At 66.1% G+C, this 48443-nt stretch carries 45 protein-coding genes and 2 pseudogenes; 18 read left to right on the plus strand and 29 right to left on the minus strand.

Annotated elements, in window-relative coordinates:
- On the plus strand, nt 1-483 hold a 483-nt coding region (locus tag JZ792_RS25355), incomplete at its 5' end, for a hypothetical protein (RefSeq protein WP_216914113.1).
- 726 nt (nt 484-1209) lie between these two features.
- Here JZ792_RS25355 and JZ792_RS43035 read toward each other — a convergent pair.
- Nucleotides 1210-2061: an abortive infection family protein gene (locus JZ792_RS43035; protein ID WP_216914115.1), complete on the minus strand. Its 852-nt coding sequence runs from the start codon at nt 2059-2061 to the stop codon at nt 1210-1212.
- Between the two features lie 334 nt (nt 2062-2395).
- Between JZ792_RS43035 and JZ792_RS25365 the strand changes: the two genes are divergently transcribed.
- Nucleotides 2396-3160 carry a hypothetical protein gene (locus JZ792_RS25365; RefSeq protein ID WP_216914117.1) on the plus strand — a complete coding sequence of 255 codons (765 nt, stop codon included), beginning with the start codon at nt 2396-2398 and terminating at the stop codon, nt 3158-3160.
- Nucleotides 3161-3491: 331 nt separating this feature from the next.
- Nucleotides 3492-3659 carry a glycosyltransferase family 2 protein gene (locus tag JZ792_RS25370; RefSeq protein ID WP_438804382.1) on the plus strand — a complete coding sequence of 56 codons (168 nt, stop codon included), beginning with the start codon at nt 3492-3494 and terminating at the stop codon, nt 3657-3659.
- Nucleotides 3660-3843: 184 nt separating this feature from the next.
- Here the strand turns inward: JZ792_RS25370 and JZ792_RS25375 are convergent, their stop codons facing one another.
- The 5 genes from JZ792_RS25375 to JZ792_RS25390 all read right to left on the minus strand — a co-directional run bounded on the left by JZ792_RS25375 (nt 3844) and on the right by JZ792_RS25390 (nt 7410).
- Nucleotides 3844-4596, minus strand: coding sequence for a cytochrome P450 family protein (locus tag JZ792_RS25375; protein ID WP_308165452.1), 753 nt, complete (start codon nt 4594-4596; stop codon nt 3844-3846).
- On the minus strand, nt 4593-4937 hold the full coding sequence (locus JZ792_RS43040; RefSeq protein WP_308165453.1) for a cytochrome P450 family protein: 345 nt from the start codon (nt 4935-4937) through the stop codon (nt 4593-4595). Before JZ792_RS43040 ends, JZ792_RS25375 begins: the two co-directional genes overlap by 4 nt.
- 288 nt (nt 4938-5225) lie before the next feature.
- Nucleotides 5226-5636: a DoxX family protein gene (locus JZ792_RS25380; protein WP_216914122.1), complete on the minus strand. Its 411-nt coding sequence runs from the start codon at nt 5634-5636 to the stop codon at nt 5226-5228.
- A gap of 623 nt (nt 5637-6259) precedes the next feature.
- On the minus strand, nt 6260-6451 hold the full coding sequence (locus tag JZ792_RS25385; protein WP_216914124.1) for a hypothetical protein: 192 nt from the start codon (nt 6449-6451) through the stop codon (nt 6260-6262).
- A gap of 389 nt (nt 6452-6840) precedes the next feature.
- Nucleotides 6841-7410 (minus strand): TetR family transcriptional regulator, encoded by a 570-nt coding sequence (locus JZ792_RS25390; protein WP_216914126.1) that lies wholly within the window; start codon nt 7408-7410, stop codon nt 6841-6843.
- Between the two features lie 321 nt (nt 7411-7731).
- On the opposite strand from JZ792_RS25390, the gene JZ792_RS25395 reads away from it, so the two are divergent.
- The 6 genes and pseudogenes from JZ792_RS25395 to JZ792_RS25420 all read left to right on the plus strand — a co-directional run bounded on the left by JZ792_RS25395 (nt 7732) and on the right by JZ792_RS25420 (nt 13569).
- Nucleotides 7732-8313 carry a hypothetical protein gene (locus JZ792_RS25395; protein ID WP_216914128.1) on the plus strand — a complete coding sequence of 194 codons (582 nt, stop codon included), beginning with the start codon at nt 7732-7734 and terminating at the stop codon, nt 8311-8313.
- Nucleotides 8314-9274: 961 nt separating this feature from the next.
- Complete coding sequence (locus JZ792_RS25400) at nt 9275-9733, plus strand: transcriptional regulator (protein WP_216914130.1); 459 nt, start codon at nt 9275-9277, stop codon at nt 9731-9733.
- A gap of 722 nt (nt 9734-10455) precedes the next feature.
- Complete coding sequence (locus JZ792_RS25405) at nt 10456-11667, plus strand: PucR family transcriptional regulator (protein WP_216914132.1); 1212 nt, start codon at nt 10456-10458, stop codon at nt 11665-11667.
- 204 nt (nt 11668-11871) lie between these two features.
- Nucleotides 11872-12452, plus strand: a pseudogene (locus tag JZ792_RS25410) (FTR1 family iron permease); the annotation flags it as partial.
- Between the two features lie 211 nt (nt 12453-12663).
- Entirely contained in the window at nt 12664-13143 is a 480-nt protein-coding gene (locus JZ792_RS25415; RefSeq protein ID WP_216914134.1) for a hypothetical protein, read from the plus strand.
- Nucleotides 13144-13413: 270 nt separating this feature from the next.
- A complete protein-coding gene (locus tag JZ792_RS25420; RefSeq protein WP_216914136.1) occupies nt 13414-13569 on the plus strand; it encodes a hypothetical protein in 156 nt (51 codons plus the stop codon).
- A 315-nt stretch (nt 13570-13884) separates the two neighbouring features.
- Here the strand turns inward: JZ792_RS25420 and JZ792_RS25425 are convergent, their stop codons facing one another.
- The 4 genes from JZ792_RS25425 to JZ792_RS25440 form a co-directional block, all read right to left on the minus strand.
- Nucleotides 13885-14688: a TatD family hydrolase gene (locus tag JZ792_RS25425; protein ID WP_216914138.1), complete on the minus strand. Its 804-nt coding sequence runs from the start codon at nt 14686-14688 to the stop codon at nt 13885-13887.
- Nucleotides 14681-16048, minus strand: coding sequence for a Qat anti-phage system QueC-like protein QatC (gene qatC, locus JZ792_RS25430; RefSeq protein ID WP_216914140.1), 1368 nt, complete (start codon nt 16046-16048; stop codon nt 14681-14683). Before qatC ends, JZ792_RS25425 begins: the two co-directional genes overlap by 8 nt.
- Nucleotides 16045-16695, minus strand: a complete 651-nt coding sequence (locus JZ792_RS25435; protein WP_216914142.1) for a Qat anti-phage system associated protein QatB — start codon at nt 16693-16695, stop codon at nt 16045-16047. The genes qatC and JZ792_RS25435 overlap by 4 nt, the downstream gene beginning before the upstream one ends.
- An 83-nt stretch (nt 16696-16778) precedes the next feature.
- Nucleotides 16779-18803 carry a KAP family P-loop NTPase fold protein gene (locus JZ792_RS25440; protein WP_216914144.1) on the minus strand — a complete coding sequence of 675 codons (2025 nt, stop codon included), beginning with the start codon at nt 18801-18803 and terminating at the stop codon, nt 16779-16781.
- Nucleotides 18804-19197: 394 nt separating this feature from the next.
- Here JZ792_RS25440 and JZ792_RS25445 point away from each other — a divergent pair, with 394 nt between their 5' ends.
- On the plus strand, nt 19198-20031 hold the full coding sequence (locus JZ792_RS25445; RefSeq protein WP_216914146.1) for a hypothetical protein: 834 nt from the start codon (nt 19198-19200) through the stop codon (nt 20029-20031).
- 497 nt (nt 20032-20528) lie between these two features.
- Here the strand turns inward: JZ792_RS25445 and JZ792_RS25450 are convergent, their stop codons facing one another.
- The 7 genes from JZ792_RS25450 to JZ792_RS25480 form a co-directional block, all read right to left on the minus strand.
- Entirely contained in the window at nt 20529-21350 is an 822-nt protein-coding gene (locus JZ792_RS25450; RefSeq protein ID WP_216914148.1) for a DUF2690 domain-containing protein, read from the minus strand.
- A 522-nt stretch (nt 21351-21872) separates the two neighbouring features.
- The gene (locus tag JZ792_RS25455) at nt 21873-22364 is read right to left on the minus strand and encodes a hypothetical protein (protein ID WP_216914150.1); all 492 of its coding nucleotides are present in this window, start codon (nt 22362-22364) and stop codon (nt 21873-21875) included.
- A 166-nt stretch (nt 22365-22530) separates the two neighbouring features.
- Complete coding sequence (locus tag JZ792_RS25460; protein ID WP_216914152.1) at nt 22531-23667, minus strand: hypothetical protein; 1137 nt, start codon at nt 23665-23667, stop codon at nt 22531-22533.
- A complete protein-coding gene (locus JZ792_RS25465) occupies nt 23664-24638 on the minus strand; it encodes a hypothetical protein (protein ID WP_216914154.1) in 975 nt (324 codons plus the stop codon). The genes JZ792_RS25460 and JZ792_RS25465 overlap by 4 nt, the downstream gene beginning before the upstream one ends.
- 298 nt (nt 24639-24936) lie before the next feature.
- Nucleotides 24937-25245 carry a DUF412 domain-containing protein gene (locus JZ792_RS25470; RefSeq protein WP_216914156.1) on the minus strand — a complete coding sequence of 103 codons (309 nt, stop codon included), beginning with the start codon at nt 25243-25245 and terminating at the stop codon, nt 24937-24939.
- Between the two features lie 992 nt (nt 25246-26237).
- Complete coding sequence (locus JZ792_RS25475; protein WP_216914158.1) at nt 26238-26558, minus strand: amphi-Trp domain-containing protein; 321 nt, start codon at nt 26556-26558, stop codon at nt 26238-26240.
- A 385-nt stretch (nt 26559-26943) separates the two neighbouring features.
- The gene (locus tag JZ792_RS25480; RefSeq protein WP_216914160.1) at nt 26944-28086 is read right to left on the minus strand and encodes an FAD-dependent oxidoreductase; all 1143 of its coding nucleotides are present in this window, start codon (nt 28084-28086) and stop codon (nt 26944-26946) included.
- A gap of 85 nt (nt 28087-28171) precedes the next feature.
- Here JZ792_RS25480 and JZ792_RS25485 point away from each other — a divergent pair, with 85 nt between their 5' ends.
- The gene (locus JZ792_RS25485; RefSeq protein WP_308165454.1) at nt 28172-28843 is read left to right on the plus strand and encodes a TetR/AcrR family transcriptional regulator; all 672 of its coding nucleotides are present in this window, start codon (nt 28172-28174) and stop codon (nt 28841-28843) included.
- A 139-nt stretch (nt 28844-28982) separates the two neighbouring features.
- Here JZ792_RS25485 and JZ792_RS42205 read toward each other — a convergent pair whose 3' ends face one another.
- Nucleotides 28983-30842: a DUF4153 domain-containing protein gene (locus JZ792_RS42205; RefSeq protein WP_254190333.1), complete on the minus strand. Its 1860-nt coding sequence runs from the start codon at nt 30840-30842 to the stop codon at nt 28983-28985.
- 385 nt (nt 30843-31227) lie between these two features.
- Between JZ792_RS42205 and JZ792_RS25495 the strand changes: the two genes are divergently transcribed.
- Nucleotides 31228-32010, plus strand: coding sequence for a class I SAM-dependent methyltransferase (locus tag JZ792_RS25495; protein ID WP_216914162.1), 783 nt, complete (start codon nt 31228-31230; stop codon nt 32008-32010).
- A gap of 64 nt (nt 32011-32074) precedes the next feature.
- On the opposite strand, the gene JZ792_RS25500 is transcribed toward JZ792_RS25495, so the two are convergent.
- The 7 genes from JZ792_RS25500 to JZ792_RS43045 all read right to left on the minus strand — a co-directional run bounded on the left by JZ792_RS25500 (nt 32075) and on the right by JZ792_RS43045 (nt 38554).
- Nucleotides 32075-33127, minus strand: a complete 1053-nt coding sequence (locus tag JZ792_RS25500) for a fused (3R)-hydroxyacyl-ACP dehydratase subunits HadA/HadB (RefSeq protein WP_216914164.1) — start codon at nt 33125-33127, stop codon at nt 32075-32077.
- 168 nt (nt 33128-33295) lie between these two features.
- Complete coding sequence (locus JZ792_RS25505) at nt 33296-34522, minus strand: cytochrome P450 family protein (protein ID WP_308165456.1); 1227 nt, start codon at nt 34520-34522, stop codon at nt 33296-33298.
- Nucleotides 34519-35805 carry a cytochrome P450 gene (locus JZ792_RS25510; RefSeq protein ID WP_216914166.1) on the minus strand — a complete coding sequence of 429 codons (1287 nt, stop codon included), beginning with the start codon at nt 35803-35805 and terminating at the stop codon, nt 34519-34521. Before JZ792_RS25510 ends, JZ792_RS25505 begins: the two co-directional genes overlap by 4 nt.
- Entirely contained in the window at nt 35802-36377 is a 576-nt protein-coding gene (locus JZ792_RS25515; protein ID WP_216914168.1) for a GTP-binding protein, read from the minus strand. The genes JZ792_RS25510 and JZ792_RS25515 overlap by 4 nt, the downstream gene beginning before the upstream one ends.
- A 52-nt stretch (nt 36378-36429) precedes the next feature.
- Nucleotides 36430-36807, minus strand: coding sequence for a DUF742 domain-containing protein (locus JZ792_RS25520; RefSeq protein ID WP_109524743.1), 378 nt, complete (start codon nt 36805-36807; stop codon nt 36430-36432).
- Nucleotides 36804-37220, minus strand: coding sequence for a roadblock/LC7 domain-containing protein (locus JZ792_RS25525; RefSeq protein WP_216914170.1), 417 nt, complete (start codon nt 37218-37220; stop codon nt 36804-36806). The genes JZ792_RS25520 and JZ792_RS25525 overlap by 4 nt, the downstream gene beginning before the upstream one ends.
- Complete coding sequence (locus tag JZ792_RS43045; RefSeq protein WP_308165457.1) at nt 37220-38554, minus strand: sensor histidine kinase; 1335 nt, start codon at nt 38552-38554, stop codon at nt 37220-37222. The genes JZ792_RS25525 and JZ792_RS43045 overlap by 1 nt, the downstream gene beginning before the upstream one ends.
- A 507-nt stretch (nt 38555-39061) precedes the next feature.
- Between JZ792_RS43045 and JZ792_RS25535 the strand changes: the two genes are divergently transcribed.
- The 3 genes from JZ792_RS25535 (at nt 39062) to JZ792_RS25545 (ending at nt 42926) form a co-directional block, all read left to right on the plus strand.
- Nucleotides 39062-39778 carry a metal-dependent hydrolase gene (locus JZ792_RS25535; protein WP_216914172.1) on the plus strand — a complete coding sequence of 239 codons (717 nt, stop codon included), beginning with the start codon at nt 39062-39064 and terminating at the stop codon, nt 39776-39778.
- 978 nt (nt 39779-40756) lie between these two features.
- Entirely contained in the window at nt 40757-41665 is a 909-nt protein-coding gene (locus tag JZ792_RS25540; RefSeq protein ID WP_308165458.1) for an SMP-30/gluconolactonase/LRE family protein, read from the plus strand.
- 49 nt (nt 41666-41714) lie between these two features.
- On the plus strand, nt 41715-42926 hold the full coding sequence (locus JZ792_RS25545) for an alpha/beta fold hydrolase (RefSeq protein ID WP_216914174.1): 1212 nt from the start codon (nt 41715-41717) through the stop codon (nt 42924-42926).
- Between the two features lie 21 nt (nt 42927-42947).
- On the opposite strand, the gene JZ792_RS25550 is transcribed toward JZ792_RS25545, so the two are convergent.
- Nucleotides 42948-44042: a hypothetical protein gene (locus JZ792_RS25550; protein ID WP_216914176.1), complete on the minus strand. Its 1095-nt coding sequence runs from the start codon at nt 44040-44042 to the stop codon at nt 42948-42950.
- Between the two features lie 289 nt (nt 44043-44331).
- On the opposite strand from JZ792_RS25550, the gene JZ792_RS25555 reads away from it, so the two are divergent.
- The gene (locus JZ792_RS25555) at nt 44332-45129 is read left to right on the plus strand and encodes a HugZ family pyridoxamine 5'-phosphate oxidase (RefSeq protein WP_216914178.1); all 798 of its coding nucleotides are present in this window, start codon (nt 44332-44334) and stop codon (nt 45127-45129) included.
- A 10-nt stretch (nt 45130-45139) separates the two neighbouring features.
- On the opposite strand, the gene gloA2 is transcribed toward JZ792_RS25555, so the two are convergent.
- The 3 genes from gloA2 to JZ792_RS25570 form a co-directional block, all read right to left on the minus strand.
- On the minus strand, nt 45140-45526 hold the full coding sequence (gene gloA2, locus JZ792_RS25560) for an SMU1112c/YaeR family gloxylase I-like metalloprotein (RefSeq protein ID WP_216914180.1): 387 nt from the start codon (nt 45524-45526) through the stop codon (nt 45140-45142).
- 83 nt (nt 45527-45609) lie between these two features.
- Entirely contained in the window at nt 45610-46146 is a 537-nt protein-coding gene (locus tag JZ792_RS25565; RefSeq protein WP_216914182.1) for a hypothetical protein, read from the minus strand.
- Between the two features lie 44 nt (nt 46147-46190).
- On the minus strand, nt 46191-47501 hold the full coding sequence (locus JZ792_RS25570; protein WP_216914184.1) for a hypothetical protein: 1311 nt from the start codon (nt 47499-47501) through the stop codon (nt 46191-46193).
- 325 nt (nt 47502-47826) lie between these two features.
- Between JZ792_RS25570 and JZ792_RS25575 the strand changes: the two genes are divergently transcribed.
- Both JZ792_RS25575 and JZ792_RS42215 read left to right on the plus strand, forming a co-directional pair.
- A complete protein-coding gene (locus JZ792_RS25575) occupies nt 47827-48276 on the plus strand; it encodes a DUF6325 family protein (protein WP_216914196.1) in 450 nt (149 codons plus the stop codon).
- 19 nt (nt 48277-48295) lie between these two features.
- A pseudogene (locus JZ792_RS42215) lies at nt 48296-48443 on the plus strand (SHOCT domain-containing protein); the annotation flags it as partial.

Genomic DNA, 48443 nt, shown 5'->3' on the forward strand with positions numbered 1-48443 from the left:
GGCGTCGTCGCCGCTTGCAGGACAGCGCCGATCGGACCGTTGTGGGGATGGTTGGTGATCGGTTCCGTCGCTGGACTTGCGCTCGGACTCGCTTCAGCTCCCAGGGTTCAGATCAGCAACGAAACCGTCTCCACGGCAGCGGACATGATCGCGCGAAGCAGATGGTTCTCGCTGTACTTCTCCGGCATGAGTTCGGTTGCCTACTTCGTGATCCTGTATCCGCTCATCGGCTTCGGCGGTACAGCGATCTCCGCATTGATCGGAACAGCGATGGGGTTGGGTAACAACGCATGGGGACGATGGGTCCTGGTGACGCGCCTGTACCTGCTCGGCCGAGTCACCCCGGACATCCTCGGCTTCCTGGACGCGGCGCATCAGCGAGGAGTACTGGGCCAGTCCGGTCCCGTCTACCAGTTCCGCCACGAAGAGCTGCGCCGGACGCTCAAACCCACACGGCGGCCGACGCAATTTGCGCCGCAATGAAGCACAGCACTCAATCGACAGCCGCCGCAGGCGGCGATACCGTGGTCGAGCGGACTCACTCAACGACGATGTCCATACATCCGGCTGTCGGTACACCTCTGGAGCGCAGCATGCCTCAGGCAGAGCGGTGCGCAATCCCGAAACTTGAGAGGCGCGGATAGGCCGCGGCGAACAACATGGGGCTGAAGAAGTGCTTGCGCGACACCGGTCATCTGGCACTCACTTGCCCGAACACATCCCAAGAGCGCAAAGCGTGCGCGCGCTAGTCGAACAGGCATGTTGACCGACGGGCTGCGGTTTGTGGGTCGGTTTGTACGCGAAGTATCTGCTCGGGAGGGGAGCAGACGGGAACGAACTCGGCGTGCGCCTTCGAGCTCGCGATGCTGGGTGCGGGCGATGTCGAAGGCTTCCTGTTGGGTTTTCTCCCAGATCTCAGCGACATAGCGTCCGCGGACCAGGACGCAGAACCAGCGGCTGGTGGCGGTGCTCGCCGCTGACCAGCAGGTTGTGTCGGGAACGTCGGGGGCGGTGGCGGGAGTGAGTCTCGCGTCGCCGAGGGTGTAGTAGCCGACGGTGGCGGCAAAGTTCCGATGCTGCGTATCCCCTGTCCCGTCATCGCTGCTGCGGCGTTCTGTCGGCATCGCAGTCTCCGTCCCCAGGTAAGCCCGTTCGAAGGACGTGGACGGTACGGCCCGGCGATGTGTCACAGGCTGGTCAATAGGGCAGTCAAGCGCCCGGAGCAGCACTACGATCGTGCAGGGTGTCCAGCATGAATGCCGACCATGCGATGGCGGCTCGCACGGCCAGGCGTCCGTGGCGCAAGGCCAGACCCTCCGGTGGTCGTTCAGGACCGTGGCCGTCGCCTGCTTCGTTGCGCAAGTTGCGCAAGGCGAACGCCAGTCCGGTCAACCTCTGCATGGCTTCGCGCTCGTAGCCGGTCAATGATGCCGCGTCGATACGTAGGACCTTCATCGACGTGTTGACCACGGAGTTGAAGTCGATCGTCGGATCGAACGGGACACCATGTTCGGTCAACACAGCCTTCGCCGTGGCTTCGATCAGGTTCTTCGCCTTGCCGATCGCGGCTCCGGGGTCACCGCGCAGGCTGGCTTCCATCCGTGCCAGCTCACCTCGGATCGCTGCCGGATCAGCGACCAGGCCACCAGCCGCGTCACCGAAATCGGCAATCGCGGCGGACACGTCCCCAGCGGATTCATCGGAGAGCCGCGCGTCCAGTGCCTGCTTCGCACGGTCGGCCCGCTCGAGGAAGAACAGTCGACGCGGGGCGTGTGACCCGCGTCCGCTGTGACGCGCCTTCGCCGCCGATACCGCCTCCCCCAGAGTGGACCATGGGAAGGGTGGCGAGATCTTCAGGGGCGTCAGGATTTTGTTCAGCTTCTGGTTGTTGCGCGCATACTCCGCAGAGTTGCCACGAGACTTCATGTCCGCCGGGTTGGCCGCATCGATCAGGGTGCCGAGAAGCATGTCGATCAGCTCGTGCGCTTCTGCCAGTTGTTCGCTGGGATCCTTCACCGGCTCCGGGGGCAGTTCCCAGTCGTCATCGAAGTCGTTTGCCACCACAGCGACAGTCTTGCAGTACGCGCGCTGGAGTGCCTTCCATTTGGTCGCCATCTAGCCGGGGAGGTGTTGCGGCAGCAGTCGCGGAGCCGGTGGGCTGCGGCATAGCTGATCTGCGGATATGCTGTTTACGAGGTCAGGTCGGCGATCAAATCGCTCAGCCCCGCAGCAAGCTGAACGATCTCTCCCATACCCCGGCCCGACGTTCGTAGCCGAACATATTGTGTGCGGACTTGTGCACAAGTCCCACGGCGGCCGAGGCATCGACCCGGGGCAGGTGAATACTGTTGGGATGCCGACGTTTCCACCCTCCACTCGGCCCGAGGTAGTCCAGTTGCTGACGGCCCTCAACGACGACCTGCTGCTGTCGATCGCGGTCATTCGTATGGCCCCCCGAGGGGGATGGAGTTTCCTCGACGCCATCGAAGAAATGACGAAGTCGCCTTCACAGGCAACGGCGTGGCGACAGCGATCCAACGGGACCCTCGAAGAGGATTCATTCGAGATCGTCTTACCGCTACCCGTGCGATTCGATGTGTGCGACCCCTACGGATTCCGGATCGACACACCAGCTTCTGCAACCACGATCGAGGCCGACAAGTTCCTCGAAGCGTTCGGCGCGAACAGTCCTCAGAGCGAAGCGGTGAGTCGGATGTGGGTGGCGTGGTTCTACGCCCTGTGGGACGAGGACTACCGTCACCGACTGGCGGCCATGCACGGCTGTGAGCCTCGGGACATCCAGCACGAGTACTTCGCCGATCTCCGCAAGATGCGTCATGACACCACCCACGGCAGAGGGCTGGCGCGTGGAAACGGAGCCGCGCGCTGCACCGTCCTGACGCCGTTTCGCGAAGGTCACCCGATAGTGCTCCGTTTCACGCACTTCCGAGAGATCGTCGAGAAATTTCCGTGGAACTACCTTGCCGCGAAGCCCGCCCCACGACCCGCACAAGCCAAATCACTGACGGTGAGCGTAGACGAGGCCCTCGCCGAAAAGTTTCGGAATGCTGCTGCAGCCGATGGAACGAAGGTACACGCCGCGGCGGAGGAAGCGATCACCATGTGGCTGGCGGCACGAGCCAGTTCGGCGGGTACATAGGAGTGGCGATAACGACTCATGCAGTCCTGCCGGCGACGCTGGGAGCCAGCACCGCGCCGACGGTGACACCGATCCAAATCGTCGCCCGGCCGACGATCCGCCGCGTCCGGAAGCCCGGCGGCGTCGGGCGCTCGGACGCGGCCGAGGGACTTCCAGTGGAACAATCTGCCTGGTCGGTGGGGTATCAGTGCACACAGCCGACGCGCTCGTCTGGTAGGTTCGCCGGCATGCCCGGCGAGGAGAAGACGGTCAGTGCGGTCCTGGTCACCTAGCGCCGAGGATCTACCCGCCCTGCTGTAAACGTTGCCTGCCGCGGTGCAGCAGTGCGACCTTGACGGTCGTCAGGGTGGACAACGTCTCCACCGACGACAGTGTCTACCTGGTGGAGACCTTCGGCGGCCGGGTGATCCGCAACCCGCGCAACGCCGGGCTCTCGGCGGCGAACAACCGGGGGCGCCGCGGCGACGGCTGCGCCCTTGACCCTGGTGACCAACCCTGACACCCAGCTCGCGGCCGGTTCGATCGTCGCGCTGGTGGAAACCATGCGCGCCGACCCGATGATCGGATCGTGGATCGGGCGCCTGGACGGTACCCCGTACCGCGGATCTCCCCGCGCCACGAATCGAGATTCTCTCACGCCGAGATCCACGTTCGGCAGGGCCGATGTCCTCTGCCGGGATCTTTCAGAAGGCGACCGGCAACGCGGTCAGTGCTCGGTGGAAGGGGCCGGGTCTCCATCGCGGTATCGAGTCGGGGAAGTCGGCGCGCATTTCGGGGAGCACGTCGAGGAGTTGGTCGATCGTGCAGGTCGCGATCTCGTAAGCCATCGATGTCGCGGGGCACGCGTGCGGCCCGGTGCCCCATGCCAGGTGCGAGCGGTTTCCGGTGATCTCGCCCGCGCGTACGGCCGGATCGTTGTTACAGGCGGCGATACTGATGAGTACCGGCTGGTGAGCAGGCAGCCACACGTTGTCGATGAGGATCGGACGTCGGGGAAACGAGGTCATGAGGTTGGCAACCGGTGGATCATTGAAGAGCACTTCATCGATAGCGTCTCGTGAAGTCAGTGATCCACCGAGGACCTCGTCACCGAATTGCTGGTCGGTGACGATCAGTAACAGCGCGTTGGCGATCAGGTTCAGTTCGAATTCGATGCCGGTGGCGTAGAACTGCAGAATGTGCTGCGATAGTTCCTCGTTATCGAGCTGTGCGGGGTGCTCGATGAGAGCTGAGGTGATATCGGCACCGGGATGGATGCGTTTGAACGCCGCCAGTTGCCTGAGTGTGTGATCGAGTGTGCGGGCGTGTTCGTCTTCGACGTTCCCCTCGAGTACAGCGGCGATTCCGCGGGCGAGCCGACTGCCGATATCGGGCGGACAGCCGAGCAGGTGGTTGATGATTTCGAACATCAGCGGGAACAGGTACTGTCCGATCAACTCGGCACGCCGTCCTCGATGAAGCCGTCGATCAGTTCGGTCGCAGCGGATTCGACGGTTCGGTGCAACGCCGACAGATCCACTCGGGCGAGCCCGGCCACGGCGGCTTGGCGGTAGCGATGAAAGTCGGGGCCGGTGTTCTTGCTTGCGAGGGGGCGCCACCGCAGCAACGGCAGGACCGGGCAGTCGGCGGCCACGGACTCTTCCCATACCCGCGGATCGGTCGGGAAACTGTCGGGGTCGTTGAGGACCTGCAACGCGCAACGATGAGTCAGGATCAAACTCGCCGCGATTCCCGGTGCCAATTCCACCGGCGCCACCGCGCCGTACGCTCGACGCATCTCACGATAGAAATGATGGGGATCTGCCGCGAAATCCGGCGTGAATATCGGCATTCCCGGCCGCGGGTCGGTGGGCGAGCCCGACATTATGGGGTTCGACGGGGGCAGATTCTGATCACTCACCTTGCGCTGCTCTCGACTCTGGAAACGAGGCGAGACCGAATGATCGGGGTCTCGCCGAAGATGGGCCGATGGGCTCCTTTGCGCAGGGTGTCGACACGGGTCCCTGCGCGCTCGGGCACGAGTGCCCAGGCCACCGAGCAACGCAGACGCGGCCTATCGGCTGGCCTATCGGCGGGCATCGCGGCTTACCGACAGGGCACCGGTGATCAACGGTATTTGCAGTGGAAGGCGAGCGAGGGCCCGCACTTTCCAGCGGGTCGAGGATTGCGGGGCGGCCAGGGCATCGGCCGTCATCTTGATATTGGCCGGGAACACCGCGACGAACAGTAACGCCGCCAGACCTCCACCGATACCGCGGGTTCTCGGCAGGGCCAGTAGGACCGCGATCCCGATTTCGGCCGCACCGGAGACATAGGTGTAGGTGCGGGGCTTGCCCGGCAGTCCGGTCGGGATGATCGCGTCGAAGAATGCCGGAGATCTGAAATGCCCGACGCCCATCGCCGCGAGCAGAGCGGACAGCGCGAAAGCGGTGCGGTGCGTCGATCGCTTCGGTCCGTTCTCGATATTCTCGCCCATATCGGGATCCTCACTGGTGTCGAAGGGGCACGCCCCCGTGGTCGCGGGCAGTTCATGACGCGATGCGGTGTCGTTGCCCGCGTACTGCGGGGCGATCTCGTGGGCGCGCCGCTCGACCGAGGTCGGGCGCGCACCTCGCCTAACCGAGAACTGTTCGCACGCAGGGTTTTCGAATTCGACGCTGTCAGGGCCTCATCCGGACGGCCGCGGGGCAGATGAGGGGTCCCGGAGGCCGGCCGGATGAGTTCGGGGGGATGTGTGGTCGTGGTCGAGTCGCGGTTGCTCCGAGACGGCGTTCTCCCGGTTGCGGGTGTCGATTGTTTCTCGTGCGGAAATTCGTCCGATCCGACTCGCTCTCCTCTCCCGATCGAGGCGGAGGTGAGCCGAACGCACGCACGCCACCGCACCCGGCGACACCAACCGGGGAGTTTTCTCCGGTTCGCACCGTAGTGTGCTCGACACCGACCTTCCGTGTCAACCATGCGGGTCCGGCACGACGAATCAGCTTGGTAATACTTCATATTGGCGAAGTGCGCCCCATGGAACGAGTACGCGGGACCGCCCGCGCGGCGTGCCGATCTCGATTCCGGTCGCCGTTGGTACTGGGCACTACAGCACGGCGTTCAGGAAAGCAGGCGTGCGGCCGCGGCCAGATGCACGCGACAGTCGTCGGGGCGATGATCGTTGTGGAGCTTGCGCAATTCACGTGCTCGCTCGACGGTCAGATCGGTCAGGCGCAGACCACACAGGTGTTCGGCCAGCCGACTGTCGGCGCGAACGTAGGCGTCGCGGGTGGAGGTATGGCTGAACTTCATCGGTGAACCTTTCCGGGAATGGGTCGGCGACCTCGCGACACCTTCCCCGGACCCGTCGCGTCTCGCGGCGGAAGCCACGGTCGCCGACCTGCCGGTCGCGGTGCTTCGTCCGAGCACTCGAACCCGTCGATGACTGCCGGGGACCGCGCCGGAGCTCACTCCGAATCGCTCGAATGCCCAGCGCGGCAGAGTATTACACGGGCGATCCGAGTCCGTTACCGTCCGGACAGTCTGTTCTGCGATCGAACCGGAGAGTGCCGATCGGCTCGTGACACGACAACGCGACCATGGCCTCCACGTGCCATCACCCACGACCTGGGGACCGAGGCGTCACGTTCTCCGACTGCCGCGACAGCGCGCGCATTGTGGAATCGTCGAAAAGTGTTCGCTCATTCCGGCGCGACGGGCGGGTGACGGAGGCCGTCGAGCAGTAACCGCCATGCCCGGTCCGCGACAGCGCGCCGTGCCGGTTCGGCGGTCTTGGTCAGCAGGGACGCGACCAGGGCGATGGCCAGAACCACCTGGTCGACAGTGACACCGGGGTCGAACATCCCACTGCTGTCGGCGGCGAGTTTGTCGGCCAACAGCGCCTCGACTCGACGCCGCAGGGCGGAATGGGCGGGATCGCGGATGTCCGGGCGTAGCGTCGCCACGAAGGCCGTGCAGTCCACCAGTTGGTCGAGGAAGGCGGCGAGCACCCGTTCCAGGGTGCCGTCGGGATCGGCTGCGAGTTCTTCCAAGGCCGCGATGTCCTCGTCCAGGACTGCGCGAGTGAGACTTTCGATGTCGGGGAAGTGGCGATACAGCACGCCGGAACTGACGCCCGCGGTGTTGGATATCAGCAACATCGGCGCCGAGGAGCCGTGTTGGGCGAAGACCACACGTGCGGCGGCCATGATCGCGGCCCTGTTGGCGGCCGCGGCCTTGGGTCCACGGTTGACACGAGCGGGTGAGGTCACGCACACTACGATACCAACCGGAGAGTTTTCCCCGGTAGGCAACCGGCATCATCGCGGTTGCGTACGTGCGCTACGTCTGCGTCCACGATATCGCCGATCCGCTCACAGGAAGGTGGCCCTCACCGGCGAGGGCGGCAATTCCATGACACCTCTCACCTCGGCTCCGTGCCGACACCGACCGGGCCGATACCCGCCGGCCGGGACGCGACATCGACCGGACATGCCCACGAACCGACGGCGACGATCGTCACTTCGGTGCGCGAAAACACTTGCACCACAACATAGAAAGATCCACGATACGAGCCCGAACGAGCTTCGACGATGACGGCGGAACACGGAGCCCGCATCGACCACTACTCGGTCGCGCAGTGGCGGGAACTGGCCCGACGCTATCCGCAACGAAAGCGCGCGCTGATTCTGAGCTCGACCGCTTCGGCCGCGGTGCACGGCCTGGGCGGCTGGCTGTTCGACCAGAATTCCGCGGGCTGGGACGTGACCGTCCTCGTGGGCAGCCGCGGTGACGAACCGGCGTTGGCGATCCTGGGCGCACACGTCCTCGACATCGACGCGATCGACGATATCCGCACGACCGAGGCCACGGTCACGACCGTCGCCATCGGTTCGACGTTGTACACCGACGACGCACATGTTCGCGCGCTACCCGAGGCCGACACTCGTGGCCCGGACCAGGCCCGGACGCTGTTCTTCGGCTACGCCCCACCCGCCGATCTGGCGGACACCGTCACCGCCACCACACACCGGATCAGCATCGCGGCGCGAGCATTCAAGGCACAGGCACTGAAATCCATCGGTGGCCCCACCATCGAACCGGCAGCCACGGTCGAGACCGCGTGGGACCGTGATCGCCAACCCCTCGACGCCTTTTCGGTCGCGACGGGCTGAGTCACCGGGTTCCCTGGCATCGAAACCGGGCACCACCCTTCACCGTCCGCAGTCGCGATCCCGCCCCCACCCGGATGCCCGATCACCATCACGGCCGGTGCGGATCCCGACGACACCCGCGGGCGCGGTCGTCATCGATGAGACCATCGACGCCCCCGCGCGAGCACCCGGTCCGGCGGCGCATCACCCGCGGTGCCGAATCCCGGTAATTCACCCATAGGCGCGAACCGATCCGCCCAGCGGACCGGATTCGTCGGCGCATCGAACGAATATGCCGTTGCAGTAGGAAAGCTGTCGCGTCGCGATAGCTGGATCGTTTACGCCATTGCCTGCTGACCGATTGTTCAGCACATCTCCGCAACCCGCGATAATAACGGAAATATCTAGTATCAATTGCTTTCATCGTGACAGCTTTCCCGCATCGCGAGTGGCCGGATTGACATTCTCAAATAGCGAGAATAACCTTCTCTCAAGGGGTGCGACGACAGAATTAGGCAGATTCGAGTGCAAACCAGCGACAACAGTTTTCACGAAGACTGCTCGGCGGTGGGCAGTATCCCGTCGAGGGTCGACAGCGATCAGTATCTCGGTGACACCGAGAGCCGCAAGTCGGCGAGTTCGACCGCCCCGGATTTATGCCGGATCGACAACGACGCGGTGACACACACACGGGTGCGCGATGTCCTGAATTACTTCGGCAAGTGCCCCGACTGCGGGTACACCGCGCGCGCCTCGGCGATTGCCCGGACGTTGCGGAGCGGGGTCGTGCACACGACAGTACAGGTGGATTGCGCTCTTCCGTGCGGATGGCAGGCGAACGCCCAGAGCCACACGAGCGCGATCGAGCTTCACCCCGGACCTCTCGTCGCGGGGTGCGGAGCACCTGCCCTCTCATCTCCGGAGGCGAAGGACGCCCGCCGAAACACCGCACGCGCACGCCGCTCGGGAAAGCGCTGAGTACGTGACGACCGACTTCGCGACGAAGCTGAACAGGCTGTTCGAAATAGTGCATCCTCGCGGCAGGCCGCATCTGACCAATGTCGCGATTGTTTCGGCGTTGGCGGCACAGGGACGCCGGATTTCCTCCCCGTACCTTTCCCAATTGCGGAGGGGAACCAGAACCCAGCCGTCCCGGCAGACAATCGAAGCTTTGGCACGTTGTTTCAAAGTCGGACCCGAATACTTCACCGATGACGATTACGCGGCGAGGGTGTACAACGACTTGACCATTGTGTCCGAATTGCACGGATATCAATTGCGCCGTTTGATCTGTGCCGCGTTCGACCTGTCGGAAGAATCTAAATCTCTACTCATCGAGATGGCCGAAAAATTGCGATTGTACGAAGGGCTACCTCCGGACGAGGGCGACACCGCCGCATCGGCGCCGAGCGCCGTCGCCGAAATCCGCGAACGAAAGTGAGGAGGAGTGTCGGATGGAATCCGAATCGCAGATCCAACCGCGCCGAGATCGATACGGACGCTACGCGGCCGCACGTGAACGTGACGGAACCGCTGTCCTGACCTGGCCACGATGGCGGCGCAGTGTGGATGGACCACGAGGTGCGGACTCGTTCTGGCCCGAACAGGGTAGAGCGGCGAGCACCGTGTTCGACCACCGCGCAGATCGCGGTGTCGAGGGCACGCTCGCGATACATCTCGCGCCGCTCCTGACCGGCATCGTCTCCGTCGCGCGCGCTGCTCGATGCCCGCTCGGCGCTGGACCTGGTTTTGAGCACCGCCATCACTACTGCGGTCCCCGCACTCGCCGGACCGGAGCGCGCGCCGAACAGGTCCGATCGTCGTCGACGAGATCCTATATACCGTGCGACGAATTACGCTCGCCGCCAACACCACTCGATCCGGCCCGGATCCCGGTAGCTCTACAAGACCTGCTGCCCCCGAGGTCGAGAGCGCTGCCCACCTCCGAATGGGACGGCGGGCAATGACAACCGACAGGCATTGCACGGCCGTCGACGGCGTATCGTGCGGACCGTCTCGTCGTGGCGTCCCGGCGTACACGATATCGCCGAGATCGCCAGGGCCGCAGCGACGTTCGCCGAGATCGACGACGACGCTGCGGGATTATTCGGATCCGTGGGTCGCTCACACTTTTTCGCAGCGTCGGCACGAGACGAGACGGACATGGTTGCCTACAGCGGAATAGATGTCGGGAGTCTGTCCTTCGAACAGATCCAGCTACGCAGAATCGGCGCCTCGGCACCGGCCCTGACGAGCTACCTCACCGGATGTGTCGCGGCGGTTCAAGCAGCCCGCGGTGACGACCTGTCGGAATGGACATCCGATTTCGTGCGAACGTGCCTGGACCAGGTCGCCGTGACGTTCGGGGTGCTGAACGCCCCCCACTCGCAGCGTCGACTCAGCGAGGCGACGGCGGCGATGGCCCGACACGGAGTCGCGCTCGACTCCCTGATCCGCACTGTCGTGGAAGGATTCGAAGCCGATCTGGGCGTGGTCGTCGATGATCTGTGCCGCTACGTCCACGGCGCCGACCCCGACCGCGCCGGACTCAGCACGGTGAAGATCCTCGGCGAAATCACCGAGCTGATCGGTCGTGCCTTCGTCCGTGAGATCCGGGCACTGACCAGCGCCTACGACGCTTCGGCCAACGAACTCACCGCCGCGTTGCTGGCAGGTCGACCCGCCGACGCCATCGCCCGCGAATACGGAATCGAGCTGTATGAAAGGTATTTCGTCTTCGCGTTCTCCTGCGGCGCGAGCGACCCCGAGATTTACGCGGGCCTCGACAGTGCCGTGGTGACCAGAACGAGGAAGCTCCGGATAGAAACCGATCTCTCCGCGGCACTGGGGCTCACCCTGCTGGCCACGGTGGGGGTCGACACCGGAACAATTCTCGTCCCCGACAGCGGACTCGACGGCGAAGATCTGGACAAGCTGTCGAGCCAGGTGTCGCATCTGCTTCATGCCCCGGTCATCGCGACCGTCGAACACGCGGCGACAGCCGAGATCCCCGGTGCGGCCCGACGCGTACACGAACTGCTCACGATGGCGATCCGCTTGGGCCGCGTCCCCGCGGTGTATCGAATGGAAGACCTCGCCATGGAATACCAATTGACCCGCCCGGGCCCGGCCCGCGACGCGCTCGAGGCCGTCTTGGCCCCCCTCGACGACCGACCGGACCTGAGACAAACACTCACCTGCCATTTCGACACCGGCCTGCGAAGGAACAGAACAGCGAAACTGCTGCACATACACCCCAACACCGTCGACTACCGGATGCGAGCCGTGATGAAGCTGACGGGCCTGGACCTGTTCGACTCCAGCGACCTCTGGCTACTACGGTCCGCGCTGCTGGCTCGAGCGTTCCGCCGGTAGAGCAGTCCAACGAGCAAAATGGCGGCGTGCAATCCACAGGGCGGCATCGATACTTGACATCGACCGGTCTGACTCAGCAGGTCGATGTGCTGGGCCCTCGCCGACGGTCTCGGGGATGTTTCCGTTTCCAGGCCCCTCGGGCGCGGGCGGTGCTGCCCTGTCAGACGGTGAGTAGGGCCTTGATGGCGCATCGTTCGTCAGGACGTGGCCGTACGGGCACTCGCCTCCGATGCGCCATCGGTTGCCGCGCAGTTGTTCGGCAGCGGACTGATCGGTGTGCGTGATGGCCTCGAAACCGGGATCGTTGTCATGATCCTGGTCAAATCCGGTGATCGCGGTGCGCTGAAGTAGGTCGCGGCCGGGGTGGGAACGGCGATCGCGCTGGTCGCGGCGTCGCCGGTGTGTGATTCGGCACCTCGACGGTCACCGGGGTCGCGGCCGAGCTGATCTCGGGGTCGCGTCGTTGGCCGCGGTGGTGATCGCCACCTGGATGGTGCTGTGGATGCGTACCGCGTCGCGTTCGATCTCGACGGATCTGAAGGCGGGGATGGCGAAGGAGGTCGCGGGCGGCCCGCTCGCGGTGTCGGCGCTGGCATTTCTCGCGGTGGGGCGCGAAAGGGGTGGAGACGGCGTTGCTGATGGTCGGCTACGCGGAGAATGCCGAGGGAAGCCGCTGGCCGCTGACCGGTCTGCTGCTGGGGAACGTGGTGGCGGCACTGCTGACGGTGCTGCTGTACTTCGGTGCGATTCGTATCAATTTCGCGGTGTTCTTCAAGTACACGGGGCGGTCGCGGATCAGCTTGGGCAGGAGCCGGGCTTTGGGCAACTCCGGATTGCGGCACGGTTCGGATGCGTGTCCGAGGGAGAGACTCCGGCAACCCCTGGCACGACGTCGCGGATCCATCCAATCCGTCCAACCACCCTTTTGGATGGGGAAATGACCCGCTGTAGTGGCGATTGTCCACACCGGACGATCACCGAAAGCAGGCATCTGACATGAACACTCACACCACCCGCCGCCCGAAGTCGCGACTGCTGGGACTCGCGGTAACCGCGGTGGCGGCGATCTCGATCGCGGGGCTCGCTCCCGCTGCGGAGGCCAGTCCCGCCCACAACAACACCGATCCCTACAGCACCGGCTGTAATTCCGGCGCGAGCCTGATCCACACCTACTACACCAGCGGTGGTCGCTTCGACATGTTCTATTCCGGCACATGTCAGACGAACTGGATCCAATGGACCGGCCCGAACGTGTGTACCTGGAAGCGGGTCCAATCGCCCTACGGCAGTTGGACGCAGTGGGAGAAGGACAAGGCGACCTGGTCCTACTCCATGCAGATCTACGCTCCGGGCAGCAGCACCGTCGATGTCGAATGGGCCGTGGGCAGCCCCGCCTACGGGAACGGGACCTGCGACGGCGGAGCATGGGATTACGCACACGACGTCGGCAGGCACGGCTGGTACTCGGTGTCGTGACCGATAGCGGGTCGGGTGCTGTCACGAGGGGTCAGCACCCGACCCGCTCACGGGCGCAGCAGAATCTGGCCGCGCGCCGGCCCGGTATCAGGCTGACCCGGCCCGGGCGATCCCTGGCAGGACATCCGATTTCTCCCGGGGATGCGTAAGGACCGGTTTCTTGGTGGCACCGGCCGTGGAACACGGTGTGAGCGGGAACTGGTTCGGGTAGAACTACCGTGCTTCTGAACGGCACGCGCCGTAGATTCGGTGGATCCGGACCACACCGTGGTGTCTGTCGAAGGCCGGGTTCTGCACCGGGTGCCCGGCACCGGGGCCGAGGAGGAAGCCGTCTGGCCGCGCCGCACCGACCGGATACCCGGGTCGCCGAGCGCGGTCCTGAGCGCTGTGGAGGGCGAGAGGGAACTGTCGACCACCGAGTTGTAATGCGCCGCCACTGGAATCGCTTGTCGAACTGACCTGGCCCGCCGATCGGAGTACCTGGTGGCGTTCACGACACCGGGGAACCGCCGGGGCGCGGTCCGAAGCCTCGGGCATTCGATCACCCGCGCGTTCGTTCGCATCCAAGACACTCCCCAGATCGAACAAGGGTCCTCTCGATGAACAAGCCTCGATTTCTCGGCACGCCCTGGCACGACCACCACACCGTGACCTCGGTCGTGGTGGCACACCGGTTTCATGGCCGGATCGCGGGCGGGCTGGGGTTCAGCGGTGTTTGCGACCGGGTTCGTTTGGTGATGATCAGCCCGACGGATTCGGGCCGTGGAACTGATTGTCGTGGTCGGGGCAGCCCGACTTCACACCGCCCAGAAGGCGTTGCTGGTTCTCGCGGATCGTGGTGTGGGCATATTGTTCGCTGACCTGCCACTTTGCGGCGAGGGAACCGATGGTGGCCGCGATGTCCGCAGGAGTTGTCGGGCGGGAACGCAGGCGCGTGTAGGGGCCGTCGGTTTCGAGTAGGATCCGGTCGAGCGGCAGGCGCGGGAGCAGTGTCGCAGCTTTGCGTGAGGCGAGCATCGCGGGGTTGATCGAGAAGTACATTCCGGCGGCAAGGGCGTCGTCGATGGGTCCGAGTGGGCCGGTGTACCAGTGCAGGATGGCGGGGATCCGGGCTTGGGCGAGTCTGGTGATGGTGTCGCGTTCGGCGCCGCGGCTGTGGACGGTGACCGGTATGGTGCGCAGGCGCGGTTCGGCGAGGATGGCTTCGAAGGCACGCAGTTGCGCTGTTTTGCTCGCTATCGCGTGGCGGCTGAAGTCGAGTCCGATCTCGCCGACCCAGTTGGCTTGAGGGAGCAGACGCAGGAACCGCAGTAGGTCGGCGGGGCCGAGGTCGGCGGCGCGCATCGGGTGGTATCCGAGGGCAACTTCGACGCCTGGGCGGCGGCCCAAGCGGGTGCGCAGGATCCGGTAGCGTCCCGGGTCTTCGGTGACGGCCACGACGTGGACTCCGGCGTGGTGGGCGCGGTCGAGTTCGGCGAGCGGATCGTCGTAGGCGTCGAGGTGGCAGTGTGTGTCGAGTAACCATTGCACCGGCATCTCAGACATTGTTGCCGATCCCTGTGGCGGGCGGTCGTTTCCCGGTGCCATGGGAGAGCCAGGCACGCAGTTCGGTGAGTCCGCGGCGCCAGACACCGAGGAACGCTTCGTGTTCTCCCTCGGGGATCGGGCCGTTGGACAGGACGTCGTGATCGGGGCGTTCGGCGAACGCCCCGGTGAGAACCGCGCGCAGGTCCGCTCCGCGGCGGCGTCGCGGGGTCATCAGGTAGTCGCGGTCGTCGGGGGCGAACACGTCCCAGGCGTAGGGGTCGTCGTCCCAGCCGACGTGGGCGAGGGAAGCGCGTCGGATCAGGCAGGGGAAGCAGTATCCGCAATTGCCTTGGGGGCGCCCGACGTAGCGGGCGGCTTCGGGATGCGAGCAGGACACGCTTTCGGGTGCCAGGTGTCGCAGCAGGGTGGGGTTCGCGGAGTCGGCCAGGATCTCGCCTTTGGTCTTGTACCGGTAGGGATTGAGGATCGGATTGGTGATCCCGAGAACCTCGGCGGCTTCGGCGAGCCGTGCCAGGAAGTGTGGGTGGGTGGTGCGGGTGCTGGCGCTGCCGACTCGGGCACGGGTCAACGGGACGTTGATCCCGATGAACCCGTTCTCCGGGATGTAGACCGGGGTATCGGGGCCGCAAGCCGAGGCCATGGCCAGCGCGGTGGTCAAGAACAGCAGCGAGCGTGATCGTGTGGTGTTCTCCCGCGCGCGGGGCAGGGGCCGGGCTTGACGAGGGTCTTTGGGGGCCGGTCGCAGGTGCAGTCGCCGTGACACGATCCGGTCGGATCCATAGGTGTTGGTGAGTGCGTCGAGCAGGGTGTGTTGCGCGGTGGAGGCTTGGCCTCCCTCGTGATGCGACAGCAGACACAATCGCATGTCAGGGGAGTGTTCGAGCAGATCGATCGCGCCGCACAAGGAATCCAGGCCGCCGGAGAACAGGCAGATCGCGTCCGCCTCGAGCCCGACGGTGGCCTCAGGTACCGGGTTCGGGTCGAGGCCGGTGAACGGGTGGCGGGGTTGACAGTAGGGCTCGAGGGTCCAGTGGTCACCGGTCAGGAATCCCAGAGTCGCGGCCAGGTCGGCCTGCTGCCATGGACTGGGGTCGGCGGTCGGTATCTCGAGGGTGAGCTGTCGGGTCCACAGGTCCGGTGCCATGGCTCTGCGGGTGGTCTTGTCGGCGCAGTACACTGCGGCGCCCAGGACCAGCAGATCGGCGGCGGCGCGGGTGGGCCGCCATCCCTGGTAGAAGTCCGCGCTGGCCTGGATCGTGGCGGCCGGTCGGCCGGGGGCCCAGTCCAGCAGCCGGACCCGGGCGGGGATGGTGGTGATCGGTTCGGTCGGATCGGTACGGACCCGCAAGGTGGTCATGGTGCCTCGTCGATCAGATGCTCGAGGGTGTTGTAGACGGTCTGGAAGCAGTTCGCGGCGATGTCACGGCCTTGGGGACCGGCCCATTCGATGGTGTAGGGGTCTTCGGGCAGGTTCAAACCGACGAATCCGTTGATCATTTCGCGGACCTGTTCGTCGGCGCGTGCCACCGCGTTCGGGTCGGTGAGCGCGCCGAGCTTTTCGGCCAGGACGGGGATCTTGTTGTAGATGTAGTGCGACAGGAACAGTTCCAGCATCTCGACCACGCCCTCCCGCGAGACCGCGGCGGTGAATTCCTCACCCATCTCCTCGAAGGTGTCGGCGTCGGCGAAGAGCAGCTCCATCACCTCGCAGCTGGCATCACGCGCCGCTTGGGAATCGAAGTCGTCACCGTCACCGGCGATGAAGGTCACCAGCTGATCGAGCACGTGGAATCGGGTACCACCGACCAGGCCCGAGAGCCCGAGCCCGGCGAGAGTGTCGGCGAACCCCGCGCCCGCAACCCCGGCCAGCAGAGAACCCAGCCGCTGCACCCCGATGGTTCCCGCGCGCGCGGCCGCCGCGGCCGTTGCGGCGCCACCGAGCACCGGAACGTGACGGGCGAGCACTCTTTCGGCCCGCGCCTCGGAGTCCGCCCCGGCGCGCACCGCACGTGCGTAGGAGGAGGCAGCATGTTTGAGAGGTGTCCACGCAGCACCCCGCCCCGCCGTGCGGTCGGCGGAGGTTCCCACTACCGACCTCTTTGGCGAGGCGTATCCCGCGCGGCGGTGACCACCGCCTTCAATCGGGGGATTCCGCTGTTCTGCCAGTACTCCAGCACCGCGACCGCGTTCGGGTTGTCGGTGGGCAGTCGATTGACGGCGGTAGGCACCTTCGACAGCGGTACAGCGCTGGCAGGCAGCGTGAGCAGTTTGTCGCATATCGTGGCCACGACATCGGGGCAGTGTCCGGCGATCTCGAGGACCGCGTCGAACGCCGGGCCTCCGGGCTGGCGTTCCAACGTGTACAGCAATGCCTCGACCAACTGGGCGCGTTCGCCGGAGGGCAGCGCGGCGATCCGCTGGCAGGCATCGCGGCGCAGCGCAGCGACGTCGCCCTGGATCTTGGTCAGCAATTCCTGCAGGTGTTGAGGCAGGCGGGCGACCGCGACACCGAGGCTGAGTTTGTCACGCGAGTAGGTGAAATACGGTCGAAGATCGGTGCTGGCCAGACTCGGCGCCAGACGCAGCCATGCCCGCACGTGCGGTTTGTTCATCCAGGCGTGCAACTCCTCGCCGCCAGCGGGCGGTGCCTCGTCGCTACCGGCCTGTGGTGCAGCGCTTTCGGGCTGGCCCTGCGAGGACGTTCGGGTGCGGCGCGCACGGGGAGGCTGTTCGTCGCCGACCCTGGAGCCCGAGGCGCTACCGGGTTCGGCGGCCGCTGCGGCGGGCTCGCTCGCGGCGGCGACCTCGGCGATCGCGAGTTCGGGGATCGGTCCCTGTGCCTGGACCTGCCAGCCGAACAACTTCTGGAAATCGGTCAGGTACTGGGCTTCCAGTGCCATCAGTTTGGCCAGTACCGGACGCTGAAGTGTGATGCCGCGGCGTACGGCGCTGCGATGTTTGAGCATCAGGTCGTTGAGGAACCGCTTGAGCTGGCGAGGGTTGCCTCGCAGTCCACCACCGAGGATCTCGGAAACACTTGCCGCCCAGGCTAAGTCGTTGACCAATGCCGGCGGGACGTCGTCGACGACCTCGTTGCAGATTCCGAGGTTGAACGCGACATGGAGGTTGCCTTCGGCGCGGATCGCGCGGGTCTTGTCGATGACTTTGGCGAACTGTTCGGGTTCCAGATGAAGTTGCGCCAGCAGCAGATTCATGTAGGTGTCGGCTTCGGGCGGGGACAGTTGTGGGACGCTGACTCGCAACTGGAGCATCTTCTCGAGGTATTTCGCGCCCAGCCCGGTGCCTTCGATCACCAACTCCGGATAGCGTGAGTCGATCGCCGATTGCACGATTTCTTCGTTGGCAGCGATCACGAACGCCGTCTTCTCGGTGTTGACGAACAACCTGATCGCCTCGAAGGTATCGACGACGGTGTCGGGCAGACACCGATCCAGGTCATCGATGAACACCACCACTGCCTTCACATCCGTCAGTTCGGTCACCAGGTGCGCGAAGTCCGCACGGAAGGACCCCACATCGGTGACCCGCTCCCGAGCGACCGGCTCCTCGACCGCCGGTTCCACCGGGTCGGCCAACCGTTCAGCCCCCGCCCGCGCGCCTGCGCTCAACGTATCCCCGATGACGCCCGCCAACGCCGGATCCATGTTCGAGTCGAGTGCTTGGGCGGCCAACGGCGCCCATTGCGGCGCGGCACCCAGTATCGTGCGCGCGGCCTTGCGCCCGTAACGCCGCAGGCGGGGCAGGCGTTTGCGAAGTTGCTGGACCTGCTCGTGCGCTTGCGCGTCATCGCCGACACGTTCGTCGATGGCGTCGAGGATGGCGTTCATCAGCGCGACCTTGACGTCGTCGTAGTCCTCGTACTGCCACGGACTGAACTGCACACACAGATACGGCGAGGCCTGTTCGGGACCGCCTTCGGCGCGGAGTTCCGCGCAGGTCAACGCCATCAACGAGCTCTTGCCCGAACCCCAATCACCGAGCAACCCGATCGTCAATGGCAACAGCCGTGACTCGGTGACCGCGACGAACAACGTATCGACCAGGAAATCGAACCCCAGCAGATCGACATCGGCCTCATTGTCAGCCCACATGACTCACTCCGATCTCGCGCACCCCACGCCGACGAGCATCTCCGCCGATGCGGTGCTCTAGCCCCTCGACCACTGCGGTCTCGAACAGTTTCGCCGTAGCCACCGGAAAGCTAACACCACTGGCACGCTCAGCGTCGCGAAACGATAGCCGACATCGACTGTCGTTGTGACGAGCTCACACGTCATGGCGGTGCGACCGACCTCAGGGTCCAAGCCGTTGAGGCCGTAGCGGCGGGAGTGGGCACTTTCGCACTGCCTGAGGGGTCACGTTCCCAGCCCGATGCACGTTCCTCATTCGACGTGCCGGTCAGTTCGTCTTTGATCTACTGCGTCGTCTCAGTTGCCCCGAAATAGTCTGTTGCGCGTCGGGTTCGTGCGGAGCAACGATGGCACGATGAGTATCGACTGGTGCCGTCACTGTGGTGAACACAAGGCGATGACCCTCGAGCATCTTCCGGCTCGAGCGACCGGGAACAGCTCGGAATTCACGCTGTACCAGGAGTACGGTGCAGAGTTCACGGCCCTGCACGAGTTCACACACGGCCACGCGTTGGCGACCCTGTGCGGTGACTGCAACAACGGCGCGAGCAATCGGGGTCTACCGCAGGCGTACACAGCGTGGCATCACGACGTCGTCGGCTATGTACGAAGTTACGCGGCGCACTACCAGCAGATCACCGGTGCTGATCGCAACGACTTCTGGACCCTGTCCCACGACGAGACATTCTCGGTGTCGATGGAACATGGCAAAGGCGTCGACCCGAAGAAGATGACCAACCTGCACCCTGGCCGCATCGCTCGCCAGGTCCTCGGCGGATTCCTCGCCGTGCAGAACGGCCGTCGATTGCTCGATGACCATCCACAGCTGCAGGCAGCCTATTTCGCCGACGGGCCGGCCTCGATCGCGCCTCTCACCCTGCACATCGCTCTGGCCAACGTCGGGACCGCATACCTGACCAGCGCAGCCAAGACGGTGAAAATCCACCTGGACCAGGTACATGCCAGCTCGGCCAGCTGCTGGATATTGACGTTCTCGCCATTCTTGGCGCTACTGGTAGACGGCGAACAGTCACCTCCGATTGCCGCGACCCGCATCGACCACTGGTTCCAGCAACCGGTCAGAGCAACTTTCGGTCGAAGGACCCGAACTGTTGAATACCCCGTCGCCGACCGAAAAGATCTGCTTGTGGCCAAGCTCTACAGCGACCTGGACCGACTACCTCGGTAGCTGCCTCGTCGGCTATTCGATTGGGCGACAACACACTGCGGCAAGTTCGGGCGAGGGACTAGGCGGACCGTCGAGGACCGGCACGATAGTGATCCCGTCCGCCGTCGCGTCGGTTCCTGCTTCCTGGCCCTGTGAGAGCCGTTCCACAGTAACAGTGGTCGGCCGCGCCGATTCACTGCTCGACAACACGCGCGCCGAACGCAGAGGCTATCGCCAGGAACGAGGTTCACTTCGCGGTGTATTACTGTCCGGTTCGAAGGGCCGCGAGTATCACATCAACGAGACCGTCGCGGGCGGCTCGAGACAGCTGCGCGGCGTGACGGCCATCGCGATACGGGGCCAAAGGTCCAGCGCGCATCAACATGCCGGTGGTCGAGTCGACCAAGGCCCTGCCGGTTTTTTCGCGCCGATCAAGAAACAGGTCCGCGATGGGCAGGCCCGCCGGTCTCCCAGTGGCCATGGGGCGCCCGGAGAGCACCTCATCCTTCTAACCCGGTTCAGGTGCAGATTTCTTGGCCGACTGCTTCGGTGTGACCTTCGACTGTGATCGCGCCTTGCGCGCAGAGGCGATCGGTGGGGTCAGCGCGCACGATCAGGTAGGTGTAGGCGGAGTCCACATCGGGTTCCACGGCGTCCTGGCGGGTGGGCCCGTGTGGGTCGGAGCGGCGATAGATCGCTACTTCGAGGCGGTTGCCGCGACCGGCGTTGTCGTAGCGGGTGATTCGTGCCCATGCTGCGTCACAGGTGTGGGAGAACAGGATCTCGAGCAACATCTTCGGTTTGTTGGTACTGGCAGCGACCTTCGCGTCGTTGCGGCACTGTGTCTTGCCGGGGTCATCACCGGTATGGACCTCAGGGGCGGCCGCCAGGTCGGGGGCGACCCGCGAGACGACCACCGCGGCGGTCACGACGTTGCTCAGAATCAGGACTGCGGCCGCCGCCGCGCCGAGTAGCCACCACCTACCGGTAGATGAGCGTCGCGGCGGAGCCGGTTCGCGGTCGTCGGTGCGCTCACGGATCTCCAGCGGCACCAGAGCGGCACGGCGAGCGATCCATTGGGCCGCGAGCTGTTCGTCGTTGGTCAATGCCACGACGAAGGCCCGTACGGTCCTTTCGGTGGCCAGCGACTCGGGTTTGATCGCGTTGTTCAACGTGCTGCGCCCAACTTCGATGTTCCGGCGCCGTAGTCTGCGCTCCATCGCCTCGTAGGAGATCTGAGGATATCGGGCCTTGAGCGCCTTCAAATCAGCGGCGAAGGCAGCGACCGTATCACCCGCACCCGCACCCAGTCCGGTGCCGGAATCGGTCGGCTCGGCCATGATTTTGTCCCCCTTCCCGCCGCCGCCGGGTATCACGGCAGCATCGCCGCCTCATCGAGTCCGCCGAGGGGCCCGCCCTCGTTCCGATCCCGCACGCGCACCGCCCCAGCAGCTTCTCCGCTACTATCCTGTAGCGGAAATCGGTTATGTGACAGGGCAATTGAAGAAATCGGAAGTGCCGGTCGTAGGTGAAGATACCAGCCCGAAGCGAAATCAGGCAGGGGCCCCGACCACCCACATGCCTCCAGGTGGTTGTGGCGTCCTCGTCGGTGCGACCGCGCTTGGGGACCGCAACATCTAGCGGGTCGCCTCTACCCCAAAGGCCGGCCCATCGAGACGGTTTGCGGTAGCGCCGGGCAGGCGCCCCGTCGTGGCCGGTCAACGGCGAACCCGCCCGCCGCGCGATCTCAGCGACCGGATGTCGGCGCGTGCAGCGCACGTCAGCGCTTGGAACTCGCGCTGGTCGGCCGCGGCGATGACCAGATCCCGCTGGCCACCCGAATCGGAAGTTACGAGCTCCTCTCATGCCGGGTCCTCCATCGGGTCGCGCGGGGCATCCTGCTCGACCGCGGGAGCCTCGCGTCCGACGCGCATCCGGGCGATGAACGCGTGGAACCCCGCGCCCGCGGCCCCGGCGAATATCCGGATTCCGCCCGCCACGGCGGTGACGGTCTTGGCACCGGTACCGGTGAGCGCACCGATCACGGCCCCCACCGGGCGGGTCATACCGGTCAGAACGCGATGGCGGTCGCTGGGCCCGGTGAAGAACAGCAGCGCGGCAACGAGCCCGGCGCCCATCAGCAGCACCACGACCGCTGCGGCGTGGCGCGGGTCGGCGACCTCGGGGCGCACCAGCTTCCACACCAGTACCGCCACCAGCGGCACGCCGAGCAGACCGACGGTCCAGCCCGCGACGGTCCAGCCGGTGGCGTGCATTTCGGCGGGCGCGCGCTCGCTGACGACGGTGCGCGCCGGACCGGACTCGCCAGCAGGTGTGTTCTCGGAGTTTCGCATTTATGTCCTCTGACAGGTTGTGATGACCTGCGAGGAGGCGGCCTCGCAGCGGCCCGCCCCATGGAAGCTGGGCGGACCGCTGTCAGCGACTCGTCGCAATCTTCGTGCATCGCGGCGAGCCAGCGGCAGGCTCTCGTATAGGAGCGAGGGCCCGCCGCCGGCTCCCTCATCGGCGTACGGCCACCAGTTCGGCTACTTCCTCGGGAGTGAGCGCGGGACCACGCGACCCCGTCTTGTTGATGCCGATCGGTTCCCGCGGGTGAGCTTCCCGCATCCAGGCCACTTCCCGGATCCGTCGGCACGCCGTCGCGGCGGTCCTCGACAGTCCGGGCAGGATCGACTCGAAGTCGATTTCGCGCCACGGCCATTCCTCGCTCGTGTAACCGAGCGCCCCAGCGAGCACCAGAACTATCCCCGGACGCACGCAGACGAGGTCCGCGTTCCTGGACCACTGAGACCGGTCCTCGGCACCGGGGTAGCACGCTTCGATGAACGCGCGCAGGCGTGCCTCGATCGGCGGTGAGGCGCTGCTGACACGCAGCATCGCCGCGAGCGCCGAGTCACGATCGCGCTTGAGGCCGCCCGGCGGCGTGCATCCGAGCGACGTGAGGAACGGGCGTGGGGCGATGAGGTGATCCGGCGGCGGGGATGTCGACTCGTCGGTGCGGTGCGGGCTCACAATGTCGGGCCACATGATTGCCTCATGATCGCTGGCTGAGGGCCCGAGACGATAGAGGTTGTGGAGATCTCTCACCCGTGCGATTGCCGCCGAAAACCGTTTGGGCGTGGTGATGTAGTCCGGAGCTCCGGACAGTCGGGGCACCGTCGGCAGGGGCCGCACGGGGGCGAGATGCTGTAGCGGAGTCGTCGCCCCCGCGGCGAGGTGCTGGTTGACTGCCTCTGCCCACATGATCGCGTCCTGTTCGGTGACGTCGGTTGTGGCGGCGATCTCGTGTACCTCGGCCACCGCGCCGCCGTCGAGGTCGACGGTCGACACGCCGACGGCCTGCCCGCCGATCGAGCTGCGCTCGACCAGCGCCATCACGCGTCGCCGCAACGCGATCTCGTGTACCTCGGCGAGGGCGACCGCCTCGCCGTCGAAGTCTGTGACCGGCTCGGGGATGATCAGGTCGTCGTCGAGTCGGATGGCGGCCTCGGCCCACCCCGCTACCGGGTCGTCGTCATCGATGCCGACCGCGGGGGAGTCGGACGCGTGGAACTTGACCTGCCACAGGCCCGTAGCCGATGGTTCGGGCTCAACGCCCACCAGGTTCCAGAATTCGAGGTCGTTGTCGTTGGTCATGAGTTCTCCGGCTTGCGGCCGCGAGACAGCTCCCGCGCCCACGGGTAGATCGTCATCAGTCGCGACCAGCGGCGCTCGACGGACTTCGCCGTCGTGCCCAACTTCTGCGCGATGGCCTGATTGCTTTCGCGCGCGGCCTTGCCGAGCAGGATCTGCCCGTCGCGCGCGTCCATCGTCGAGAGCACCGCGCCGATCTGCTCGGCGAACCGCTCGTCGTCGGCATCACGCGCCGCGTGTTCCTCCTCGGACCGGCTCAGCACGGCCTCTGCAACAACGTCGGGGTCGTCCAGGCGAAGGTGCGTGGCCCACTCCTGCTCTTGGCGCCGAAAGGCCCGGAACTCCTCGGCGAAACTCAACAAACAGCCGCCGACGAAGAAGGTCGCCATACTCGCGCTCCCGGGTCGCCACCCCTTGCCGGCGAGTCCGGCCGTGCGGAACCGGGCCAGTGCCGTGCCGACCGCCGCGACGGCGAGTTCCTCGCAGACCTCGTCGCGGGACAGACGCGCGAGCTCGACAGCGCTGGGCCGCAGGTCGATACCGCGCTCGACCAGCTTCGCGAACACGAGGTTGGGGATCCACGCACGCAGGCTCGCCAGCCCGCACCGCGCGAGGTGGTCGCTGACGATCTGCCACACCGGGCCGACGAAGCCGTGCTCCTCAAGCAGCTCGTACAGCTCGGCATCGGCATCCCGCGCGGTTCCGGAGCTACGGACCAACGTTGCCTGTATCCGGCTGCGAGAGAACGGATCGGGATCCCCAGCCGCGCCGCCTCTCGCACGGTCCACGCGGCTCGCCGCCTGCTGACTGGAACCTCGTGGCAGCTGGGAACGCACGACCCCCAGCATCCCGTTCTTCATGACCGGCAGCATCGGGTCCGGTGGAAGACCGGTAAGGTACGCAGCCGTATGCCGATCGGTGAGGTAGTCGAATGAGGCGCCCAGGAAGAGCACCTGCCTGTTCTGATCGGTCACCTCAGCCGAGCTCCGATGCGTGCGAGCCGACGTACGGGCGTGAAAATTCGCATGCCCCAGTTATAGGAACCCTGCGCTCGATGATCCCCTCCCTGGAGAATTCGGCCGGATCTGCTGAGTGGGCGCCGCTTTCGGAATCAGACGGTGAAGCAATGGATGCGCCGGACCCACGCTCGTCACCGCGTATGCAGCGCCACTCGGACGACCGCGTGGCCGAGTCGGGCCGAGCACCGCCTCAGGCCGCGAGCAGCAGCCAGTCCGGGAGCACGCCGACTTCGCTACTACGCCGCCTTCAACGCTACGCTGGCAGCGAGTCGACATCGGCGGCGTCGGTCCGGGCGAATACGAACAGGTTCTGCGAGGCGGACACGAGGACGATCAGGACAAGGTAACCGAGCCACGGGTCGGGTACGCCGTCGGCGGTCATGACCCTCCACATCAGCAGTTGGCTCGCCACGCACTTCACCAGGACGAGGGGTGTCCTCGTGCTGCGGCCGCGCCACCATACCTGGTTGCCGCCGAGGTAGAGCCCGAGCGCGAACAACGCGACGGTCAGCACCGGGACGTGCGCGGCGTGCGGCATGATCGCGGCCAGGCAAGCGAGCACGACGAGGGTAGCCAGCGAGCGGCCTACTGCGGCGCCGCAGTAGGCTGGGTCGGCGCGCGGCCGGTCTACCGTCCCGCACAGGTATCGTGTGCGCCGTCTCCCCCCAACCGCCGGATATTACGTCACGTGACGTAATATCCGAGTCCGGAGGGAGGGGAGGGGGAAGGGGTGCAGCCGTCGCGAGCCGACCTGTCGACTCGCGACGAAGGCGCATCCCCTCGATGGAACGTCCGACAGGGTTTCCTCTCGGCGGTTCCAGTCGCCTACCTCCGAACAGCGCACACGCGCTACGCCCGCAGCGCCCGGGGCTCGATGATCGCCCGGAAGGGAGCGCTTCACCGGGGGCGTGGCGGAGGTGAGAGACAGGCAGCCCGAGCCTCGACTTGACATAATTACTTATTATCGGCAAAACCCTTGCAGCACAACACAACCCGGGGAGAGGACCCCAAAATCCGATAAAACATGACAGCAGCAGAGAAAATCCGGAAAAACCCGACAGTCGCGGAGACACACCACAGTCCGACACACCCACACCACACACCGTCCGAAAAAACCTGACAGTGCCGGAAACACAAAACCCCAGCACACACCCGAACCGGCCACCACCGAGGACACCGATCCAGAAAAACCTGAGAGCGCCGGATCACGCCACATCAGCCACACAAGCAACTTACGTCACTGTGACACTACGAAAATGCATAAATATACGAAGATCGACAGAAACAAGCGACCAACAACCACCTTTTACCGGAAAACGACCCACATCCGGACACTGCCAACTCTTCCCGGATTACTGCCAACTTTTTCCGGAACGGACAACCGACTCCAGACTATTTCCACGTGGCATAAATGAGGCGGATTTTAACGCCGATAATCTACATTATGTCAACTTACCGCTCGCCCGCAGCCGACCCACCGCGGGCCGCCCGCCGCTCGGCAGGCAGGCGACCAGCCCCTTCCCATATCTCAACCGTGGACACAAAGCGCGCGAATCACTTGGCCGTCGCCTTACGTGCCCGGGCCCGCCGCGCGGCCTTACGTGGTACCGCGGGCACCGCCTCCAGGTCGCCCCCGGATTCGCCGGACGGATCATCGCGCCAACTGATCTCGATCTCGATTTCTGTCCTGTCGCCGTCGACTTCGATCTCGAGTTCCCATTCGACGTGGTCGGCGACGACGATTTCGATCGAATCGCCACCCGACCCCATTTCCACCTCCGAGCCATTCGCGAGTGCATGTCCGATCGCGATGAGTCGCTCGGATACCTCTTTGCGGGAGAGTTCGGACTTACTCTTGATCTCCAACTTCGGCACGACGACTCCTGACCTGGGTTCAGTGTGGACGTGCACTCACCGTAACCGCCGCAGCGGGCCGAACAGCGCGAACCGGCCATAAAACCGACGTGTCGGTACCGCCGGGTGTCGGCGACGGATGTGCGGTTCGAACTCGCGCCTACGGGCAACCGCACGGCGGATCCGCAGCACCCGACCGGTGCGGCCGACTCCCCCGGCTCAGTGTTGCCCGGGACGTCCCCACACCGACGGATCCGGTGGATCCCAGCCGTCGGCACCCGGCAGTTCGAGTCCGGCACGGGCGGTGGTCCGGTGGCGCGACGCTGCGGAGGCAACGTGGTGGGCCTCTGGTTTCTCGGCCGTGATCGACGAACCCTTCACTCTGGCATGCGCGGCAAAGTCGCAGTCAGTGCTGTTCCTGGAGGGCGACGCCTTCGAGCAGTTCGACGAGTCCGAACGGCGCACGCTCGCCGAGGCAGAGTTCGATCACCTCGTGGGCGTCCGCGTAGGCCGCCGCGCTGCGCGGGAACAGGGTGGTCTCGTAGGCGGTGAGTGCCGCTTCGATGTCGTCGGGGTGCGCGGCGATCGACTCCGCCAGTTCGGCGCCGTCGAGCATCGCCAGATTCGCGCCGTCGCCGGACGGTGGCATCAGGTGCGCGGCGTCACCGAGGAGCGTCACTCCTGGCACGCGGTCCCAGCGGTGGCCGGCCGGGAGGGTGTGGATCATGCGTGGGACGGGTGCGGTTTCGCCGGCGGTGATCAGTGCGGTGAGTTCCGGAGCCCATCCGTCGAACTCGGCCGCGACCCTGGCGGCCGCGGCGGTGGCGTCGGTGAAGTCGATGTCGGCGATCCACTCGGCGGGGCGGTTCAGTTCGACGTAGGTGTGCAGGATGTCCCCCGCTTCCCGGTGCGCGACGATCCCCTTTCCCGGGGTGAGCGCGTACATGGCGCCCGCACCGACCGCTTCGGCCGTGGCCGGGTGCCGTTGGTCGACGTCGTAGAGGTATGTCTCCACGAAGGTGACGTCGATGTACTCCGGTTTCGCGTCGGAGACCAGAGGGCGGATTCTCGACCAGGCGCCGTCTGCGCCGACGAGGAGGTTCGTCGTGACGGTCGAACCGTCGGCGAAAGTCAGTTCGTGTCGTCCGTCGCCGAGCGACCGGACCAGGGTGACCTTGTGCCCCCATCGGACCGTGTCGGCGGGCAGGGAGTCGAGCAGAATTCGGCGAAGGTCGCCTCGCAGCACTTCCGGTCGTGCGCCGGTTCGGTCGTCGGGTTCGTCGAGCAGGACCGTGCCGTGCTGGTCGAGCACTCGTGCGACGTCTCCGCCCTGGTGGATGATGGCGCGGAATTCGTCGGTGAGACCCGCGGCGGCGAGTGCGATCTGGCCGTCGTGTTCGTGGATGTCGAGTTGACCGCCTTGGGTGCGGGTGTCTGCCGAGGCGTCGGCCTCGTAGACCGTGGCGGGGATGCCGTGGACGTGTAGGACGCGTGCGAGGGTGAGGCCGCCGAGGCCCGCGCCGATGATCGTGATCGGTGTTGTCGTCATCTCGGTACTCCTTTCGATGTCATTGGAACAGCGTTCCATCAATGCCATGTTGGAACATCGTTCCATCCGTGTCAAGATGATCCGCATGGCGACCAAGTCACAGCGGACCGAACGTCGCACCGACGCGCTCTCCAAGCGGCGGATCGTCGAGGCCGCGCAGGACATCCTCGACACCGCGGGCGAAAGAGCTCTGACCTTCCGCGCACTCGCCGCACGCCTGGCGACGGGACCGGGGGCGATCTACTGGCACGTCGCCGACAAGAACGAACTCCTCGCCGCGACCACCGACGACGTCATCGCCCGCGTCATGACCGAGGTCACCGAGGGCGCGACACCTCAGGAAGTGATCCGCTCGGTCGCCGTCGGCGTGTTCGACGTGATCGACACCCATCCCTGGGTCGGCGCCCAACTGGCCCGCGAACCCGCGCAAACCGCCATGCTGCAAATCTTCGAGCGCATCGGTCGCCAACTCGAAGCTCTCGGCGTCCCCGAACGAGCCCAGTTCGACTCCGCGTCCGCGCTCGTGAACTACATACTCGGCGTCGCCGGACAGAACGCGGCGAACGCCCGCATCCACGGCGGCAGAACCGACCGTTCGACCTACCTCGCCACCATCGCCGCACAGTGGGCGCAACTCGATCCGGCCGAATACCCCTTCGTCAGAAGGGTGTCGGCCCAGCTGCGCGACCACGACGACCGCGAACAGTTTCTCGCGGGAATCGACCTCATCCTCGCGGGAATCACCACCGTCGGTTGAGTTGGACCGAGCGCCACGAGGCCAACGACGATGTTTCCATGCGCCCGCCTCATCGCCTGGCTCGCCACCGACGAGGCCTGCTGGATCACCGGGCAGATCATCAACACCGAAGGCGGCTTCCGCCGATCGAACTGATCCCTCAGCGTGCGCGTGCACGCGAGCGATTCCACGAATTCCACGAATCGTCGGGTATGTCGGCGCGAATCGAAGACTGGATCGGGGTGCCCATCGGGGCGGGTAGACGAGTCAGCGCGGGCAGGATATCCGGGGACAGCGTTGTCAGGTATTCGGTGTCGAGTGATTCGCCGTGTTCCCAGCGGTCGATGTTGCGGTCGGCGATCAGCCGTTCCGGGTCGATGAGCGCCAGTGCGAGCAGTGTCGCGAAGGCGGTGCCGAGGGCGGCGCGCGGCAGCCAGGTGAGGTCCAGCCGCGGCAACGCGGCCAGTATGAGCACGAAGATCAGGCCGAGCCAGAGTTCGAAGACTTCGACCAGTAGCCGAAGCACCGTGAACCCGTACGCCTGCTGGTAGGTCCACATTCGCGCCAAGGCCGACGCGACGATCACCAGCGACAGCGTGCTCACCGCGCCGGTCAGGGTTCGCAACCACGCGCGGTCGGTGGCGTTGTCCCTGCCCGCGAGGTGCAATACGACCATGATGACGGCGAGGGTGAGCACCGAGACGATCGACAGCTGCCAGAAACCCGTGCGGGCGTATTCGGCGTAGGTGAGACCGGAGGTGCGCTGCACATAGTCGTCGCCGCCGAACAGCGCGACGAATTGGACCGCGACGAAAAACGCGAACAAGACGGTCAGCGCACCCATCGGCAGCGCCCATTCCTGGCGGCGCAGGCTGCGCTCGGGTGCGGCGGCCAGGGCCGTTGGCGGTGGTCCCGCCAGCAGATACATCGCCCCCAGCGAACCTGCTCCGACCACGACGAACAGTGAAATCCACCGCAGGACCGTGCCGGTGCCGATTTCGGGCACCACATCACCGACCAGTGCGCCGAATGTCGCGTCGGCGCTTCCGAGCAGCGGGACCAGCACCGCGAGCAGCGCGCCGGTGACCAGGATCGACCAACTGGTTCGTACGGAGGGCCCATTGCCGCGAATCCTCTCCGCTCGCGCGTAGGCCCACGGGATAGCCGCCGATATCGTGGCCAACGGTACCGCCACGACGTCGTGCCAGGTGCCCCGAGCCGTGCGCCGTCCGATCACCGCGAGGGAGCCCGCGACCGACGCCGCGATCGCGCACAGCACGAACAGCCACCCCGCAGCACGGAACGTACCCACCGACAGCAGGCCGAGACCTATCGCGGTCCACCAGATTCGTTCACGATTGCGCACCACGCGGGCCAGTGGTGACACGCTTCGATTGTCCTGGGCCGCTTCGGAATCGATCACGGCGACGGCGGCCGCACTCTCCGATACCGTCGACGTGGACGGGACCTCCGCCGCGCGCGCCGCCGGTACCGAAAGGTTCGGCGCGGCGGACCTTCTCGCCCGCCGATCGACCTCGAATATCGCCACCGCGGTGACGGCGGCGGCAAGTAGCCAGCCCAGGCCGGGGCGATCCAGCGGAATCGCGGCCGCCGCGACGGTTCCGCTGACAACCGCGGCGGGCAGCACTCCGGGTGGGCACACGACTCGACGCCAGCGCGGTCCATGTTCGTACGGTGCGGAGCCGCCGGGCGCGGTCGGCCATCCCGCGGGGGCCGGACCACTCGGCACGGAAACCGGTGTCACCGAGGGCATCGGCCCCGGTGGTGGAATCGGTACGTGGTCCGCGTCGGTGACGGTGGACCGCTTCTCCATCTCGGGTTCGGGGGCCGACGGTTCGGATTTCGGCGCGGCCCGTTGCACAGTCGTTGTCGTCACGGCGCGGTGGTCGTCCGAAGATTTCGTGGCCGCGTCGTCGACGGTGGTGTGCGCGGTGCTGTCCGACGTCGGCTCGGCCGTGTCGGCCGCGCGTTCGTCCGTCTGGTCGCCGTGGTCGGTCATCGACCCCTCCCCGTCACCGCTGCGCTGTGTGCCATGAGGGGGACCCTAGCCAGACGGTGTGGAGAGCAGACGCGTCAAATGTGGAGATTCGGCGTGGGTCCGCACCGAGATCGCCACGGCCCGAGCCGTTGTCGGTCCCCGCACGCCCGGCCGCACGCATACCATCAGGCATCCAAACCGCCGCGGCCCTCACACCCGACGCCGTCGACCGGCGAGCGATGGCACAGCCGGTGCCGGTGGACGGCAAGCCGGTCCGGCCACGCGGCGAAACCGAGGCTCAGCGCGGGCGAACTGTTCTGCCCGTGAGCAGAACGCTCGGCAGCTACGAACGAATCGCGTCCGGATAATCCGTTGCCGCCACGCTCACCGACGGGCAGTATTCGGTATGACTTCCGATCTCGTACAACACTATTCGACTGCGTCGGAGGGCGATCGCCTGTTCAGGACCGCGCACGGCCGTCTGGAATTCCTTCGAACGCAACAATTGGTGCGCCGTGTCCTGACGTCGCCGGTGCGGGTGCTCGATGTCGGTGGCGGGACCGGCGTGCATGCCCGATGGCTCGCCGCTGACGGTCATTCGGTACATCTCCTCGACCCCGTCCCCGAACATGTCGAGGCGGCCGCGGCGCTGCCCGGAGTCACCGCACAGGTCGGCGACGCACGACGCCTGCCGACCGCCGACAACTCGGTCGACGCCGTCGTGATGCTCGGTCCGCTGTACCACCTCACGGACTCCGCCGACCGAATGACCGCGTTGAGCGAGGCCGTGCGAGTTCTTCGCCCCGGTGGGATTCTCATCGCGGCGGCGATCAGCCGCTACCTGTCGGCGTTGGAATCCGGCACGAACGGTTCGCTCGACGACACCCTCGCCCCTTCGGTACGGAAGGTGATAGCGACCGGCGAATACGACGGCCACGTCGGTTTCATGCCGACCCACTGGCATACCGCCGACGAGTTGCGTTCCGAGGTCGAAGCGGCCGGTCTCGTCGACGTCCGGATCTACGGCGTCGAGGGCCCCGCCTGGATGGCCCTCGACCAGGCAGGCCCGGGCGGCGACCCGGCACTCATGACAGCCGCCCTACGATGCGCGCGCCTGCTGGAGCAGGACCCACGGATCATCGACACCAGCGCGCACCTCCTGGCCATAGCCCGAACCGCGTCGACCTGACGCAAGTCCCTGGAATTCGCTGGTGGCGGCCGACGATGGTTCGCCGGCCCTCGCACCGGTCTGCTCAGCGGAACTGCATATTGGTGGTCGCCAAGCCGAAGATCTTGCGGCCACCGGACTTCGCCACGATATTGACGACCGCGCTGCGGGTCGCCGGATCGAGGGATTTCACGCGGCCGGTGTATTCGATCTCCCCGCCTTCCTTGGCGTCGACCAGGGCGAAATTCGACAGGCGGACACCGTATCGGGTGACGGCTCCCGGGTCGCCCGACCAGGTGGAAACGAAGCCCGCGCCCAGGCCCATGGTCAGCATGCCGTGGGCGATGACGTCGGGCAGACCGGCCAGCCGCGCCACCCTGTCGTCCCAGTGGATGGGGTTGCCGTCACCGGAGACACCGGAGTAGTTCACCAGGTCACCGCGGGAGATGCGCGCGTTACGGATCGGGAGTTCGTCGCCGACACTCAGATCGTCGAACGAGGCTGCGGTGCAAGGGATCCGGGCAGCACCTTCCAAGGACAGGGTCAACTCCCCCTCCGGGCGGCGCGGAGTCGGCTGCGCGCGGATGGCGGCGATCTCCTCGGCGGTCCGGCCACGACCGAGGATGTTCACGCCGTGCACCATGATGTTCTCCACGGCGTGGGTGATCTCCGGATCCACCCCTTCACCGGCGATGCCGACGACGGTGGTGTGCATGATGTGCACGACCTCGCCGGACCCGTCGGTGAAGGTATTGGTGACGGTGATGAGGTCCTTGCCCGCGATCCGGCGCACCGAGGACAGTTCGACGTCGGTGACGAGCGTGTCGCCCGCGACGATCGGCTTGTACTGCTCGAAAACCTGCTCGGTCTGCACGAACATGTCGTAGCCGACCACCACGGTCTCGAACAGCAGCCGGTTGGCGGCCATCGCCGGAATCGAGGTGAAGGTCAGTGGCGCGACCAGACCGCTGTAGCCGAGTTCCGCCGCCGCGTCCTCGTCCCAGTGCGCGGGGTGGTAGTCCTGCACCGCCCGAGCGTATTCGCGGATCTTCTCCCGCCCGACCTCATAGGTGCTTTCGGCCTGGTAATAGTGCCCCACTTGTGACGCGACATCGGGTGCATCGACTACCGAACTCACGTGAACCTACCCTTTGCTCGAGGAACGGACCCCCGGCACGATATCGGAAAGCCGGGTGCGATCGTGCCAGGACAGACGGATCCGAGCGAGCACGACAGCGCGTCGGACGAAACGATGTGACAGATCATGGCGGTGTCGCCGCCTGCGACGACACCGCGACGACGTCGATCAGCCCAGGCGAACCGGGAACGCCGCCAGATCGTTCTGTGTCAGGACCGGAAGATTGTGGATCTCCTCCACCGGTGTCGCCAGCTGCAATCGCGGGAAGCGGGCGAACAACGCGGGCAGGGCGATACCGCCCTCGAGCCGCGCGAGCGCGGCGCCGGGGCAGATATGCGGACCGTGACCGAAAGTGATGTGCCGGTTCGCCGTCGGGCGATTGACATCGAAAACGTCGGCGTCCGGACCGTGCACGGAACTGTCACGCCCGATCGCACGGTAGGACATGACGACACCTTCACCCTTCTCGATCGTCATACCCTCGACGGTGATGTCCTCGGTCGCGAAACGCATCAGCAGATGCGTGACCGGGCTGTCCCAGCGCAACGTCTCCTCCACCGCGACATCCCAGCCGACATCACCGGAGCTGACCTGCGCCAACTGCTCCGGATTGGTCAGCAGTGCGCGAACCGCGCAGAGGATGAGCCCGATCGTGGTCTCGTGGCCCGCCGCGACGAGGGCCTTGAGGTTGCCGACCACTTCTTCCTCGGTCAGCGGTTCACCGCCGTCGGTGGCCTGGATCAGGGCACTGGTCAGGTCGTCGGTCGGATCGGCGGTCTTCTTGCGCACCAGGGTGGTGAAATAGGCGTCGAGTTCGTCGATGACGCGCAACCGCTCGTCCTGCGGGGTCAACAGCGAGAAGAACGCCTTGTACCAGTCGAGCAGCATGGCGTGATCGCTGCGGTCGACCCCCATGAGCTCGCTGACCACCCGCATCGGCAGCGGATAGGCGAAGACGGACTTCAGGTCGACCGTGGCTCCCCCGCGCCCCGCCTCCTCGAGATCGTCGAGCAATTCGGCGGTGAGCCGCTCGACCACCGGGCGCAGCGCGTCCAGCCGACGCTTGGTCAACGCCTGCGTGGTCTTGATCCGCAGCCTGCGGTGTTCGGGACCGTCGACGGTGAACATGGAACGGCCCGCGTCGATCATGCCGATCAGCGGCCACTGCCTGGTCACCACCCCGTTCTGCCACAGCGACCACGCGTTGATGTCCTTGACCAGGCGGGTATCGACCAGCAACTGCCTGGCCAGCGTGTGACGGGTCACCGTCCACGCGGGCACCCCGAGTAACTCGATGCGCTCGACCGGCTCCCCGGCCACCAGCCGGGCGGTCTCGCCCGCGAGATCGGCGACCATGGGATCGATGACGAGAGCATGTGGGCAGACCTGACTCACGGAGTACCTCCAACAGCACGGACCGGGGTGAAACGGACTGGCAGTGATGTCATTCCACGAAGGAACGCCGAAGGCCGACGCACCAACGTCTCGGCGGGAATCGCGAGATCGATATCGGGCAGGCGGTCGAGCAGCACCTCCAGACCGGTGCGCGCGATGATCTCGGCGATCTGCTGCGCCGGGAACGGGCACCGGTACTCACCGTGGGAGAACGCGAAATGCGCGCAGTTACCGGTGTAGGCCGGTTCGACCGAATCCGCCACGTGCTGACGCACATGCGGATCGGAATTCGCGGCCGCCAGCCCGAGCAACAACATGTCACCGCGTCGAATCACGCTGTCGCCCAACCGGGTATCGCGGGCGGCCCAGCGACCCGACAGGATCTGGGTCGGCGTGTCCTCCCACAGGACCTCGTTCATCGCCTGACCGACACTGTGGCGGCCGCCGCCCATCGACGCGGCGAACCGGTCGTCGGTGAGCATCAGACGCACCGAATTGCCGATCCAGTCCGACGTCGGCAGATGCCCGGCCGCCGTGATCGCCATCAGGTCGAGCACGTACTCCTCGTCGGTGAACGACCCTTCGTGCTCGAGCATCCGCGAGACCAGACTGTCGCCTGGCCGCGCCTTGGTCGAGGCCAGCAATTGCTGCATATGACCGAAGAACTGCCCGTGCGCGGCTTGGGCGTCCGCGCCGCCGTCGGCCAGGGCCTTCATCGTCCAGGCGAGCTGGCCGCCGACCTCGTCGGGGAACCCGAGGATCCAGGCGAGCGCGAGAATCGGTAGCGGCTCGGCGTAGTCGGCGACGAGTTCGGCTTCGCCCTTACCGCAGAAATTATCGATCAGCCGGTCGGCCAGATCCTCACAGACGCGACGCAACGCGTACTGGTCGACGGTGTCCATCGCCGACTCGACCATCTCGATATGCCTGCGATGTTCCGCGCCCGCGGTGTAGTACACCGACGGCATCGGCTGCCCGACCATCGGCCGCAGCGGCCAGTCCTCGGGAATCTCGGGCCACTGGTTCCACAGCGCGACATCACGCGGGAACAACTCCGGATCACTGGTGACCTGATGCATCTCGCGATAGCCGATGACCAGCCAGGCCGGAACACCGCCGGGCAGTTCCACCGAGACCACCGGACCGTGCTCGCGCCGCATATCGTTGTACAGGCGCTGCGGATCGGAATGGAAACGCGGACCGCTCAGCGGAACCGGAGCTTTCCCGGCCGGCGCGGCACGGGTGCCCGTGCTGTCCGCGGAGACGACGTTCGGGTTGGTCACGACACGTTCTCCGGGGTCCGTCCGACGAAGGATCGACGCTCACGCGCGACGGCGCGGCACGCGAACAGCCGCTCGACCAGCGCGACCAGCACATCTCTACAGGATTCACGCGACCGCGCGTCGCAGTCGATGAGGGGCACATCCGGGTCCAGATCGAGCGCGTCGCGAATCCTGGCCGGGTCCAGCGATCCACCGAAATTGTTGCAGGCGACGATGAACGGAATCCCCTGGTGCTCGAGTCGATCGATGGCGTACCACGAATCGGCGATCCGCAGCGGATCGAGCAGCACGATCGCGCCGAGCGCGCCGGTGAACAGTCGATCCCACAGGAACCAGAACCGTTCCTGTCCCGGCGCGCCGAACAGGTACAGGACGTGTTCGGCGTCGATGCTGATCCGCCCGAAGTCGAACGCGACCGTGGTAGTCGTCTTACCGGTCACCCCGGTGAGATCGTCGACGTGCAGACCTTCCTGGGTCATCGTCGCTTCGGTGTCGAGGGGGCGGATCTCGCTCACCGAACGCACCATGGTGGTCTTGCCGACACCGAAACCGCCGACGATCACGATTTTCAAGCCCTGACGGGTGTCCGAGTGCAGCGGTGCGTCGGCGCGGGTCGGCCGAGGGTCAAATATTGCGGAGTCCAACGAGCACCTTCTCGAGGGTGGTGGTGTCCGGCATCGAATTCCACGGCGCACCGGGGGTAGTCGCCTTGCCGATCTGGGGGTGACGCACAGTGATCTTGCCCGCGTGCAGCAGGTCCGAAAGCAGAATCGTGGTGATGCCGACGGGAATTCGCAGTTCCGCGGCGATCTCGACCACCGCGGTCGGCGCCCGGCACATGGTCAGGATCGCGGCGTGTTCGCTGCTCATCCCCGATGTCGGCTCGGATTCGCTGACCACCAGGGTGACGAAGTCGAAGCGCTCGTAATCCGGTTTGCTTCGGCCGCCGGTCAGTGTGTACAGCCGGTCGGGATCCTCGTCACGGCCTGGTCTACTGCTCACGACACGCTCTCCTCCCCGAAGCGCGGGGTGGTCGCCAAATGATCACCGAGCTGTTCGACCAACTCCCGCATGTTGTGGCCGACCAGTCCCGCGTCCGAGTCCTCCCCCGCGACGACCGCGATATGCGCGCCCATGCCCGCGTCGACGATGAACAGGATGCCGCCGTAGAACTCGGTCATCGACTGACGCACACCAGAGCGTCCGTCACCGAATTCGATCGACGCACCGTGCGAGAGGCTCTGGATCCCGGCGGCGATGGCCGCCAGTTGATCGGCACTGTCCTCGGTGAGCCGTTCGCTGTGGCACATCTTGAGCCCGTCGCTGGACAGCAGCAGCGCATGCCTGGTGCCCGGGGTGCGGGACAGCAGTTGTTCGAGCAACCAGCTCAGCTGCGAAGGCACGGAAGTTGTCATCAGTCGTTCTCCTGGGCGGCAGATGGGGCGGATACGGCGGGCTCCCGGCCGGTGATCGCCCGCTGGAACGCACCGAGCGCGGCGGGTTTCGTCGTCGTCGGCGGGGAGCTGATCTCGGCGGGCTTCTTGTCGCTCAGACCTTCGGGATGGACAGCGGCGAAAGTACTTCCACGCCGCCGTTTGGGCAGTTCGATACCAGTCGAGGACGGAGCGGGCGCGGCCGCGACCGGCGCGGCGACCGCGAGGGCCCTCGGTGCGGGCGGACCGACCGGGGGCTCGACCACGGAGATGTCGACCCTGGTGGTGAGATCTCGCGGCACCACGACAACGACAGCGGTGCCGCCGATCGCGGAGGGCCGGTAGGACACGGTGAGCCCGTGTTTGCGGGCCAGGTAACCGACGACCGCGAGACCGAGCCTGGTCCCCGACAGGGTCGACAGATCCGTTCCCGAGGTGTTCCGGCTACCGGGCGCGACAGACGAGACGGACGCTTCGGCGCGGCGCAGCGCGGATTCGCTCATCACCAGGCCGCTGTCCTCGATGGTGATCACCACGCCCGCGGGAACCTCGGCCGCGTAGAGATGCACCTCGGTGGTCGGCGGTGAGAAGTTACAGGCATTGTCGATCAATTCGGCGAGGGCGTGCATGACGCCCTCGGCCGCGTGGCCCGCGATCGCGATATTCGCGACGGCGCGTAACCGGACCCGTTGATAACCCGCGACGCGGCCCATCGCGCCACGCAGAATCGACTGCATGGCGATGGGTTTGGCCCAGCGCCGACCCGACCGCGAACCGCTGAGCACAGCGATACTGTCGGCGAGGCGGCCCGCCTGGGCGGTGTGATGGTCCAGTTGCAGCAGGTCGGCGAGCACGGACGGATCGGAGTGCTTGTGCTCCATTTCGCGCAGTTCGGCGAGCATACTGGTCGTCATGGCCTGCATACGTCCCGCGGCGCCCGCGAACGCCGCCATGGCCGCCACGCGACGACTCTCACTGCTCCTGGCCGCCGAATAATGTTCCGCCGTGGCTTTTTCCGCGGCCACGACCTGGGAACGTAGCTCGGCGGTCGCCGAGACGATGGTGGCGTGCGCTTCGTCGCGCGTGTCGAGCACATCGCCGCGTGCGGCGGCGAGTTGTTCACGGGTACTGACGGCCTCGGCGCGGGCATCCAGGGAAGCCCTCCGGAAATACACCGCCGCCGACACCGCTACCGAAAGTACGACCGCGGTCGTTCCGCCGCCGATGGCCAACGGAATTCGCATTTCCTCCGGCGCGTAGTACACCGCGACGCCGACGCCGCCCGAGGAGATGAGAAGGCATCCCCACCATGTCACGTGTGGGAGGCGTCTACCACGGACCGGAGGGTCCCCAACGCCGTCATCCACTTGATTCGATGACTGTGACAAAGTCCGTACTACCACCCTCGCGCGCTCGCCTACCGGGGAAAATGTCGTTGTCCCCTGACACCTCACTTCTTGTTCGGACATTGTCAAATAAGCAGACCGACAAGCAGTTTCGAATATCGGGACACGAGCATAGCCGTAGCCGGGAATGCACGCGACCGGTAGGTCACGAGAAGATGTCGATCAGCGGCATTGCGCTGGCTACGGCCACGAAATCGGCGTCTGCGACAGGAGTTGCCACGAGGTCGCCCACGTCTCGTGCCGGAAATGCCACGGCGACAGGTCGTTCGCGGGGACCGATGGCGGCAGGATCGTCCGCGGTCGACGACCAGCCCGTTGGTGATCTTGATAACACAGACGTATCACCTTGTGCGCCAACACTATCCGGCATCGACGCGGCTACTGTTCGTTCGCCTGTTCGACTAGCGTTGAACCATTATGCTCGGACACTCACATGCGACCAGTGGCGCGTTGGCCTGGTCGGGGGCAGCAGTGGCGCTACCCATCACCGCGTTGACCTATCCGGCCGTGCAGGCCGGCGTCGGACATCTCGGCATCGCCGACCTGTTGCTCGGCACCTTCCTCACCGCGGGAGCCGCACTGCTCCCGGACGCGGACCACCCCAACAGTTCCATCGCACACGTGCTCGGACCGATCTCCTACATCCTGTGCACGATCATCTCGAAGGTATCCGGCGGACATCGGCACGGCACGCACTCGCTGCTGTTCGTCGCTCTCGTCACCTACGGAACGTGGGCAGGCGTGCACTGGCTCGGCAAACCGTTCACCCTCGCGCTCGTATTCTTCCTACTGGCCTTGGCCGTTCGCGCCCTGCACCTGTGCCCCGGCGGCGACAGCGTGAAAGCCTGGGGCACCGTCGCCGTCCTGGCCGCCGCCGGAACATTCGCCATGGATCACTGGCTGGCAGACAAACCGTCGTGGCTGCCCTTCGCCGTAGGACTCGGCGCCCTCGCCCACATCCTCGGCGACTGCCTCACCGACAAGGGGTGCAGGCTCTTCTGGCCGTTCGATATCCGGGTGCGGTTCCCGATCATCGAACGCACCGGCAACAAGGTCGAGACCTGGCTCATCTCACCGCTTTTCGTCGCGGGCACGCTCGCGGTGCTCTGGTACGCGATCACACGGCAGCCGTGAGAGCGGCGCCGATTCCCGATCGGCGCCACCACCGCGAGTCGACCGCCGAGGACGGAAACGTACTCCGCGTGGAGCCTTCGCCGTCTCGAGCCTTCTTTGGTAGTGGAAGGTATTCGATGAAAGTTGACTGGATATGGCATTGATGCATCCATACGCATATCCAGATAGCGGGATTTATCGAATGACCTGTCGTGCGACTACGACATAGACGACGAGCCGAAGCAGGACACAGTCCGACAGAGTACAGCCGCGCGGTGCCACCGAGAGTTCCCTCGCCAAGCCGCCGTTCGGGACGACACTTCCCCGGCGCTGGAAGGCCATGGCTCTCCCCCACGATCCGGATGCGACCGCGACATGTGTCGCGAGATCCGCGGCCGCCGATCAGCCGAATCCGTCGTCACGCGATCGATGCCCGCAGTCAGCAAAGCAGCAACCAACCCACACCGCAGCACAAGAACCCGAAAACCGTGCCCTACCAGCGCCCTACGCCATATCCGCCCGAAATTCGGCCGATGCTACGGCTACCCCAACGGGTGACCCCGATAGCCATCCAGAACCGCGAGCCGATGTTGGCGGTCGCCTGCGCCTGTTGCGACCGGCGCCTGCCAGTCGCCGCCGAGCAAGGCTGAGCGCGACAGTCGCGTTGGCCGGCCCGATCCGGCACTGCTGCAACAGCCTGTGCGCGCAGGGCCAGGGGCCTCGCTGTTACAACAGTGCATGTGAGGCCACTTCCCCGTCTATGCGGTTTTTGGTGTGAGTTTCAGCTGTGGTCGACCGATTAAATAGCGCGCTTGCATGCGTTGATGCGCATATCTACGTAGCACTATTTATTTTATGGTTCAACCGACCATGCGATGCGTGACGTCCGAGCTAACCTGAGCCATGACCGCCGGACCGACAATGAAGCCGCAGCGCTGGCAACCTCCCCGAGCCACGGCTCGCGCACGCCGAACCAGCAGCACTCCTCCCCTGCCCCGGGTGAGCCGACTCGAACTTCCCGGCGACGGGCCCGAGGATGTCGTTCGCTCCCCCGACGGCAAATTGATCGTCGGAATACACGACGGTTCCATCCTGGCGATCGATCCGGCCGACGGGTCGGTACAGACGCTGGCCCACACCGGCGGCAGGCCGCTCGGCCTGCACGCCGACGCGGACGGCAGTCTGCTCATCTGCGATTTCGAGCGGGGGCTGCTCGAACGGCACCGCGATGGCACGGTGGAGGTGCTCGTCGACGAGATCGACGGCGAGCGGTTGAAATTCGCGAGCAATGTCGTGCGCGACACCGACGGCACGATCTACTTCTCCTCGTCCTCGAGTCGGTACTCGCTCGCGGAATACACCGGCGACCTGCTGGAACATTCGGGCACCGGCAGGCTGATGCGCCGGGATCCGGACGGTAAGGTCGAAACCCTCATCGCGGGATTGCAATTCGCGAACGGGGTGGTGCTGGCGCCCGACCGCACCTGCGTGCTGGTCGCGGAGACCGCGGGCTACCGGGTGGCACGCTATTGGCTGACCGGCCCGAAAGCGGGTACCCACGATCTCCTCGTCGAGAATCTGCCCGGGTTCCCGGACAATATGGCCCTCGGCAGCGACGGCTTGGTGTGGATCGCGGTTCCCGCTCCGAGGGATCCGCTGCTGGATCGTCTGCTTCCGCTGCCGGGAATTCTGCGGCGCATCGTCTGGGCGCTGCCGGATCGTGCCCGGCCGAAGCCGAAACGCACGGTGTGGGTGCAGGCGGTCGACTTCGAAGGCCGGTTGGTGCACGACCTGCAATGCGAAGGCACCGATTTCTCGATGGTGACCGGTGTCGTCGAGCAGGACGGGACGTTGTATCTGGGCAGCCTCACGGAGTCCGCCGTGGCGGTCACACGGGTTCCCTCGTAGGCCGACGCCACCGCAACCTATTTCAGTGCACGACTGTACACTGAAATGCATGAATGGCACCCACCCGCAACGTCGGGCCGAAGTGCGGGCGCTGGCGCGGTTGGCCGGAGACGAACTCGGCGGCGCGGTCGACGGTATCGGCGCGGTCCATCGCGCGATCTCCGACCGGGTCTTCGCCGCGGTCCGGCTCGGCGTCGGTCCGGCGGCGCGGCCGGTGAAACTGGTGCACGACACGATCACCGACGGCGTGTACCGCGCGGTGAGCGCAGCGGCGGTCGCCGCGGGCGCGGTCGCGGAGCATACGGCCGACGCGCCCGGCGTCGCGCCCTCGCGCACCGTCTACGGTTCGGGATTACTCGCCGCGTTGCAGGGGCTGATCGGCGACACGCTCGCCGACGAGCGGCCGATTCTGGCCGGACCCATGACCTTCCGGTGCGAGGGAGCACCGGTCGGCGCCGAACAGGTCGGGGCGGGGCTCGCGCGGCCGAGCGGGCATATCGTGGTCTTCCTGCACGGACTGGTGGAAACCGAACATGCCTGGCATCTGGGCGGCGGGCCCAGCTATGCCGAGCGGCTCGACACCGACATGGACTGCTCGGCGCTACAGATCAGATACAACAGCGGTCTGCGCATCCACGACAATGCCGCGCAGCTGAGCGAACTGATGCAGCGACTGGTCGATCACTGGCCCGTGCCGGTGGAGCGGATATCGCTGGTAGGTCATTCGATGGGCGGACTGATCGTGCGCGGCGCGTGCTTCGAAGCCACCGAAGCCGAGCGGACGTGGGTGCGCGCGGTACGCAAGGTCGTGTGCCTCGGTTCTCCGCATCTGGGCGCACCGCTGGAACAGGTGGTCCACTACGGCTCGTCGCTGCTCGGCCTGCTGCCGGAGACACGCCCGTTCGGGCGGTTGCTGCGTAGGCGCAGCGCCGGAATTCGGGATCTGCGGCGGGGATCGGTACTCGAGGACGCCGAGGCCGCCGATATTCCGCTGCTCGAAGGCGTCGACCACTACTTCGTGACGGCGAGTATCACCCGTAGTCCGCGTAATCCACTCGGGCGCGTACTCGGTGACGGCCTGGTGCTCACGCCCAGCGGCGCGGGCAGGAACCGATCCCGTCGTATCGGTTTCGAGGAATCGAACGGTCTACATCTGCCCGGGGCGAACCATTTCACGCTCCTCAACCACGAGGCCGTGTACGCGGCGCTGCGTGACTGGCTCGGCGCCTCGGAGGCCGCCCGGGCCGACAGCACCGGCTGAGGCGGCGAATATTCGGTCCGGTCAGAACAGTTGGTCGGAGTGGGCTTCCGCTTCGGCGCGCACGTCGACGGCGAACTGTTCCTCGATCGCGTCGTCGTCGCCCGCGCTGTGTGCCGCGTAGAGCAGCAGGCAACCGCGGATTCCGTCGAGCAGATCTTCGAGCAGGTCCAGCGCGGGGCGGACCGGGTCGAGCCTGCTGATCCGGAATTCGGCGAGCATCGCGGCGCGCGTGGCGCTGTCGACCTCGTATTTGCGCGCCTGCTCCTCGATTTCGGCCACGCGTGCGACGACGCCCCACGGCGAGGGCACATGGCCTTCCGATACCGCGATGGCCTCGGCGATCAGATCGACGACGATCTCGGTGGGGCTCTCCCCCGCGACCGAGCGTTCCAGGACCAGCGTCGGGGTCTGGACCTGGAGCGCCTCGATATCGTCGGCTTCGACCACGACTTCGGCGGCGGGTACGTCGGCGATCTCCGCGGTCACCTCGGCGGCGGCGTAGAGCCAGTGGGCGGCCGCGACCGAGGCCGAAGCCGGGTCGAGTTCGGTGAACAATTCCAGGGAGCCGAGCGGATCGGCGCGCAGCAGTTCGTGGGCGGCCTGGACCTGCGCCGGGGAGACGTCGGGGCGCGACATCTCCACCGCTTGGCGCGAGCGGCCCGACAGATCTCCCAGTTCGGCGGATTCGATCGCCGCCTGTTCGTGCTCGACCTCGGAGACGATGACGTCGGTCAAGGTCTCGATGTCGATTCCGTGCAGTGCGCGTCCGACCCGGTGCGCGGATTCGACGACGCCGCTGTAGGAGACGATGAGTCCCTCTTCGGTGGGTAGGTGCGGGGCGCGGATGCCCGCCTCGACCTCTTTGAAGTTGCGGCGTTCCTCGGCCCGTCGCCACGCTTCGCTGTTGGGCACGTCGGGGTCGCCCGCGGCGCTGGCGGGGTGGGTGTAGGTGCGCCATTGGAATCGCGACAGGGTGGTCAGATTCGACGCGAGGCTCGTCGCCTGATCCGAACTGACCGGTGGGAGCACGGCCACGGTCTCGGACAGGTCGCCGCGTCCGGTCGCCCAGATTGCCACGAGTGCGTTGCGGCCTGCGTCGAATGCGTATCGGGTCACGTCGCCCAGTCTTGCCGATATACCGTCGCGGCGCTTGCGCAATACGTCCCATTTGCGACACGGGGCCGGGCGTTTCCACGCCGTTCGGTGACCGGCGGCGACAAAACCCTTGCTGACGACGTGTTTTCGAGAAACGGTCACGGCGGTTCCCGGTGACGGACGCGAGATGTGTCACGTCGGAGCACCGGTGCGTCCGCGAGCGGACTCGCCGGTCGGGGACCGATGGTCGCGGTGCGACAATCGACGGCAGGCACCGGGCAGTCCGGCCCGGCCGGACCAAGGATGGCAGATGACTCTCGATCACGGTGACCCGGGCGACGCGCCTTCGATTCCGGTGCCCACCGCGCCGGTGGTGAATTCGGCGCGTCCGGCGGCGGCCGAGGAGGCGAGGACCATCGCCGCGTCGACCAATACCGCGACGCTGGCGAGTCTGAGCGAGGACGGGACGCCGTGGGCGTCGTTCGTCACCTACGGTCTGCTCGACGGTCAGCCGGTGCTGTGCGTGTCGCGGATGGCCGAGCACGGTCGCAATCTGGAGGCCGATCCACGGGCGAGTATCGCGGTGGTCGAGCCGAATCCGCCGTCCGATCCGTTGGCGGGAAGCCGGATCACACTGGCCGGTGTGGTGGAACTGCCGGTCGGCGACGAAGCGGCGGCGGCGCGGGAGGCGCATCTCGCGGCGGTGCCCGCGGCGAAGTACTACATCGATTACAGCGATTTCTCGCTGTGGGTGCTGCGGGTGCGCCGGATTCGCTGGGTCGGCGGGTACGGGCGGATGGATTCGGCGAGCGCCGAGGATTACGCGGCGGCGGCGCCGGATCCGGTGGCGCCGAGCGCGGCGCGCGCGATCGAACATCTGAACGCCGATCACGCGGATTCGCTGCTGTCGATGGCGCGGGTCCTGGGTGGCTATCCGGATGCGACCGAGGCCGCGTGCGAACGGGCCGACCGGTACGGGCTGGATCTTCGCGTGGTCACCGCGCGCGGTGTCGCCCGCACCCGCGTGGGGTACGCGCAGCGGATCGACAGCGCCGATCAGCTCAGGGCGGCGACGGTGGAGTTGGCTCGGCGGGCGCGCGAGGCCTGAGCCGGCGCCCTCACGCTTCGTACAGTTCCAGCGGCAGATCGTCGGGGTCGTAGAAGAAGGCCATGTGCTTGCCGGTCGCGTCGTCCACCCGCAGTTCCTCGGTGCGGACACCGCGTGCGGCGAGTTCGGCGAGTGTGGCGGCGACGTCGGTGACCACGAAGGCGAGGTGGCGCAGCCCGCACGCCTCGGGTCGGGTTCGCCGGGGCGGGGTGACCGGGAACGAGAACAGTTCGACGTGGCCGCCGCCGGGGATCGCCAGATCGAGTTTGTAGGAGCGACGCTCGGCGCGGTATTCCTCGGCGATCACCTCGAGCCCGAGGGTGCCGGTGTAGAACTCCTTCGATTTCCGGTAGTCCGAGGCGATGATCGCTATGTGGTGGATCCCGAGGAATTCCATGGGCGCAGACGGTAGCGCAGGGCCGGGGTCGAGCGGGCGAGGTCAGGGCGTACTCGCCGCGATCCCGCTACTCGGGCTCGCGGTCAGTGCGTGAGGATCACTTTCACGACGACGACGGTGGTGGCCACGGCGGTGAGCGCGAGCGCGGCCAGCACCGATCCCCTGGTGGGACGTTCACCTTTGAGTCGGCCGATGACGAAGACGATGCCGCCGATGCGCAGCAGGATCACGATCTCGGCGACCAGTTGCGCGGTTCCGTGGTCGAGCCACCCGAGCAGGCCGGTGGCGAGGATGGCGCAGGGCAGCAGCGCGGAGGTGAGAATCGGCACGGAATTGCGCAGGCCGCGCAATTGCTCGGTGCGGCTGCCGATGCTGCCCTCGCCGACGCTGCGGCCGACCGCCTCGGCGAACAGGTGTGCCACGAACGTCGACAGCGCCGTGCCGAGCACGATCAGGATTCCGGCGTGGACGTCGGTGGTGACGACGGGTACCAGCGCCGCGAGTACGAGGACGTTCCCGTAGATGTAGGCGCTGATCCGCCCCGCGGCGTTCTTGCGGTCCAGTGGCTTGTCGCGCGAGAACAGCGGACGGTGCAGGAACGTGTCGGCGACGGTCTTCACGCGGCCTCACCCCCGCCGTGCGGGCCGCGAGCGCACCCGGCGACTCACGGCGTACGGTGCTCTGCGGTGACGGCGGGGCGGGCGACCAGTTCCACGAGTACCAGTGCGGCCGCGGCGATCACGAGGGTGACCATGACGACGAGCCCGGACGGGTACTTCCAGAACACCAGGGTGACGGCGGCGATCGCGACGACGGCCACACGCAGGGCGACCCGGTGCGAGGCGACGGCGACTTCGACCGGATGCGGCGCACGGCCATCGGCCGAACCGCGGACCCGGTCGGTGATCGCGCCGAATCCGTGCCGGACCGAGCGGGCGGATTTCGAGGATCCGGCCAGGTAGCCGACCGCCGCGATCGCCACGGCCAGCACGAATACCGCGCGCATGGCGGTGCGCAGCGGCAGGGCCAGCGTGTCGAACAGGGCCGCGGCCGCGTCGCGGGACAGCGCCTCGGCGGGCACGTCCCCGAGATAGATCGCACGGCCGATGCTGATCGCCACCACCAGCAGCAGCATGGCGACGGCGATGGCGACCCCGACCAGTGAGAAGGCGCGCAGGCGACTGCCTCCCGGCGCGAGCAGCACGGCCCCGGCCGCCACGAGCAGTACCGCGAGCGGCAGGACGGTGGCCGCGTTGTTCAGCGCCGACACCGCTCGCTGGGCTTTGACGAGTCCGGGTGATTCGAAGAGTACGAAGGTCGCGTCGACGGTGGGGATCTTGTCGGCGAAGGTGAATCCGCGTTCGTCGAGTTCGGTGCGCACGCCGTCGATGATCGGTGCCAGCGCGATGGCGACGGTGCCGTCGTCGTCGATGCGGACACCGGGCCTGGTCTCCCCGGTGACGACCGCGACCATCGTCTTGTGCGCTTCCCGGTTGGCCCGGATCCACAGTGCCTCGAATCGGTCCGATGCCACGAAGGAGTCGACGGTGTCGTGAACGAAGGAGCGGGCTTCGTCGGCGAGGACGGGGGCGAGGCCGATGACGGCGGTGGGTACGCGGGGCGCGTTCTCGGTCAGTGCGGTCAATGCTTCGGTGGTCAGGCGCTGCACGTCGACGCGGGTCATGATCTGGTCGGTGATCCGGTCCGACAGTTCGGCCTGGAGGACCGGGTCGGCGGCCAGCGGTGTCATCGTCTGCACGTATCGGTCGGTGTCGAGTACCTCGGCGCGGACGTAGCGCGCGGGGACAGTGGCGAAGGCGAGGACGGCGACGAGTACGAGCAGGATCGCCGCGCCGGTCCAGCGCAATCCACGGTGGCCGCGCGTTTCCGCTTTTCGGGTGACTTCGCGACGGAGGCGCTCGAGTTCCGCGCGTTCGTCGGCATCCAGTGGTGCGCCGACTTCCGGAGAATTCATGGATTTGTCCGTATCCGTGAGGTCGAAACGAATAACACGGCGGAATACATCGTTCGAAATCAACAGTCGCGCAAACAGACCGTAGCAAGATTATCAGCATCCGTATCGAGGTCGATGACACTATTCGGGACCGATCGAGAGTGATCATTTTGTGCTCTATCCCCGCATTGCCGTCCGTGGAATACTCTGATCTACCGGCTGTCGACGCGGGTATCGGTTCGTGAATCCCGTACCGCGTCCGACGGTCCGGCGCACACTTACCCCCCCCGGTGGTGGCGATCGATGACTGACCATCACCCTGATCTGTCCGAAACGAGGATCTATGGTGAACGAGACGGATATCGAGGAACTCGGCCCCATCGATTATCTGGTGGTGGAATTCCCCGCGGACCGGCAACCCGATGGTTCGGCATTGCCGCTGCTGCGAGATCTTGTCGAACGGGACATCATTCGCGTACTCGACCTCGGTTTCGTGCGGAAGCAGCAGGACGGTTCACTGGTCGGGCTCGAGATCAGCGAAGTCGGGCTGGAGGGCCAAGTCGACATCACGCTGTTCGCGGAGGCGACCTCGGGTCTGCTGGATCGCAACGATCTGGCCGAAGCGGGCGCGGCACTGGAACCGGGCTCGTCGGGGGCTGTCGTGGTCTACGAGAACCGGTGGGCCGCACCGTTCGCTGTGGCGTTGCGGCGCAGCGGCGCACAACTCGTCGCGTCCGGCCGCATTCCCACCCAGAGTCTGCTCGGTGCGCTCGACGCACTGGAAACCGCCCGCTGACGGATCGAAGGAGTACATCATGCCCGGTCTCTTGCGAGGAGTCGCCCGCACCGCCGCGATCGCCGGCACCGCGACGGCGGTGTCCAATCGCGTGTCACGACGGCAGGGGCAGCGGTGGTCCCAGCAGGCCCCCGCTCCGCAACAGGCTCCCCCGCCGCCTCCGCCAC

Source organism: Nocardia noduli, assembly GCF_019038455.1.
Classification (GTDB): Bacteria; Actinomycetota; Actinomycetes; order Mycobacteriales; family Mycobacteriaceae; genus Nocardia; species Nocardia noduli.

Bases quoted from the DNA above. Each gene is read 5' to 3' on its own strand.
- JZ792_RS43040 (WP_308165453.1), bottom strand. From the start codon at position 4,937: ATGCGTCGAGCGTACGGCGCGGTGGCGCCGGTGGAATTGGCACCGGGA.
- JZ792_RS25380 (WP_216914122.1), bottom strand. From the start codon at position 5,636: ATGGGCGAGAATATCGAGAACGGACCGAAGCGATCGACGCACCGCACC.
- JZ792_RS25385 (WP_216914124.1), bottom strand. From the start codon at position 6,451: ATGAAGTTCAGCCATACCTCCACCCGCGACGCCTACGTTCGCGCCGAC.
- JZ792_RS25395 (WP_216914128.1), top strand. From the start codon at position 7,732: ATGACGGCGGAACACGGAGCCCGCATCGACCACTACTCGGTCGCGCAG.
- JZ792_RS25405 (WP_216914132.1), top strand. From the start codon at position 10,456: ATGGTTGCCTACAGCGGAATAGATGTCGGGAGTCTGTCCTTCGAACAG.
- JZ792_RS25415 (WP_216914134.1), top strand. From the start codon at position 12,664: ATGAACACTCACACCACCCGCCGCCCGAAGTCGCGACTGCTGGGACTC.
- JZ792_RS25425 (WP_216914138.1), bottom strand. From the start codon at position 14,688: ATGTCTGAGATGCCGGTGCAATGGTTACTCGACACACACTGCCACCTC.
- qatC (WP_216914140.1), bottom strand. From the start codon at position 16,048: ATGACCACCTTGCGGGTCCGTACCGATCCGACCGAACCGATCACCACC.
- JZ792_RS25440 (WP_216914144.1), bottom strand. From the start codon at position 18,803: ATGTGGGCTGACAATGAGGCCGATGTCGATCTGCTGGGGTTCGATTTC.
- JZ792_RS25445 (WP_216914146.1), top strand. From the start codon at position 19,198: ATGAGTATCGACTGGTGCCGTCACTGTGGTGAACACAAGGCGATGACC.
- JZ792_RS25450 (WP_216914148.1), bottom strand. From the start codon at position 21,350: ATGGCCGAGCCGACCGATTCCGGCACCGGACTGGGTGCGGGTGCGGGT.
- JZ792_RS25455 (WP_216914150.1), bottom strand. From the start codon at position 22,364: ATGCGAAACTCCGAGAACACACCTGCTGGCGAGTCCGGTCCGGCGCGC.
- JZ792_RS25460 (WP_216914152.1), bottom strand. From the start codon at position 23,667: ATGACCAACGACAACGACCTCGAATTCTGGAACCTGGTGGGCGTTGAG.
- JZ792_RS25480 (WP_216914160.1), bottom strand. From the start codon at position 28,086: ATGACGACAACACCGATCACGATCATCGGCGCGGGCCTCGGCGGCCTC.
- JZ792_RS25485 (WP_308165454.1), top strand. From the start codon at position 28,172: ATGGCGACCAAGTCACAGCGGACCGAACGTCGCACCGACGCGCTCTCC.
- JZ792_RS42205 (WP_254190333.1), bottom strand. From the start codon at position 30,842: ATGACCGACCACGGCGACCAGACGGACGAACGCGCGGCCGACACGGCC.
- JZ792_RS25495 (WP_216914162.1), top strand. From the start codon at position 31,228: ATGACTTCCGATCTCGTACAACACTATTCGACTGCGTCGGAGGGCGAT.
- JZ792_RS25525 (WP_216914170.1), bottom strand. From the start codon at position 37,220: ATGACAACTTCCGTGCCTTCGCAGCTGAGCTGGTTGCTCGAACAACTG.
- JZ792_RS25535 (WP_216914172.1), top strand. From the start codon at position 39,062: ATGCTCGGACACTCACATGCGACCAGTGGCGCGTTGGCCTGGTCGGGG.
- JZ792_RS25545 (WP_216914174.1), top strand. From the start codon at position 41,715: ATGAATGGCACCCACCCGCAACGTCGGGCCGAAGTGCGGGCGCTGGCG.
- JZ792_RS25555 (WP_216914178.1), top strand. From the start codon at position 44,332: ATGACTCTCGATCACGGTGACCCGGGCGACGCGCCTTCGATTCCGGTG.
- gloA2 (WP_216914180.1), bottom strand. From the start codon at position 45,526: ATGGAATTCCTCGGGATCCACCACATAGCGATCATCGCCTCGGACTAC.
- JZ792_RS25570 (WP_216914184.1), bottom strand. From the start codon at position 47,501: ATGAATTCTCCGGAAGTCGGCGCACCACTGGATGCCGACGAACGCGCG.